This is a genomic window from Rhodoferax sp. OV413, from assembly GCF_945881795.1.
Taxonomy (GTDB): domain Bacteria; phylum Pseudomonadota; class Gammaproteobacteria; order Burkholderiales; family Burkholderiaceae_C; genus Allorhodoferax.
This window is the reverse complement of sequence record NZ_CAMCVG010000004.1, coordinates 1-55,210: the sequence shown is the minus strand read 5'-3', so window position 1 is coordinate 55,210 and position 55,210 is coordinate 1. Positions and strand designations below refer to the sequence as shown.

General features: G+C 60.8%; 53 protein-coding genes, 1 tRNA gene, 1 pseudogene and 1 riboswitch. Of the genes and pseudogenes, 32 read left to right on the top strand and 23 right to left on the bottom strand.

The genetic code is table 11. The annotated features are described in order from the left end of the window. The 4 genes from Q0O05_RS01225 to Q0O05_RS01210 all read right to left on the bottom strand — a co-directional run. Positions 1-660, bottom strand: a 660-nt coding sequence (locus Q0O05_RS01225) for an AAA family ATPase (RefSeq protein ID WP_293660000.1), incomplete at its 3' end; no start/stop codon positions are given. Then, a complete protein-coding gene (locus Q0O05_RS01220) occupies positions 657-860 on the bottom strand; it encodes a hypothetical protein (RefSeq protein WP_293659999.1) in 204 nt (67 codons plus the stop codon). The genes Q0O05_RS01225 and Q0O05_RS01220, both read right to left, overlap by 4 nt. After that, the gene (locus Q0O05_RS01215; protein WP_293659998.1) at positions 857-2,962 is read right to left on the bottom strand and encodes a DEAD/DEAH box helicase family protein; all 2,106 of its coding nucleotides are present in this window, start codon (positions 2,960-2,962) and stop codon (positions 857-859) included. Before Q0O05_RS01215 ends, Q0O05_RS01220 begins: the two co-directional genes overlap by 4 nt. Positions 2,963-3,306: 344 nt before the next feature. After that, positions 3,307-3,747: a hypothetical protein gene (locus Q0O05_RS01210; RefSeq protein WP_293659997.1), complete on the bottom strand. Its 441-nt coding sequence runs from the start codon at positions 3,745-3,747 to the stop codon at positions 3,307-3,309. A gap of 377 nt (positions 3,748-4,124) precedes the next feature. Here Q0O05_RS01210 and Q0O05_RS01205 point away from each other — a divergent pair, with 377 nt between their 5' ends. Genes Q0O05_RS01205 through Q0O05_RS01195 form a run of 3 tightly spaced genes read left to right on the top strand, consistent with a single transcriptional unit; the run spans position 4,125 to position 7,924 of the window. After that, positions 4,125-4,817 carry a GntR family transcriptional regulator gene (locus tag Q0O05_RS01205; protein WP_293659996.1) on the top strand — a complete coding sequence of 231 codons (693 nt, stop codon included), beginning with the start codon at positions 4,125-4,127 and terminating at the stop codon, positions 4,815-4,817. Then, on the top strand, positions 4,814-6,679 hold the full coding sequence (locus Q0O05_RS01200) for a DUF1800 domain-containing protein (protein ID WP_293659995.1): 1,866 nt from the start codon (positions 4,814-4,816) through the stop codon (positions 6,677-6,679). Before Q0O05_RS01205 ends, Q0O05_RS01200 begins: the two co-directional genes overlap by 4 nt. A 3-nt stretch (positions 6,680-6,682) precedes the next feature. Beyond that, positions 6,683-7,924 (top strand): DUF1501 domain-containing protein, encoded by a 1,242-nt coding sequence (locus Q0O05_RS01195; RefSeq protein WP_293659994.1) that lies wholly within the window; start codon positions 6,683-6,685, stop codon positions 7,922-7,924. Positions 7,925-8,007: 83 nt separating this feature from the next. Here the strand turns inward: Q0O05_RS01195 and Q0O05_RS01190 are convergent, their stop codons facing one another. Beyond that, entirely contained in the window at positions 8,008-8,937 is a 930-nt protein-coding gene (locus Q0O05_RS01190) for an inositol monophosphatase family protein (protein ID WP_293659993.1), read from the bottom strand. Between the two features lie 86 nt (positions 8,938-9,023). Between Q0O05_RS01190 and Q0O05_RS01185 the strand changes: the two genes are divergently transcribed. Beyond that, a complete protein-coding gene (locus Q0O05_RS01185; RefSeq protein WP_293659992.1) occupies positions 9,024-9,842 on the top strand; it encodes an RNA methyltransferase in 819 nt (272 codons plus the stop codon). Positions 9,843-9,859: 17 nt separating this feature from the next. Continuing rightward, on the top strand, positions 9,860-10,633 hold the full coding sequence (gene cysE, locus Q0O05_RS01180) for a serine O-acetyltransferase (protein WP_293660004.1): 774 nt from the start codon (positions 9,860-9,862) through the stop codon (positions 10,631-10,633). On the opposite strand, the gene mog is transcribed toward cysE, so the two are convergent. Next, the gene (mog, locus tag Q0O05_RS01175) at positions 10,611-11,210 is read right to left on the bottom strand and encodes a molybdopterin adenylyltransferase (RefSeq protein ID WP_293659991.1); all 600 of its coding nucleotides are present in this window, start codon (positions 11,208-11,210) and stop codon (positions 10,611-10,613) included. The two genes, cysE and mog, sit on opposite strands and share 23 nt — an antisense overlap. Continuing rightward, a complete protein-coding gene (yjgA, locus tag Q0O05_RS01170; RefSeq protein WP_293659989.1) occupies positions 11,207-11,911 on the bottom strand; it encodes a ribosome biogenesis factor YjgA in 705 nt (234 codons plus the stop codon). Before yjgA ends, mog begins: the two co-directional genes overlap by 4 nt. Before the next feature lie 23 nt (positions 11,912-11,934). Between yjgA and pmbA the strand changes: the two genes are divergently transcribed. Next, positions 11,935-13,347 carry a metalloprotease PmbA gene (gene pmbA, locus Q0O05_RS01165; RefSeq protein WP_293659988.1) on the top strand — a complete coding sequence of 471 codons (1,413 nt, stop codon included), beginning with the start codon at positions 11,935-11,937 and terminating at the stop codon, positions 13,345-13,347. Positions 13,348-13,374: 27 nt separating this feature from the next. Here pmbA and Q0O05_RS01160 read toward each other — a convergent pair whose 3' ends face one another. The 8 genes from Q0O05_RS01160 to ybiB all read right to left on the bottom strand — a co-directional run bounded on the left by Q0O05_RS01160 (position 13,375) and on the right by ybiB (position 21,260). After that, complete coding sequence (locus Q0O05_RS01160) at positions 13,375-13,836, bottom strand: GatB/YqeY domain-containing protein (RefSeq protein WP_293659987.1); 462 nt, start codon at positions 13,834-13,836, stop codon at positions 13,375-13,377. Positions 13,837-13,955: 119 nt separating this feature from the next. After that, positions 13,956-14,168 carry a 30S ribosomal protein S21 gene (gene rpsU / locus Q0O05_RS01155; protein ID WP_006296472.1) on the bottom strand — a complete coding sequence of 71 codons (213 nt, stop codon included), beginning with the start codon at positions 14,166-14,168 and terminating at the stop codon, positions 13,956-13,958. Between the two features lie 172 nt (positions 14,169-14,340). Next, positions 14,341-16,338: a TRAP transporter large permease subunit gene (locus Q0O05_RS01150; RefSeq protein ID WP_293659979.1), complete on the bottom strand. Its 1,998-nt coding sequence runs from the start codon at positions 16,336-16,338 to the stop codon at positions 14,341-14,343. Then, the gene (locus tag Q0O05_RS01145; protein WP_293659977.1) at positions 16,335-16,955 is read right to left on the bottom strand and encodes a TRAP transporter small permease subunit; all 621 of its coding nucleotides are present in this window, start codon (positions 16,953-16,955) and stop codon (positions 16,335-16,337) included. The genes Q0O05_RS01150 and Q0O05_RS01145 overlap by 4 nt, the downstream gene beginning before the upstream one ends. Positions 16,956-17,040: 85 nt before the next feature. Continuing rightward, a complete protein-coding gene (locus Q0O05_RS01140) occupies positions 17,041-18,156 on the bottom strand; it encodes a TRAP transporter substrate-binding protein (RefSeq protein WP_293659975.1) in 1,116 nt (371 codons plus the stop codon). A 119-nt stretch (positions 18,157-18,275) separates the two neighbouring features. Then, complete coding sequence (locus Q0O05_RS01135; protein WP_293659973.1) at positions 18,276-19,514, bottom strand: NAD(P)/FAD-dependent oxidoreductase; 1,239 nt, start codon at positions 19,512-19,514, stop codon at positions 18,276-18,278. A 10-nt stretch (positions 19,515-19,524) separates the two neighbouring features. Continuing rightward, complete coding sequence (cobA, locus tag Q0O05_RS01130) at positions 19,525-20,316, bottom strand: uroporphyrinogen-III C-methyltransferase (protein WP_293659971.1); 792 nt, start codon at positions 20,314-20,316, stop codon at positions 19,525-19,527. 32 nt (positions 20,317-20,348) lie between these two features. Further along, entirely contained in the window at positions 20,349-21,260 is a 912-nt protein-coding gene (gene ybiB, locus Q0O05_RS01125; protein WP_293659969.1) for a DNA-binding protein YbiB, read from the bottom strand. A gap of 115 nt (positions 21,261-21,375) precedes the next feature. Here ybiB and tsaD point away from each other — a divergent pair, with 115 nt between their 5' ends. From tsaD to Q0O05_RS01010, 23 genes are all read left to right on the top strand, one after another. Further along, positions 21,376-22,431 (top strand): tRNA (adenosine(37)-N6)-threonylcarbamoyltransferase complex transferase subunit TsaD, encoded by a 1,056-nt coding sequence (tsaD, locus tag Q0O05_RS01120; protein WP_293659967.1) that lies wholly within the window; start codon positions 21,376-21,378, stop codon positions 22,429-22,431. 128 nt (positions 22,432-22,559) lie between these two features. After that, the gene (gene rpsO, locus Q0O05_RS01115) at positions 22,560-22,826 is read left to right on the top strand and encodes a 30S ribosomal protein S15 (RefSeq protein ID WP_293659965.1); all 267 of its coding nucleotides are present in this window, start codon (positions 22,560-22,562) and stop codon (positions 22,824-22,826) included. Positions 22,827-23,042: 216 nt separating this feature from the next. Beyond that, the gene (gene pnp / locus Q0O05_RS01110; RefSeq protein ID WP_293659960.1) at positions 23,043-25,154 is read left to right on the top strand and encodes a polyribonucleotide nucleotidyltransferase; all 2,112 of its coding nucleotides are present in this window, start codon (positions 23,043-23,045) and stop codon (positions 25,152-25,154) included. Positions 25,155-25,279: 125 nt separating this feature from the next. Further along, positions 25,280-26,029 carry a triose-phosphate isomerase gene (tpiA, locus tag Q0O05_RS01105; RefSeq protein WP_293659958.1) on the top strand — a complete coding sequence of 250 codons (750 nt, stop codon included), beginning with the start codon at positions 25,280-25,282 and terminating at the stop codon, positions 26,027-26,029. A 23-nt stretch (positions 26,030-26,052) separates the two neighbouring features. After that, positions 26,053-26,409 (top strand): preprotein translocase subunit SecG, encoded by a 357-nt coding sequence (gene secG / locus Q0O05_RS01100; RefSeq protein WP_293660003.1) that lies wholly within the window; start codon positions 26,053-26,055, stop codon positions 26,407-26,409. Between the two features lie 118 nt (positions 26,410-26,527). Continuing rightward, positions 26,528-26,612, top strand: a tRNA-Leu gene (locus Q0O05_RS01095). 64 nt (positions 26,613-26,676) lie between these two features. Further along, a complete protein-coding gene (locus Q0O05_RS01090) occupies positions 26,677-27,036 on the top strand; it encodes an NADH-quinone oxidoreductase subunit A (protein ID WP_293659956.1) in 360 nt (119 codons plus the stop codon). Positions 27,037-27,040: 4 nt separating this feature from the next. Further along, entirely contained in the window at positions 27,041-27,520 is a 480-nt protein-coding gene (locus Q0O05_RS01085; protein WP_293659954.1) for an NADH-quinone oxidoreductase subunit B, read from the top strand. Positions 27,521-27,528: 8 nt separating this feature from the next. Then, complete coding sequence (locus Q0O05_RS01080) at positions 27,529-28,137, top strand: NADH-quinone oxidoreductase subunit C (protein ID WP_293659952.1); 609 nt, start codon at positions 27,529-27,531, stop codon at positions 28,135-28,137. A 10-nt stretch (positions 28,138-28,147) separates the two neighbouring features. Further along, positions 28,148-29,401: an NADH-quinone oxidoreductase subunit D gene (locus Q0O05_RS01075; RefSeq protein ID WP_293659950.1), complete on the top strand. Its 1,254-nt coding sequence runs from the start codon at positions 28,148-28,150 to the stop codon at positions 29,399-29,401. Then, complete coding sequence (gene nuoE, locus Q0O05_RS01070; RefSeq protein WP_293659948.1) at positions 29,398-29,889, top strand: NADH-quinone oxidoreductase subunit NuoE; 492 nt, start codon at positions 29,398-29,400, stop codon at positions 29,887-29,889. The genes Q0O05_RS01075 and nuoE overlap by 4 nt, the downstream gene beginning before the upstream one ends. Next, positions 29,886-31,238 carry an NADH-quinone oxidoreductase subunit NuoF gene (gene nuoF / locus Q0O05_RS01065; RefSeq protein ID WP_293659946.1) on the top strand — a complete coding sequence of 451 codons (1,353 nt, stop codon included), beginning with the start codon at positions 29,886-29,888 and terminating at the stop codon, positions 31,236-31,238. The genes nuoE and nuoF overlap by 4 nt, the downstream gene beginning before the upstream one ends. 13 nt (positions 31,239-31,251) lie before the next feature. Beyond that, complete coding sequence (nuoG, locus tag Q0O05_RS01060; protein WP_293659944.1) at positions 31,252-33,375, top strand: NADH-quinone oxidoreductase subunit NuoG; 2,124 nt, start codon at positions 31,252-31,254, stop codon at positions 33,373-33,375. Then, a complete protein-coding gene (gene nuoH / locus Q0O05_RS01055) occupies positions 33,372-34,454 on the top strand; it encodes an NADH-quinone oxidoreductase subunit NuoH (protein WP_293659942.1) in 1,083 nt (360 codons plus the stop codon). The genes nuoG and nuoH overlap by 4 nt, the downstream gene beginning before the upstream one ends. An 11-nt stretch (positions 34,455-34,465) precedes the next feature. Next, positions 34,466-34,987 carry an NADH-quinone oxidoreductase subunit NuoI gene (gene nuoI, locus Q0O05_RS01050; protein WP_293659941.1) on the top strand — a complete coding sequence of 174 codons (522 nt, stop codon included), beginning with the start codon at positions 34,466-34,468 and terminating at the stop codon, positions 34,985-34,987. 25 nt (positions 34,988-35,012) lie between these two features. Then, positions 35,013-35,651, top strand: a complete 639-nt coding sequence (locus tag Q0O05_RS01045; RefSeq protein WP_293659939.1) for an NADH-quinone oxidoreductase subunit J — start codon at positions 35,013-35,015, stop codon at positions 35,649-35,651. Continuing rightward, positions 35,648-35,956: an NADH-quinone oxidoreductase subunit NuoK gene (gene nuoK, locus Q0O05_RS01040; RefSeq protein WP_293659937.1), complete on the top strand. Its 309-nt coding sequence runs from the start codon at positions 35,648-35,650 to the stop codon at positions 35,954-35,956. Before Q0O05_RS01045 ends, nuoK begins: the two co-directional genes overlap by 4 nt. Positions 35,957-35,960: 4 nt before the next feature. Further along, complete coding sequence (nuoL, locus tag Q0O05_RS01035; RefSeq protein ID WP_293659935.1) at positions 35,961-37,976, top strand: NADH-quinone oxidoreductase subunit L; 2,016 nt, start codon at positions 35,961-35,963, stop codon at positions 37,974-37,976. A gap of 9 nt (positions 37,977-37,985) precedes the next feature. After that, complete coding sequence (locus tag Q0O05_RS01030; RefSeq protein WP_293659933.1) at positions 37,986-39,461, top strand: NADH-quinone oxidoreductase subunit M; 1,476 nt, start codon at positions 37,986-37,988, stop codon at positions 39,459-39,461. Between the two features lie 24 nt (positions 39,462-39,485). Beyond that, the gene (nuoN, locus tag Q0O05_RS01025; RefSeq protein ID WP_293659931.1) at positions 39,486-40,976 is read left to right on the top strand and encodes an NADH-quinone oxidoreductase subunit NuoN; all 1,491 of its coding nucleotides are present in this window, start codon (positions 39,486-39,488) and stop codon (positions 40,974-40,976) included. A 46-nt stretch (positions 40,977-41,022) separates the two neighbouring features. Then, positions 41,023-41,325 (top strand): DUF2818 family protein, encoded by a 303-nt coding sequence (locus Q0O05_RS01020; RefSeq protein ID WP_293659929.1) that lies wholly within the window; start codon positions 41,023-41,025, stop codon positions 41,323-41,325. Next, entirely contained in the window at positions 41,318-41,944 is a 627-nt protein-coding gene (locus Q0O05_RS01015) for an NUDIX hydrolase (RefSeq protein WP_293659927.1), read from the top strand. Before Q0O05_RS01020 ends, Q0O05_RS01015 begins: the two co-directional genes overlap by 8 nt. Beyond that, positions 41,941-42,438, top strand: a complete 498-nt coding sequence (locus tag Q0O05_RS01010; protein ID WP_293659925.1) for a DUF1178 family protein — start codon at positions 41,941-41,943, stop codon at positions 42,436-42,438. The genes Q0O05_RS01015 and Q0O05_RS01010 overlap by 4 nt, the downstream gene beginning before the upstream one ends. A 38-nt stretch (positions 42,439-42,476) precedes the next feature. On the opposite strand, the gene Q0O05_RS01005 is transcribed toward Q0O05_RS01010, so the two are convergent. From Q0O05_RS01005 to Q0O05_RS00985, 5 genes are all read right to left on the bottom strand, one after another. Beyond that, positions 42,477-42,881: a hypothetical protein gene (locus tag Q0O05_RS01005; RefSeq protein ID WP_293659923.1), complete on the bottom strand. Its 405-nt coding sequence runs from the start codon at positions 42,879-42,881 to the stop codon at positions 42,477-42,479. A gap of 60 nt (positions 42,882-42,941) precedes the next feature. After that, on the bottom strand, positions 42,942-43,139 hold the full coding sequence (locus tag Q0O05_RS01000; RefSeq protein WP_293659921.1) for a hypothetical protein: 198 nt from the start codon (positions 43,137-43,139) through the stop codon (positions 42,942-42,944). Between the two features lie 108 nt (positions 43,140-43,247). Continuing rightward, positions 43,248-45,026 (bottom strand): ABC transporter transmembrane domain-containing protein, encoded by a 1,779-nt coding sequence (locus Q0O05_RS00995; RefSeq protein WP_293659919.1) that lies wholly within the window; start codon positions 45,024-45,026, stop codon positions 43,248-43,250. A 76-nt stretch (positions 45,027-45,102) separates the two neighbouring features. Beyond that, positions 45,103-46,251, bottom strand: coding sequence for a carotenoid 1,2-hydratase (locus tag Q0O05_RS00990; protein WP_293659917.1), 1,149 nt, complete (start codon positions 46,249-46,251; stop codon positions 45,103-45,105). Next, a complete protein-coding gene (locus Q0O05_RS00985; protein WP_293660002.1) occupies positions 46,248-48,896 on the bottom strand; it encodes an ABC transporter permease in 2,649 nt (882 codons plus the stop codon). Before Q0O05_RS00985 ends, Q0O05_RS00990 begins: the two co-directional genes overlap by 4 nt. 163 nt (positions 48,897-49,059) lie before the next feature. Continuing rightward, a riboswitch (TPP riboswitch) is annotated at positions 49,060-49,153 on the top strand. Between the two features lie 61 nt (positions 49,154-49,214). Between Q0O05_RS00985 and Q0O05_RS00980 the strand changes: the two genes are divergently transcribed. The 3 genes from Q0O05_RS00980 to Q0O05_RS00970 are packed head-to-tail and all read left to right on the top strand — an operon-like array spanning position 49,215 to position 52,470. Further along, positions 49,215-50,264 carry a thiamine ABC transporter substrate-binding protein gene (locus tag Q0O05_RS00980; RefSeq protein WP_293659915.1) on the top strand — a complete coding sequence of 350 codons (1,050 nt, stop codon included), beginning with the start codon at positions 49,215-49,217 and terminating at the stop codon, positions 50,262-50,264. A gap of 6 nt (positions 50,265-50,270) precedes the next feature. Continuing rightward, on the top strand, positions 50,271-51,818 hold the full coding sequence (locus tag Q0O05_RS00975) for an ABC transporter permease subunit (protein WP_293659914.1): 1,548 nt from the start codon (positions 50,271-50,273) through the stop codon (positions 51,816-51,818). Then, on the top strand, positions 51,811-52,470 hold the full coding sequence (locus Q0O05_RS00970) for an ABC transporter ATP-binding protein (protein ID WP_293659912.1): 660 nt from the start codon (positions 51,811-51,813) through the stop codon (positions 52,468-52,470). Before Q0O05_RS00975 ends, Q0O05_RS00970 begins: the two co-directional genes overlap by 8 nt. 28 nt (positions 52,471-52,498) lie before the next feature. Here the strand turns inward: Q0O05_RS00970 and Q0O05_RS00965 are convergent, their stop codons facing one another. The 3 genes and pseudogenes from Q0O05_RS00965 to Q0O05_RS00955 form a co-directional block, all read right to left on the bottom strand. Next, positions 52,499-53,194, bottom strand: a complete 696-nt coding sequence (locus Q0O05_RS00965; protein ID WP_293659910.1) for an ABC transporter ATP-binding protein — start codon at positions 53,192-53,194, stop codon at positions 52,499-52,501. Beyond that, positions 53,191-54,171, bottom strand: a complete 981-nt coding sequence (gene miaA / locus Q0O05_RS00960) for a tRNA (adenosine(37)-N6)-dimethylallyltransferase MiaA (protein WP_293659908.1) — start codon at positions 54,169-54,171, stop codon at positions 53,191-53,193. The genes Q0O05_RS00965 and miaA overlap by 4 nt, the downstream gene beginning before the upstream one ends. Continuing rightward, positions 54,168-55,210, bottom strand: a pseudogene (locus Q0O05_RS00955) (hypothetical protein); the annotation flags it as partial. The pseudogene Q0O05_RS00955 and the gene miaA, both read right to left, overlap by 4 nt.

Sequence of the window (55,210 nt, the reverse complement as noted above, 5' to 3'; positions counted from 1 at the left end):
ATCCACGTGCCGCTCCATTCCCGAAATCTTGTCTAGATCACGGGTCTGCTGTTTTTGCGCACTCTTCAACAGAGTTTGAGCGTCTTCACGGCCTTTAATAAGTGTGGGCACACCAAGGGCTTGCTCAATGGACTCTTTAATCCTCCGGCCTTGCTCACTGCCATCAATGAGTAGTGATTCATACTCTTGCAAGAGTTCGCCATCGAAGAGAAAAAATCGTGACGTTTGCTCTGGGGCAAAACGACTGATTTCAGCGTCAATCATGTAGCCATTGATGGCAATGCCGTCACGTAGCAGTCCACGTGAGACTTCGAAATCCTCAGGACGGCTTGGTTTTGACACTAATACGTGCTTTGTAGCCCGACGACGATACTCATAGGTGTGGCCACTGTCTTCAAAAGTGATGCATGTCTCCATGCTCCAGTCACCTTCAAGAGTGGCTTCTTTGTTGATCAAGTCTTGAAGCGGCAGCTCACGAGAATGTCGGCCTAGTGCTTTTCCGTAGAAGGCCCAGCGTAATGCGTTTAACAAGCTGGTTTTGCCCCGCATGTTGTCGCCATAGACAAGCATGACGTTTTGTTCTGGGCTGGTTGGAAAGGACAGACTCATCGTGCCCTTGTAGGGCATGAAGTTGGAGGCGGTGAGTTTTAGAAGCTTCATTTTGCTTCTCCTTGCCCTAGGTGATCTTCCACAAGCTTCTCCAGGTCGTGCAGCGAGGCTGTTTGATCCTGATTGAATTGATGGCGGCGTTGAATGGCATAGGTGGCCGCAACAAAGCTCTCCGGCAAAGTGGCCTCTACGTCAGCAGAAGCGGACCGCAGGGCGGCTAAAGCCATGTCTTGATCGTTATCGGTGGTCATTCTTTTTCATCTCCTTCATCTTCGATGCCCGCGTTAGGGGCCTCATCAATCGTGATGCCCATGGACAGAGCCAGTGAGCGTAGGCGGGAGCCTGCACCTTTATTGAGTGCAGCGTCAGCAAACTGAAGTGCTCGAATCATCTCGGCTTTCAGCAGTGCAATTTGTTCAGGTTCATTCTCAGCGTCAACAGGCACAACGATGGCGTCATGAATGACAGCCAGCAGTTTTTGTCCAGACTTGCGTAAGACTCGCCCACGCCGCTGAATGAATTGTCTGGGGTTTTGTGAGGAAGCCAAGATGAATGCGTGGCTCACTGCCGGGATGTCAATGCCTTCATCCAAACAATTGATGGACACTAAGACACCACCAAAGCGAGTGAACCACTCCAGTGCTGCGGGGCGGTCTCCTTCCATCCCTGAGTGATACTCAATCGGGTGAAGGCCGCCGTCCGTGAGCAGTCCCATGGTTTCACTAAGTTGATCCGAGTCTTCGCAATAGACAAGCCAACGCTGACCGGGTTCATACTCTTTGCAAATGATTCCTGCGGCCAAACCCGGCTTCACTTGAGCTTTCTTGGCAATTCTTGAGCGTTGGATCAAAAGCATTTTGGCTTTGTCGGTCAAGCCTCCGTTGCCATTGACGGCCTTTTTGCTCTTGGCAAGCTCAAAGCTGATTTGCTTTGTGAGCTTCTTCCATCGCTCTGCCTCATCCTCACTCAAGTGCACCGGGTGAGGGTGGTATTCGTAATTGACCAACCTGCCTGAGTCGATGGCGTTTTGAAGAGTAATTGGGGGCGGAAGCACTGGACCAAATCGTTTGAAGATGTTGGCTGTTCCCTCTGGGTCTCCATATCGAATAGGCGTAGCGGACAACCCAAGGGCTGCACCTGTCTGAATGGCCATGGCTCTTGCGTTGAATGGGCTACCAATTTGATGAATCTCATCAGCCACGATAAGAAGGTGGTCGCCACCATAGACACCATTGATAAAGGTGTCAGTCGCTGCTGTTTGCATGGTCGAAAGCACAATTCGATTCATGCCAAGGTCAGGACTGGTGTGAGCCCTAAGCTTTCCGTTTGTTTTCCATTTCGTGTGACCGCCACCGCACATCAGGATCGTGGAGTCAGGGATTTCTTCCTCGATCTCTCGACGCCACTGTTCAAGCAAAAGCTGGCTTGGCACCAATACGATGGCAGGTTGATCAGAGGCCAGATGCTTCTTTATGGCTGTAATGGCCGTAAAGGTCTTGCCACTTCCAGTGGCATGTTCAAACACTCCATGACGGCCCGCCGCCTCCCAAGCGGCAATGGCAGCAAGTTGGTGCTCCATGGGTGAGCGTCGCCTAGAGGCAGGGGCAATCGGCTCATCAGGAAAGTCCACATCCACATCGTCCAAGGAGTTTGTGGCAGTGGTTAAAAGCTTTTTGCGTTGTGCCTCAGGGAATGCAACGGTGTCCACACCGATGACAAGTCCATCCCACAGCCGCTCAAAGTGGGCTGCATGGGTTTGCACTCGCTCTGATTCTGCGGAGCTAACCCACTCTCGAAACACTTCAATGGATTCGTGGTTGCCTTGGGTGTGCCAGGCACTCCAGGTTTCATTGGAGGAGCCAATAAAGCTCACCCGTTCTCCGACTCCGTCAGTGAAGATGCCAATCTTCTCGTGATAGATGCCAGTGCCGTTGCTTCTGACGGCTAAGCGGATGTCGAGAGAGCCGCATTCAATCAATGTGGCCAGCAGTTTGGTGCGTGATTCCAGTGCAGGTTCAGACAAAAGCTCTTGAAGGTCACGATCGAGTGCTTGAGCAATGGCATCATCCCGGCTTAGGTATCCAGAGGCAATGGCTTGAGCATCATCCTCGGTGATCGACGGGGAGCAAACCAACCGGGCTGTGCCGCCACGCCGAGCAAACTCCAAAAAGGGACGCCCAACAATGCTAAAAATGCTGCTTCTAAAGTAGCCAACAGCTCTGGAATACCGAATCGCAGCACTCAAACACGGCTGGTAAAAGCCGCCCACAGGGTCGCGTTCGCCTGTGCGGTAGTGGGCATCAAGCCCCAGTGTTGAGAATTGGGCAACACTCGGTTGCTCTGCCGGAATCAAGATACAAGTCGTCCCATGTCAATGCCAACAGTGTCTGCACGGTGCTGTTTCTGAGGCGTTCCACTCGTTTAGCGTGTTTTTTATGGTGCCATGACATGGCTTTTTTCCTCCGCTGACCTCATCTTATCGCCATTTTTTAGATACAAAATGCCTGCCAAGACCCATATCAACTTATAAGTGGGCATATGCAGTTCGTGAGGCCCTCCACACAGGAGGTTTTTGTGACGTTCAATGCGGGAATGATTGGTTGTGTCTAACAGATGCTTCGATAGTTGAGAGCCCCTTAACCGAGAAGAAGACGACGACGAACTTAGAGACTGGGCTGAAGTGAGCCCAACCTGTCATCATCCGGCTTGAAGCTCAGCAAGACGCTTCTTGGCAATGGCAAGAGTTTCAGGTGCAAAGTGTTCGGGGTGTTGGGTCACCACCGCTTCAAAGGTGAAGTCATCCATGCCCATTTCGACCAAAGCCTCATAGGCATCAGTGGGCTTGTTTCTTGCCACAACCCTTTCCACGGTTTGCAAGATGCCGTGCCTTTGAATGCTTTGCCACGTGCGTGATGCATGCGTCTTTTTACCGTTGCGTTGGGTCATCACTTCTTCAACGGCATAGATAGCCTCCAAGGCTTCGCGTTCGGCGTCATTAGTTGCTCCTTTGGATGAGGCTTTAAGCTCGACGGATCGACGCCTTGCTTGTGCTGCCAGATCAGGAAATTTGGCCCCCACGTTCTCGATGAAGATGGCACATTCTTCGGGCGTTTTTAGGCGGGTTACTTTGTCATCCATGGGCTGTATTCTCCGCCTTTGAAGTGGGTCTGGTAAGCTTAGAACGCAACGCCGAGTGCTTCCCAAAGTGTCCTAAAGTATCTGCTTCCTGAAGCGCACTAAGGGGTGACTGAAAATTTTCAAATCCCCTAAACCCGCATAAATAGGGCCTTACAAAATACCCCCGAGGTATTGGGCCATCATCGGCGTGTGCTGCGCGGCGGCGGCCTGAGGGCCCGGGGCGGTGATTTTCTCGCTGGAACTCAAGGACGTACCTACATTCGATAACAAGACGGGCAGGGAGGGAGGGGAGGCACATTGTCTCCCAGCCAGAGATGGGTCAGGGCAGGGAGGCGATCGCGCGGGGCTACACTGTTTGAATTTGATATTCTGAATTCATGAAGACACTGGTTATCCAACCCAACCTGGTTGAGCAGGTGCGCGACGCCATTCTGGAAGAAATCGCCTCGGGGGCCATGCCGGCTGGTGAGCGGATCATTCAAGAGCAAATTGCCCAGTCGCTGGGCGTATCCCGCCAGCCGGTGCAGCAGGCGCTGGCGCTGTTGCGCAATCAGGGCGTGCTGCAAGACGCCCCGGGCCGCGGGCTGCTGGTGGCGCCCCTGGACCCAGACTTTGTGCGCCAGATGTATGACATTCGCGCTGTGATTGAGGGGCTGGCTGCCCGCCGTGCAGCTGAGCTGGGTGCCGCGCGCGCCGCCAAGGAAGGGCCGCCCCTGATTGCCGCGGGGCGCAAGGCGGTGGAGGCCGGCGCGGTTGCCAAGATGATTGACGCCGACATGCGCCTGCACGCGTTTATCTATGCGCTCTCGGGCAACCCGCTGATCGCGCCCGCCCTCGAGACGCACCTGACCCACACCCAGCGTGTGATGGGTGCGGTGCTGAACCAGGATGAAAAGCCGCGCGACATCTGGGACGAGCACGAAGCCATGCTCAAAGCCATTGCGGCCGGCGACGGCGATCTGGCCGAGTCGCTGGTACGAAACCATTTGATGCACGCGGCGGGATTCATGGTGGCGCGCCTCGGCGGCAAAACGCCTGATCTGCCCCCAATTACACGAGGGAAATCATGAAGTCCTGTCCGGAAGTGTTGGGGATGATCGGGGCGTTGGCTGGGTCGTTGATGAAAGCGCTGCGGCGCTTTGGGCCTTTGTGGCTGGCGATATGCCTGTTCGGTTCCGCTTGGGCACAGGGCCCGCAGGCTGACGATCCTGATGCGCTAAAGCCATTGCCGGCCGCGCAGTGGAATGCCACCATGGCGCGCCACCTGCTGGAGCGCGCCGGCTTTGGCGGCACGCCGCAGGAGGTCGCGCAGTTGGCACGGCTGACGCCTGAGCAGGCGGTGCGCAGCCTGGTGCGCTACCAGCGTGTGCCCGATGTGTTTGTGCCCTTCGAGGCATCCCAGGCGCACGACGACGGTCTGGAGCCCTTTGCCAGCTCGCGGCCCGCCGCCACCGACCTGGCCAAGGCCACGGGCGAGGCGCTGGGGGTGAAGGTCAAGCCGGCGGGAAACCGCCGCGCGCAACAGGTGGCAGACCGTTATTTGTATTGGCTGCGCGCTTCGCGCCTGGAGACACAGCGCCTGGGCTATTGGTGGGCCAATCGCATGCTCACCACGCCGCGCCCCCTGCAGGAAAAGCTCACCCTGTTTTGGCACGGTCACTTCGCCACCAGCGAAGAAAAGGTGCGGGATTTCCGCAAGATGCAGTTGCAAAACGAGACCCTGCGCGCCCATGCCAACAGCGACTTCCGCAGCCTGATGCTGGCGGTGGCGCGCGATCCGGCCATGCTCTCCTATCTGGATGCGGGGGTGAACGTCAAGGGCGCGGCCAACGAGAACTTTGCCCGGGAGGTGATGGAGTTATTCACCATGGGCGTGGGCCATTACACCGAGCGCGACATCCAGGAAACAGCCCGCGCATTCACAGGCTGGAACTACAAGGACCTGCGCTTTGTGGTGAACCCCGACCAGCATGACGACAGTGCCAAGACGGTGCTGGGCCGCACGGGTAATTTTGATGGCGAGCAGGTGGTCGACATCCTGCTGGCCCAGCCGGCGACCGCTGACTTTCTGGCGGGCAAGCTGTACCGGTTTTTTGTGTGCGAAGACCTGTCTCCGGCGCTTGCGCAGCAGTGGGGCCGGGTGCTGCGCGATGCGAATTACGACATTGCCGTCTTCATGGAGACGCTGCTGCTCTCCCGCGACTTTTACAGCGCAGCCTCCCGCGCCACGCGTATCAAGCCGCCGGTGGAGCTGCTGATTTCGACCTACAAAAAGGCCGGGATCACCGCGGTGCCGGGCCTGCCGGATTTCAATGACCAGACCGAACTGCTGGGCCAGAAACTGTTTTACCCGCCCAACGTGGCCGGCTGGGCCCACGGCCGCAGCTGGATTACGCCGGGCCTGTTGTTGGCGCGGGGCAACGTGATGTACGACATGGTTTTTCCGCCGATTGATTTTGTGGCGAACGATCGCGTGCCCCGGGGGCTGTACCAGATTGTTCCGGTGGCCGACAAACTCGCGCGTGGCATGGACATCAGCACCGCGACCATGCCCGAGGGCAAGACCATGGGGGAAAAGGTTGTGCCCTTGCAGGTGGACCGCGAAGAAGATTTCAACACCCGTCTGGCCAGCTACCACGCCTGGCGCAAGGCCATTGAAAAGGTCAAGCCTATACCGCGGGATACCGCGCAGATCAGCCTCACGCAGATGATGCGGCAGGCGCAGTGCAAGACCGCGGCAGAAGCCGTGGACCACTTGCTGCTGCGGTTTATGTCGGCGCCGGTGCCCGAGGGCGTGCGCCAAAAGCTCGCGCTCCTGCTGACCGAAGACCTGGGCACCGGCGATTTGGCGCGGGCTGACAGCTACATGGAAGACGCCCTGCGCAATCTTCTGCACGTCATTCTTTCCCTGCCCGCCTACCAACTGGGTTAAGCCATGCGTCATTTCTCCCACCCCCACGCTGTCTCCCGCCGCCAGCTCTTGCAGGCGCTGGGCGGCATGAGCCTCAGCGCAGCCCTGCCGCTGCATGCGGCTCTGCCACTTCACGCAGCGAAGCACGCGGAGCAAGGCGCTGCGAGCGAGCGCATATTGGTCGTGGTGGAGCTGACCGGCGCCAACGATGGATTCAATACCCTCGTGCCTTACGGCGACGACAACTATTACCGGCTGCGCCCCAATCTCGGCATCCCCGCGGCCAGGCTGCGAAAGATCGACAGCATGCACGGCTTTAACCCCGGCATGTCGGGTTTTGAGCGGCTCTATAAAAACGGGCAAATGGCAGTGGTGCACGGCTGTGGGTACGACAACCCTTCGTATTCCCACTTCACCTCGGCTGCCTACTGGCACACCGGCGCGCCCAACACGGGCGAGCCTTACGGATGGCTGGGCCGTTTGGCAGACGCCATTGATCCCTCACTCACGCCCAACTTCCTGATCAACATCGACGAGCGCCAGTCTTTGGCGGTGCGCTCTGCGCGCCATGTGCCGGTGGTGTTTGATGACCCCGAGCGATTCGGCCGCAAGGGTCTGTTTCAGAGCCGTGAGTTACTGGACCAGGGCAGCGGCGAACGGGTGTTGGCCGCCAACGCAGCCCAGAAGTACCTGGAAGATGTGGCCCAGAGCGCGCGGCAGGCCTCGGTGCAGGTGCGCGAGGCCTGGAGCAACTACAAGTCGCCGGTGGATTACGGCATTATTTCTCTGGACCTGCCCAAGGTGGCGGCCATGATTGAGGCCCGCCTGCCCGCGCGGATTTACCAGACTTCCTACCGCCACAACGCGTTTGACACCCACGTACACCAGGCAGAGGTGCATCAGCGCTTGCTGTCGTACGTGTCAGACAGCGTGTCGGGATTCCTCCAGGACATGAAGCGCATCGGACGCGAGAAGGATGTGACGGTGATGGTGTATTCCGAGTTCGGCCGGCGCCCCGCTGAAAACACCAGCCTGGGCACCGACCACGGCACCGCGAACCATGTCTACCTGATCGGGCAGCCTGTCAAAGGCGGGCACTACGGGCAGGCGCCGGACTGGACCCGGCTTAACGCCGAAGGCAACATGCGGCACACGGTGGACTTCCGCCGTGTGTATGCCACGCTGATGCAGGACTGGATGGGGGCCGACAGCACCGCGCTCTTGAACGGACGCTTTGAGTCGCTGGGAGTGTTCGCCGGCACGTGAACATGCGCGCCGGCACGTGAACATGCGCGCCGGCACGTGAACACGCGCCGGCCCATGGGCGCCCGCGCCGGCACCTGCCCCGCTTAGAAAGGCGCGCTGGGTTCCTCGGGCGCGGATTCTGCTTCGGCTGCTGCTCCGGGTTCTGCCGCAGCCTCGGCATGGGACTCAGGCGGCGCCTGGCGCAGGGCCGCTTTTTCACCGGCCGATGCAAACTTGCTGTACTTGCCCAGCACGTTGACCATTTGCCCGTAGACGCGTGGGCTGGCAGCCATGCATTCCTGCTGGTCCAAGAAGTCGGCGTCACCGGTGAAGTTACCCACCAGCCCGCCTGCCTCGGTGACCAGCAGAGAGCCCGCGGCCACGTCCCAGGCCTGCAGGCCCAGCTCAAAAAATCCATCGGTGTAACCCGCTGCCACATAGGCCAGGTCGAGTGCCGCCGCGCCCGGGCGGCGCAGGCCGGCGGTGCGCTGCATCACGTCGCCCATCAGGGTCAGGTAGTGGCGGAAATCGTCGCCTTCGCGGAATGGAAAGCCGGTGGAGACGAGGCAGTCCTTGAGATGGGTGCGCTTGGAGACGCGCAGGCGGCGGTCGTTGAGGTACGCGCCGCGCCCCTTGGTGGCGGTAAAGAGGTCGTTGCGGGTGGGGTCGTACACCACGGCTTGCTCCACCTTGCCGCGAACGGCGAGAGCAATGCTCACGCAATACACCGGAAGGCCGTGGATGAAATTGGTGGTGCCGTCCAGCGGATCGATGATCCAGACGTATTCCGAGTCGCGCGCGCCGTGGGTGTTGCCCGATTCCTCGGCCCAGATGCCGTGGCCGGGGTAGGCGGTGAGCAGGGTTTCTATGATCGCTTGCTCTGCTGCGTGGTCGACCTCGGTGACGAAATCGTTGGCCTTCTTCTGGGACACGCGGACCGCCTCGATGTCGAGCGCAGCGCGGTTGATGATGGAGCCGGCAGCGCGAGCGGCCTTGATGGCCACGTTGGCCATGGGGTGCAGGTTGAGCGTCATAGATTGTGGGGAAAGAACCGAAGGGGCGCTCTGGCGATGCAGGCGCGACAATGCGGCATTTTAACGTTGATGTCATGAAGCGATAGATGCACACCCGATTCATCCTGATTCACACCAGCCATGCCGGAAACGTAGGCGCCGCAGCGCGCGCCATGAAGACCATGGGCTTTGACGACCTGGTGCTGGTTGCGCCGCGCTGGCCCAATGTGCTGCGCCGCGAAGAAACCATTCAGCGCGCAAGCGGCGCCCTGGACGTGCTGGACAAATGCCGCATCGTGGACACCTTGGACGAGGCGTTGGACGGAATCAGCCACCTGTGCGCCACCGCCATGACGCCGCGCGACTTCGGCCCGCCCACCACCACGCCGCGGCAGCACTTTGAGGCACTATCAAAACAGGAGCAGCTTGCGCAATCGGGGCGGGCGGAATCGGGGTTTTTGCATTCAGAAGGCGTGACTTCGGGGGGCGTGCAATCCGGGGTGGGCTTCTTGTTCGGCTCGGAGCGGTTTGGCATGCGCAATGAAGATGTTTACCGATGCCATGTCTGCCTGTCGATTCCCAGCAACCCGAGCTTCGGCTCCCTCAACATTGGCGCCGCCCTGCAGGTCATTGCTTACGAATGGCGGCTCGCCTTGGGTGGCTTTGCAGCGCCTCCCCCTGACTTGGCTGGCAGCGACAACACCCATGCCACTCACCACGCTGCTGTAGCCGATGCCGCGCAGGTGGCGGGCATGTTGGGGCACTTAGAGCAGTCGCTGGTGGCGCTGGGCTTTCTGGATCCGGCCGCGCCCAAGAAGCTGATGCCCCGGCTCAATGCGCTGTTTAACCGCGCGCAGCTTACGCAGGAAGAAATCCACATCCTGCGCGGCATTGCCAAGGCCATCCTGCAGCAGGCAGCCCGCTAGGGCGATAGACTGTGACCATGTTTTCCCGCATCCTCTCCGACATTCAGTGCATCCTTGACCGTGACCCCGCTGCGCGCAGCAAGTGGGAGGTGCTCACTTGCTACCCCGGCCTGCACGCCGTGGTCTTGCACCGTCCGGCGCACTGGTTCTGGACGCATGGTTTGCACTGGCTGGGCCGGTTCACCTCGCACATCGCCCGCTTCCTGACCGGCATCGAAATCCACCCCGGCGCCCGCATCGGCGAGCGGGTGTTTTTTGACCACGCCATGGGCACGGTGGTGGGAGAGACCGCCGTGATCGGGGACGGATGCACCATCTACCAAGGCGTAACGCTGGGCGGCACCAGCCTCTACAAGGGCGCCAAGCGCCACCCCACGCTGGGCAAAGACGTGGTGGTCAGCGCCGGCGCCAAAGTGCTGGGCGGCTTTGAGGTGGGCGACGGCGCCAAGATCGGCAGCAATGCGGTGGTCATCAAGCCGGTGCCTGCGGGGGCTACAGCGGTAGGTATTCCGGCGCGCATCATCGCCAGCAAAGAAGGCGTGAGCGCCGATGTCACCACCCAGGACCGTAAGTTCAGCGCCTATGGCATCACGCAGGACGACGATCCGGTGAGCGAGGCACTGCGTGGTTTGGTGGACAGCGCCTCCAGCCAGGACCACCAGATCGCCATGCTGTGGCAGGCGGTAGAGCAGTTGTCAGCGCGCCTGGCGGGCAGCGATTGCGTGCCTCAGGATGCGGCTCGCAGCGAGTCGTTTGAGGCTGCGAAAATCAACGCGCTGATCGGGAAATAGCGCTCTTGGGCCGGAAGGCCTTGCAGACAGTTTCTACGGTCTCGATGTAGGGGCCGCCAATCAAGTCCACGCAATACGGCACGGCGGCAAAAATCCCCGGCACCACCTGTTTGCCTTCGGCGTCTTTCACTCCTTCGAGCGTTTCGGCGATGGCCTTGGGCTGCCCCGGCAGATTGATGATGAGCGACTGGTCGCGAATGACCGCAACCTGCCGGGACAGAATCGCGGTGGGCACGAAGTTCTGGCTGATGGCGCGCATCTGCTCACCAAATCCCGGCATTTCTTTGTGGGCCACGGCCAGGGTGGCCTCTGGCGTTACATCCCGCAGTGCGGGGCCGGTGCCGCCGGTGGTGAGCACCAGCGCACAGCGGGCGTCGGTCAGGGCAATCAAGGTTTCTTCAATGGTCGACTGGTCATCGGCAATCAGGCGGGTTTCCAGGACCACAGGGTTTTGCAGCGCGCGACCCAGCCACTCCTTGAGGGCAGGAATGCCTTTGTCTTCGTAAATGCCTGCCGATGCGCGGTCGCTGATGGACACCAAACCAATGCGGACTTCGTCCAGGGGGCTGTTGCTCAAGCTTTGTCTCCGTCGTAGTAGTCTTCATCGTCTTCTTCACTGCCGTCGTCGCTTCCGGCACCCTGAGCGGTCGCAGGGCTGGCGCCTCGGGCGTCTTCTTGCTGGGCCAGCAAGGCCTCGCGCACCAGCTGAAAAATATCTCGGTAGGCCCGACCGTGGCGCTGGGCCTCGCCGGGTTTTTCGGGCTTGGCATCTTTGCGGGCTTGGCGCACCAGAGCGCGCAGCTGCTGGCTGTCGGTATCGGGGCTCAGTGTCAGCCAATGGCCCACTGCGTCATCGTCGGCAATCAGGCGGTCGCGCCATTGCTCTGACTGGTGCAGCACCATCGTCTCTTGCACCGAAGGCATGTGCTGCTCCTCGAGTGCAGCACGGATATCGTCCCATTTGGCGGGGTCGAGCTTGCGCATAAGCTTGCCGATGAACTGCATCTGGCGGCGCTTGCCCTCGAAGTTTGTGATGCGCTTGGCCTCGGCAACACCTTCAATCAGCCGGTCCGGCAGCTCGAGTTTGCTCAGAAGTTCGGCACGCAGTGTGAGCAGGTCCTCGCCGAGTTTTTGTAGCGCATCACTTTCCTTTTTGAGGTCGGTGCGGGTGGGCTCATCGGTGCCTTTGAGCTCGCGCTTGTACTCCAGATCCAGGGCGCTTCCCTCGGCAACGAAGAGGCCGCGGACGTAATAGCCTTTTTTAAGTTTGCGTGACATAGCCAAGTATCATAGCTGTCGCCATGAAGAAACACTCACCCGCCCAAACGCGTCCATCCGCCCCCGCAACTCCTGTCGCAGACAGCGGTTTTGCCTATTCCCGCGCGTTTTTCGAAACCCGTGTGGATGCCGCTCTGGCGCATGCCAAAAAGCTGGGCGCGACAGATGCCGGTGCCGAAGTCTCGGAAGGTTGCGGTCTGAGCGTGTCGGTGCGCAATGGCGAGCTGGAAAACGTTGAGCGCAACCGCGACAAGTCGCTGGGCGTGACGATCTACCTCGGCAACCGCCGGGGCAACGCCAGCACCTCCGATTTTTCCGACGCCGCCATCGCCCAAACCGTGCGCGCCGCCTACGACATCGCCCGCTTCACCGCCGAAGACCCCTTTGCCAGCCTTCCCGATGCCGACGACATTGCGCCCGCCGGGGAGCGCGAGCGTTCGCTGGAATTGTTCTTTCCATGGGCGGTGAGCAGCGAAGAAGCAGCCCGGCTGGCCTTGGAGTGCGAGGCGGCAGCGCTGGGCGTGAGCAAGCGAATCACCAACAGCGAAGGCGCCGCCGTATCGGCCCAGCAGTCTCATTTTTTCAGTGCCCACACGCGGGGTTTTCGCGGCGGTTATGCATCGTCGCGCCATGCGATTTCGGTATCGCCGATTGCCGGCAAGGGCAAAGACATGCAACGCGACGCCTGGTACAGCTCCATGCGTTCGGCCGACGATCTGGCCTCGCCGCAGGCCGTGGGCCGCTACGCCGCCGAGCGTGCGCTCAGCCGGCTCAAGGCCCGCAAGATTGCCACCACAGAGTGCCCTGTGTTGTTTGAGTCCCCCCTGGCGGCGGGGTTGGTGGGCGCTTTTGTGCAGGCGGTGAGCGGCGGCGCCCTCTACCGCAAGAGCACGTTTTTGCTCGACACACTGGGTAAGCAAGTGCTGCCCAAGCACATTGACCTGATGGAAGACCCGTTTGTGCTGCGGGGCAAGGGCAGCTCGCCTTTTGACGACGAGGGCGTGCGGGTTCTGCCGCGCAAGGTGGTCGATGCGGGGCGCGTGCAGGGCTATTTTTTGAGCAGCTATTCGGCCCGCAAGCTGGGCATGCGCACCACCGGCAACTCGGGTGGCTCCCACAACCTGACGTTTACTTCCCGCCTGACGCGCGCCGACGACACCTTGGACGCGATGCTGCAAAAGCTGGGCACCGGCTTACTGGTTACTGAGCTGATGGGGCAGGGCGTGAACTACGTGACTGGCGACTACTCGCGGGGTGCGAGTGGCTTCTGGGTGGAAAACGGCCGTATTGCCTTTCCCGTGCACGAAATCACGATTGCCGGGAACATGAAGGACATGCTCAAGGGAATCGACGCGGTGGGCGCCGACACCTACAACTACGGCGCCAAGACCGTGGGCTCGATCCTGGTGAGCCGGATGAAAGTTGCGGGCAGCTAGGCCGGCCCGCCAAGTTAGCCAAGCTGTTTAGCCGGCCAGTGCTGCTTTCACCGCGGCAGACACGGTGCTCATTTCTGCCTTGCCGGACAAGCGCGTCTTCACCACGCCCATGACCTTGCCCATGTCGCCCGGGCCAACGCCGCGTCCGAGCTCTGCAGCCAGTTCGGCCACGATGGACTTCACTTCTGCCAACACTTCTTCAGCAGCCATGCGCTGGGGCAGATAGGCTTGCAGCACCTTAAGCTCGGCCTCTTCTTTGTCGGCCAAGTCGGTACGCTGGGCTTGTTGGAAGGCTTCGATGCTGTCCTTGCGCTGCTTGATGAGCTTGTCCACGATGGCAACCACGGCCGTGTCATCGAGTACCACGCGTTCATCCACCTCTTTTTGCTTGCACGCAGATAACAGCAGCCGGATGGTACCCAGACGTTCGCTGTCTTTGGTGCGCATGGCGGTTTTCATGTCTTCGGTGATCTGGTCTTTGAGGGACATAACAGGGCTTTCTATTAAGGACGGGTGGGTGCTTAGCGCAATAAAAAAAGCCCGCCTGAGCGTCCCCGGGCGGGCTTTGGTGGTTCGGGCAGCTCCTCAGAGCGCTCGTGCCGCGCTGCTTAGTACAACTTCTTGGGGAGTTGCATGCTGCGAATGCGCTTGTAGTTGCGCTTCACGGCGGCTGCCTTTTTGCGCTTGCGCTCTGCAGTGGGCTTTTCGTAAAACTCACGGGCGCGCAGGTCGGTCAGCAGGCCCAGTTTTTCGATAGTGCGCTTGAAACGGCGCAGGGCGACGTCAAAGGGTTCGTTTTCTTTTACACGGATCGTTGTCATTACGTCATGAATTCCAAAATTTGCTGCCAGAGGGTTTCAGGGAAGATCGGGGCCCCAAACACCATGTGCTGCGATTAGTCCCCCGACTGTTGATGCGTAACTAGTATTGGCCGACGGGGGGAGCGCCAGAAAAGCTTTAGATTATAGCAATTTCGTGGCGCTCGCCCGTTGGTTACCGGTACAGAACTTCCGGCAACCACATACCGATGGCCGGGAACTGGTACAGGATCACGATAGCAAAGACCTGAATCACCATGAACGGCATCATGCCGGCAAAGATCTGATTCAGCGTGACATGCGGCGGGCTCACGCCCTTGAGATAAAACGCTGCCATCGCCACAGGTGGGCTCAGGAAGGCGGTTTGCAGATTCAATGCGACCAACAGGCCGAAGAACAATGGGTCAACCCCGAAGTTGTCCAGCAGCGGGATGAAGATCGGCATGAAGATCACAATAATCTCAGTCCATTCCAACGGCCAGCCCAGAATAAAAATGATGACCTGACTGAGTACGAGGAACTCGGTCTTGGTGAGGTTCATCGACAACACCCACTGCTCCACCAGCTCCTGCCCGCCGAGCAGCGCGAACGCGGCAGAGAAAATGGCGGACCCGACGAACAGCCAGCACACCATGGCGCTGGTCTTGGCGGTCAGGAATACGCTCTCTTTGACCACGCTAAAGGTCAGCTGCCGGTAGGCCGCAGCGAGCAGGAAGCCGCCCATGGCGCCGGCTGCGGCCGCCTCGGTGGGGGTGGCCAGGCCCATCACGATGCTTCCCAGCACCGACAGGATGAGTACAAGCAGCGGGAAGAAGCTCGACAGCAGCATTTTGAAGACTTCAAGCCGCGTAAAGCTGAGCAAGCCGTAGAAGAGCAGCATCGCAGCACCACCGACTGCCACTCCGATCCAGTAGCCGGTAGGCGCTGGGCGGGTGGTTGCAGCAGGGCTGGCCCCCGCAGCAGGCGACGATGTAGCGCCCGGTGGCTCCGAGACGCCGCCGCTGGATGCTGGTCCTGCCGCAGAGGTCGCAGCAGTCGTTTCGCCGCTGCCGGGTGGTGGGGCAAGGCCGCTTGGAGGCGCTTGCAGACCTGCACCTGCGGGTTCTGGCAATTCGCCCGCACCAGGCGGCGTTGCCAGCCCAGAGGAGGGCGGTTCAGCCAGCGAGCTGCTGTCAGCAGCGGGTTGCTCTTCGTCGCCGATTTTCGCCATGGTCTGGACTTCTTCGGCTACGACCGTGGTGACACTGTTGTAGCTCCAGAGGGACACAAACACGAAAAGCAAGGCAGGCAACACCACGATTCCCAGCTGACGCAAAAGGTGCCCGGTGGGTACTTCGCTGTTGCGCTTTCCCTTGAGTGCCTTCAGCAAGGCTGGAAACGCCCGAGCTGCGTGGGCCACGCCCAGTTTTTCCGTCAACGGGTGCAATGGGACAAAACGGTCTTGTGCAGACAGCGGGGGGGCCATGCTCGGCCAAATCTTCGCCACAACGATGACGTAGATGATGTAGAGGCCCGCAAGCATCAGGCCGGGAAAGAATGCGCCGGCGTACAGCTGCACAACGGAGACCCCGGCAGTGGCGCCGTAAACGATCAGCATGACCGAGGGCGGAATGAGAATCCCCAGGCAGCCGCCTGCGGTAATCGCACCTGCGGAGAGTGGCACGCTATAGCCACCCTTGAGCATGGCCGGCAGAGCCAAGAGGCCCATCAAGGTCACTACCGCGCCCACGATGCCGGTGGCGGTGGCAAAAACCGCGCAGGTCACCAGGGTTGCGACGGCTAGGGCCCCTGGCAGGCGCACCAGTGCCAGATGCAAGCTACGGAACAGCTTCTCAATGAGGTTGGCCCGTTCTACCAGGTAGCCCATGAACACGAAGAGCGGGATGCTGATAAGCACATCGTTGCCCATCACCTTGAAGGCGGCTTGCACCATTAGGTCGAGTGTTTTGGTAATGTTCTGGTCGTAGGAAATCCATGTGAAGATCATGCCCATTCCCATCAGGGTGAAGGCAGTGGGGAATCCCAACATGATCGCAACCACCACCAGCGAGAGCATCAGGAGCCCGATGTGCCCGTTGGTAATCGGGTTGGCGAGGCCCAGCATGGTCAGCGCGCCGGCCATGATGATGGCCATCAGGATAAAGCCGAACCAGAGTTCTTTACGAATTTTCATGCCCGGCTCCCATCTTTCACAACATAGCGGTCAAGCGCGGCAATGTCTTCGTCTTTGACATTAACCATCGCCTTGAGTTTCTCAACGTCGACTTCTTCCACGTCTTCGTCGCGCGCAGGCCAAACTCCGTCGCGCATGCAGATGACGCAGCGGATGATCTCAACGATGCCCTGCAACAAAAGGATGCCGCCGGCCAAGGGGATGATGAACTTGAAGGGATACAGCGGCAGCGCATCAGCGGAGAAGGTCTGTTCGCGGATGGCCAATGATGTGGTGAAGAAATCCCAGCCGGCGTACGTCATCGCGGTGACGCCCGGAAGGAAGAAAACAAAATACAAAATGAGATCGAGCGTGGCTTGGGTGCGGGGCTGAAAAAAGCCGTACAACACGTCGCCGCGGACATGCCCGTTCTTGCTGAGGGTGTAAGCACCGGCAGTCATGAACAAGGTGCCGTAGAGCATGATCTGTACATCAAGCACCCAGGCGTGGGGGTTATTGAGAACATAGCGGGAAAACACTTCCCAGCATATGAGGACCGTCAGCAGCGCCGCACACCAGGCGAACGTCTTGCCGATAAAGGTGGATATACGATCCACCGCGAGGAGCACACTTTGCATGAAATTCCCTAATCTACATAAGGTTAAATAGAAACACAAAGGCGCCGTGGATTCCCCACGGCGCCTTGAGTCTCATGCCTGAGTATCAGGCCTTTTTGGCGGGGGCGCGGAAGTAGTGGTTCCAAGCCATCTTGAAGTCCACCATGTAGTCGTTTTGCCATGCGCCGGCGCGCTGCGCAAACGCGCGTTGCGATTCCATGACCTTGGCGAACAGTGGGTTCTCAGCTGCTTTTGCTGCGGTGACTTTATCCCATGCGGCGAGTTGCGCGCGCAGGATGGCATCGGGCGTCTTGTAGAAGTTGATCTTCTGGGCTTTGAGCTCCATGTAGTCCTGGCTGTTGCGCTGGATGGCTTTCCAGCTCATGTCGGCGCTTGCGGCTTGCACAGCGTAGTCAATGATGGAGCGCAGTTCGGCGGGCAGGGAATTGAGCTTTTCTTTGTTGAACAGAATTTCGAACTGTTCGCCGCTTTGGTGGAAGCTCTGCAGCATGCAGTTCTTCACCACGTCGGGGAAGCCCAAGATACGGTCGCTGGATGCGTTGTTGAACTCTGCGGCGTCGATCAGGCCACGGTCCAGCGCAGGAACGATTTCGCCACCAGGCAGCGGGTTCACGGCAGTGCCCAGTTCCTTGAACACATCAATGGCCAGACCCACTGTGCGGAACTTCAGACCCTTCAGGTCTTCCACCTTGGAGATTGGCTTCTTGAACCAGCCCAGTGGCTGTGTGGGCATGGGGCCGTAAACATAAGAGGTCACGTCAATATTGAGCGACTTGTAGATTTCTTCGAGCAGCGCCTTGCCGCCGCCGTAGTTGTGCCATGCGAGCACCATGTTGGGGTCCATGCCGAAAGCGGGACCGGAACCCCAGAGGGCCAGCGCCGTGTTCTTGCCGTAGTGGTAAGCGAGAACGCCGTGGCCGCCATCCAGCGTGCCTTTGTTGACGGCGTCCAGCAGTTGGAATGCTGGAACCACGGAACCCGCTGGCAGCACTTCAATCTTGAGCTTGCCGCTGGCCATTGCGTTGACTTTGGTGGCGAAGTCGTTGGCGTATTCGTGAAAAATGTCCTTGGCAGGCCAAGTGCTTTGGAAGCGCAGGGTGGTCGTGGTTTGCGCGGTGGCAATCATTGGGGCGCTCAATGCGCCTGCTGCTACGGCAGCGCCTTTGATCATGCCGCGGCGGTTGGTAACGTTCTTGGTCATCAATGTCTCCAGTCGAGTTTTGGGGAAATACCGTCTGGGATATTGCGTTAACTTTCACCAAAAGGCAGCAGGGTTTTTACCGATTGCCTATCCCGGGCTTTCAGAACTTGTCGCATCCGTTACATCAGGCGGCCCGCAATGCCATGGGCACAGGCAAAACCACTGGACCAGGCCCACTGAAAGTTATAGCCGCCCAACCAGCCGGTTACGTCAACCACCTCGCCAACGAAATACAGCCCGGGCTGGCGGCTTTCCATGGTCTGGCTGGAGAGTGCTTTGGTGTCCACTCCGCCGGAAGTGACCTCTGCTTTGCGGTAGCCCTCGGTGCCGGTGGGCGTGATTTCCCAACGCGACAGGCGATCGGCCAGCGCCGTCAATGCCTTGTCGCTGGCCTCATTCACAGGGCGCTGCCAGTCGTGCCCCCAGACGGACCCCTGCGCCACCCAGGTGTCCGCCAGCCGCGCTGGCACGATGCCGGCGAGTTCGTTGGCAATACGTTTTCTGGACTGTGTCTTGGCGTCGGCCAGGTGCTGAGCCACAGGGGTGCCGGGGGCCAGGTTCAGTCGTATCGGCGTTCCCTCAGCCCAATAGCTCGATATTTGCAGGACCCCGGGGCCGGAGAGGCCGCGGTGCGTGAAGAGAAGGTCTTCGCGGAAGGCCATGGAGGTTTTTTTGCTGCCGGTCGCAATGTCCACGGGGAGCGACAGGCCGGAAAGATCGGCAAACGGCGCCCAGGCGGCTTCGTCAAAGGTGAGTGGCACCAGCGCTGGGCGGGGCGGGATGAGCGGTAGCGCAAACTGTTTGGCAATGCGGTAACCGAAATCGGTTGCGCCGATTTTGGGAATGCTCAAGCCCCCGGTCGCGATCACCACGGTTGCGCAGTGAATGGTGCCGCGGTCGCTATCGATTTCATAGCTGCTGGCGCTTTTCCCATGAGGGCTGGAGGCCAAAAAGCGTATAAATCTGACGCCGCAGGGTTGCCAGCGCTCCACGCCGCCGGCGGCACACTCGGCCAGCAACATGGCGATCAGGTCTTCCGCGGAGCGGTCGCAAAACAGCTGTCCCTTGTGTTTTTCGTGGAATGCGATGCCGTGCTTTTTGATGAGGGCGATGAAGTCGTTGGGGGTGTAGCGAGAGAGGGCTGATTTGGCAAATCGCGGGTTTTCGCCCAGGAAGTTGGCAGCCGAGACATCCATGTTGGTGAAGTTGCTGCGCCCGCCGCCGGATATGCGGATTTTTTCGGCCACTTTTTCGCTGTGGTCCAGGACTAAAACCTTGAGCCCCAGCTGCCCCGCCACACCCGCACAAAACAGGCCGGCAGCGCCCGCGCCGATCACCACCACATCAAAACTATGCATAGCGGCGGGTTCAGGCGGTGCGCTGCCGGTCGGAGGCGCTGGCAGCTGCCAGCATGCCGCTGAACACGTCGCCCACCACAATCACGCTGGGGCTGGCCAGCCGCTCGGCGGCGATGGTCTGTTGCAATGCGCCCAGGGTACACACCACGTGGCGCTGCTCCGGCAGGCTGGCGTTTTGGATGATGGCCACCGGCGTTTCGGGTCGCAGGCCCTGCAGCAGGCCCGCCTGAATGTCTTCGGCTCCGCTGATGCCCATATAAATAACCAAGGTGAGCTTGGTTTGTTGGGCGGCAGCTGCCAGGGCGGGCCAGTCGGTGCCGCCGTCGCCGGGCTTGGCGTGGCCGGTTACAAACACCACGCCGTGAGCGTGGTCCCGGTGGGTGAGGGGCACGTTCAGGCTGCTCACAGCCGCCAGACCTGCGGTCACGCCATTGATGACCGACACCTGCACGCCGGCGGCCTGCAGGTGCTCCACCTCCTCGCCGCCGCGGCCGAAGATGAGGGGGTCGCCGCCTTTTAAGCGCACTACGGATTCGCCCTCCAATGCGGCGGTAATCATCAAACGATCGATGAATGACTGCGGCGTGGACTTGCAGCCGCCGCGCTTACCCACGTGTACGACGCGCGCCGTGGGGCTCGCGTGGGCCACGATGGCGCCGTTCACCAGGTCGTCGACCAGCAGCACAGTGGCCTGCTGAATGGCTTTTAAGGCTTTGAGCGTGAGCAACTCCGGGTCGCCCGGGCCGGCACCCACCAGTGTGACGTGGCCGGAGGCGGGCCGGGGGGGGGAATCGTGGTTCATGGTGCGCGGATAGACGAAAAATCAGGACAAAGTTACCCGGCAATCTGCGCATGCAAGTGCAAGATCTGGGTCACTTGTGCTGCTACCGGCGCCGGAATAGGGCGATCACCTTGCAACACCGAGCGGGTGTAAGCGGCGGTGCTTGCGGCGTCGATAGCTGTGGGCACATCGGGCAGGCTGGTGAGCGGGCCGGATTGGTGGGTGAGCAGGTCAATCGCCCGGCCTGCCAAGAAGCCCTGCATGTGCGGCGTGCGCCGGGCGTCTGCCACCGCCTCGCCCTCGGTGCCGCGAATCAGCAAGGCATCGGCCTGCAGCAGCGCAAAGGTGTCGGCCATGGAGACCGCGTATTCAGGGTGGGTGTAGCTGCTCACCAGCAGGGCTGCGCCCTTGACCGGGTTCATCAGCTTCACCAGGCTGTGCGCCGGATTGCGCAGGTTCACCACCCGCCGCACATCGAGCAGGCGCTGCAGGCCGGGCAGCAGGGTGCCGGTTGGGACAAACGCAACGCTGCCGTTTGCTACGCTTTTGGTAGCTGCCTGCGCATGTATATCAAGCGCAGCAAGCACTTCTGACACAAAAACACGCTTGTCTTCGGTGGCCGTGCCGTGAATCAGCACCGGCAGGCCCTCGCGCGCCAGCAGCAGCGCCAACAGCGGGGTGAGCAGGGGGAGCTTGCGTGCGCCGTTGTAGCTGGGGATGACGACCGTCGGCATTGCGCCCGCCGGAACCAGCGCCGCACGGCTGCGCACCGCATCCAGAAAACCCGCCATCTCCTGGGCAGTTTCGCCCTTGATACGCATGGCCAGGCAGAAGGCGCCTACCTCCAGATCGGTCACGCTGCCGTCCAGCACCTGGCCCAGCAGATCAGCCGCTTGCTCGCGGCTCAGGGCTCGCGCGCCTTCTTTGCCGCGCCCGATTTCCTTGATGTAGTGGCCAATGCTCATGGGCAGATTGTCGATGAAGCTACATAAGTTTCGGCTATGCCCTTATGCGCGCGCCCTTGAGGCGTTTTCCGGTTGGGGGCATCCTCTACACTCCACGCCTCTCAAGGGGTAAAGCATGTTGGTGTTGGGGATCGAGTCGTCGTGCGATGAAACAGGAGTGGCCCTGGTGCAGTCGCATGACGAGATGCTCCCCGCACTACTTTCCCACGCCCTGCATAGCCAAATTGACATGCATCAGGCCTTTGGCGGCGTGGTGCCCGAGCTGGCCAGCCGCGACCACATCCGCCGCGTGCTGCCTTTGGCGCGCGAGGTTTTGGCATCCGGCGGCCGCAGTTTGCAAGATGTGGATGTGGTGGCCTTCACGCGCGGGCCCGGGCTGGCCGGCGCCTTGCTGGTGGGGGCGGGGGTGGCTTGTGCACTGGGTGCGGCCTTGGGCCGGCCAGTCCTGGGCGTGCACCACCTGGAGGGGCATTTGCTGTCCCCCTTCTTGAGCGCCGATCCTCCGGAATTTCCGTTCGTGGCCTTGCTGGTGTCGGGCGGTCATACCCAGCTCATGCGGGTGGACGGTGTGGGGCGCTACGAACTGCTGGGCGAAACCATTGACGATGCGGCGGGCGAGGCTTTTGATAAGTCCGCCAAGCTGATGGGGCTGGCCTACCCGGGCGGCCCCTTGCTGGCCCGGCTGGCGCAGGCGGGTGACCCGAAAGCCTACGCATTGCCGCGCCCCTTGATGCACAGCGGCAATCTCGATTTTTCGTTTGCCGGGCTTAAAACCGCGGTGCTGGTGCAGAGCCAGCGCATGGTGGCTGCGGCCGGCGTGGGGCGGTTCCAGGACCTGCCCCTGCCGCAGCAGGCGGACCTGGCGGCCTCTACGCAGGCGGCGATTGTGGAGGTGCTGCTCAAGAAATCAGTGGCTGCGCTCAAGCAAACCGGCCTGATGCGACTTGTGGTGGCGGGCGGCGTGGGGGCGAACCAGCAGCTGCGCCTGCAGCTCAATGCCGAATGCGAGCGGCGCGGCGTGCGGGTGCACTACCCCGAGCTGCACCTGTGCACCGACAACGGCGCCATGATTGCCATGGCCGCTGCCATGCGACTGCAAAGTGGCCTGCAAGAAGCCACGCGGGACTACGCCTTCGATGTGAAGCCGCGCTGGCCCTTGCACGCGCTTTAGTCCCCCTGAGCGGCCCCGGGGTCGCAGCCTGCCTCGGGCTATAATCTCAAGGCTTTACATTCGGCAAGGCGCACGCCAAGAGCCCTTCCAGCACCTGGCGCAAGTTAAAACACCAATAGGAAATCACCATGATCGCTTCCAGCATTAAAGCTGCTGTTGTCAAAGACAACGCCCGTTCCGCTACCGACACCGGTAGCCCAGAAGTGCAAGTTGCACTTCTGACAGCCCGTATCAACGAGCTGACCCCCCACTTCAAGACCCACGCCAAAGACCACCACGGTCGCCGTGGTTTGCTGCGCATGGTGAGCCGCCGCCGCAAGCTCTTGGACTATCTGAATTCCAAGGACCACGATCGCTATGTGGCCTTGATTGCCAAGCTGGGCCTGCGCAAGTAAGCGCCTGACAGAATGATGAACGCCTGAGTTAGGTCACTAGCTCAGGCGTTTTTTACTTCGGAGACTGCAAAAACAGAACGAAGCTGTGTCATTCCAAAGCCGTTGCCCTCGTGGGCAGTGTTTCTGGAATGGCATCGTGGACTGTGTTGTGGAATCCGGGCTACGGCGGGATGGCCTGCATCCCCCAAAAAACTTGACCCTCACCGGAGATTCACCATGAGTATTTTCAATAAAGTTACCAAAACCTTTCAATGGGGACAACATACCGTCACCATGGAAACCGGCGAAATGGCCCGCCAGTCCACCGGCGCTGTGCTGTTGGATATGGACGGCACCGTTGTGTTGGCCACAGTCGTCGGCAAGACCGAAGGCAAGCCCGGCCAGGATTTCTTTCCCCTGACCGTGGACTACCTTGAAAAGTCCTATGCCGCCGGCAAGATCCCCGGCAGCTTTTTCAAGCGCGAAGGCCGCCCCAGCGAGTTTGAGACCCTGACCAGCCGCCTGATCGACCGCCCGATCCGCCCTCTGTTTCCTGAAGGCTTCTTCAACGAAGTGCACGTCGTGGTGCACACCGTGTCCCTGAACCCCGAAGTGGATGCTGACATCGCCGCCATGATTGCAGTGAGCGCCGCCTTGTCCATCTCCGGCATTCCGTTCAACGGCCCTATCGGCGCGGCCCGCGTGGGTTACGTCAACGGCGAATACGTGTTGAACCCCGGCCAGACCGCACGCAAAGATTCCATCATGGACCTGGTGGTTGCAGGCACCGAATCCGCCGTGTTGATGGTGGAGTCCGAAGCCCAGCAACTGTCTGAGGAAGTCATGCTCGGCGCGGTTGTGTTTGGCCATGACCAAAGCAAGGCCGCAATTAACGCGATCCACGAACTGGTGCGTGACGCCGGCAAGCCGGTGTGGGACTGGAAAGCCCCCGCCCGCGATGAAGCACTGATTGCCAAGGTGGACGCGCACGGCAAGGACAAGCTGGTAGCGGCTTACCAAATCCGCAACAAGCAGGCCCGCACTCAAGCCTGCCGCGCCGCTTACGCTGACGTGTTCTCCGGCCTGAAAGCAGACGGCGTGGAGTTTGATAGCGTCAAGGTCGAAGGCCTGTTGTTCGAAATCGAAGCCAAGATCGTGCGCAGCCAGATTCTGGCCGGTGAGCCCCGCATCGACGGCCGCGACACACGCACCGTGCGCGCCATCGAAATCCGCAACAGTGTGCTGCCCCGCACCCACGGCTCCTCGTTGTTCACCCGTGGTGAAACCCAGGCCCTGGTTATTGCCACCCTAGGCACCGAGCGCGATGCCCAACGCATTGACGCTTTGAGCGGTGAGTACGAAGACCGCTTCATGCTGCACTACAACATGCCTCCCTTTGCCACCGGCGAAACCGGCCGCGTGGGCACGCCCAAGCGCCGCGAAATCGGCCACGGTCGTCTGGCCAAGCGCGCGCTGGTTGCCGTGTTGCCTACCAAAGAAGAGTTTCCGTACTCCATCCGTGTGGTCTCGGAAATTACCGAGTCCAACGGCTCGTCTTCCATGGCGTCTGTGTGCGGCGGCTGCTTGTCTCTGATGGACGCCGGCGTGCCCCTGAAAGCGCACGTGGCGGGTATCGCCATGGGCCTGATTAAGGAAGAAAACCGCTTCGCGGTGCTGACCGACATTCTGGGTGACGAAGATCACCTGGGCGATATGGACTTCAAGGTGGCCGGCACGACCAACGGTATTACCGCGCTGCAAATGGACATCAAAATCCAAGGCATTACCAAGGAAATCATGCAAGTGGCTCTGGCCCAAGCTAAGGAAGCCCGCGTGCACATTCTGGGTGAAATGCAAAAGTCCATGGCCGAAGCGCGCACCGAAGTGTCCAACTTCGCGCCCCGCCTGTTCACCATGAAGATCAACCCTGACAAGATTCGCGACGTGATCGGTAAGGGCGGCGCTGTCATCCGCGCGCTGACCGAAGAAACCGGCACCCAGATCAACATCGAGGAAGACGGCACCATCACCATCGCCTCCAGCGATCCGGCCAAGGCCGAAGAAGCCAAGCGCCGCATCGAGCAAATCACCGCCGAAGTGGAAATCGGCAAGGTCTACGAAGGCCCGATCACCAAGATTCTGGATTTCGGTGCTTTGGTGAACCTGCTGCCCGGCAAGGACGGCCTGCTGCACATCAGCCAGATCGCCCATGAGCGCGTGGAAAAGGTCACCGACTACCTGTCCGAAGGCCAGATCGTCAAGGTCAAGGTTATGGAAACCGATGAAAAGGGCCGTATCAAGCTGTCCATGAAGGCCCTGATCGACCGTCCTGCGCAAGATCAAGCGTAAGGTTTGCTATTGATTTGGTAGCTGCTCGCGCATATGTGGCGGGCGCTACCGGTCAATTCAATGCCAAAATTGAATAGAACTATCGCCCGCGCATCGGTCGACGCCATTGAGTTGTGGGATTGATCATGAAGAAGAAGTTGATTGCCGGAAACTGGAAGATGAACGGCAGCCTGGCAGCGAACGCGAGCCTGCTCGAGCAAGTGCTCGCCGGTTTGCCGGCTGATCCTTGCATCGTTGCAGTCTGCGCCCCCGCGATCTATGTGCAGCAAGTGGCAGGCCTCACGCAGGGAACAGCGATTGCCGTCGGTGCGCAAGATGTGTCGGCGCATGACGCCGGCGCCTACACGGGTGAAGTTTCTGCTTCCATGCTGCGCGATCTCGGTGCGCGTTACGCCATCGTCGGTCATTCGGAGCGCCGCCAGTACCACGGTGAAACCGATGCATTGGTGGCGATCAAGGCCCAAAAGGCCTTGGCGGCTGGTGTGACGCCCGTGGTGTGTGTGGGTGAAACCTTGGCTGAGCGGGAAGCCGGCCGCACCGAAGAGGTGGTCAGGCGCCAGCTGGCTGCGGTGATACACCTTAACGGGCATTGCATAAGCGAAATCGTGGTGGCCTACGAGCCTGTTTGGGCGATCGGCACGGGGAAAACGGCAAGCCCCGAGCAAGCGCAAGAAGTTCATGCTGTGCTGCGTGCGCAGCTGCAGTCTGCAACGCCCCAAGCGGAGCGCATTCACATCCTGTACGGCGGGAGCATGAATGCGGCCAATGCGGCGCAATTGCTGGCGGAGAAGGATATTGACGGTGGACTGATTGGAGGCGCCTCTTTGAAGGCAGTCGATTTTCTGGCCATCATTGCTGCAGCATCTGCTGCTTGATTGATATTGAAGAGGAGAAATTGATGAGTATCGTTATCACAATCATTTTGACAGTGCAGATGCTGGCGGCGCTCGCCATGATCGGCTTGATTCTGGTGCAGCACGGCAAAGGCGCCGACATGGGCGCAGCCTTTGGTAGTAGTGGCTCTGGCAGTCTTTTTGGCGCCAGCGGCAGTGCGAATTTTCTGTCGCGCACCACAGCAGTTTTGGCAACAGTATTCTTTGTCTGCACTCTTGCATTAGCCTACTTTGGCAACCTTCGCCCCTCCAGCTCCGGATCGGTATTGGAGGGTGCATCCGTGGTAGCGCCAGTGGCTCCGGCAGTGGATGCGCCACCTGCGGCGCCAGCTTCTGGCGCGGCACAAATTCCTGCCAAATAAACCGCTTTTTTAAAACCCTTTCCCCCGCCGAGAGCAGGGGAAATTCAGGGTAAACTCTTAGTCTGATGCGGGAGCAACTGCCGTAAGGCGCCTCAAGCAAACGCATCGTCAGAGCGCCGCCGTCGTGGTGAAATTGGTAGACACGCTATCTTGAGGGGGTAGTGGCGAAAGCTGTGCGAGTTCGAGTCTCGCCGACGGCACCAGAAAAATTAACAGACGCAGGAGTCGAGTCCTGCGTCTGTCATTCACGGTGATCAGAATCTAAAGATGAACCTCGATCAATATCTCCCCGTCCTCTTGTTCATCTTGGTCGGTGTTGCCGTCGGTGTGGTTCCCCAGGTACTGGGCTACATCCTCGGACCTAACAAGCCTGACGCCGCCAAAAATTCCCCTTACGAGTGTGGCTTTGAAGCCTTTGAAGACGCCCGCATGAAATTTGATGTGCGGTACTACCTCGTCGCCATCCTGTTCATTTTGTTTGACCTCGAAACCGCATTCCTTTTTCCCTGGGCTGTGGCTCTGAAGGAGATGGGGCTGTTCGGTTTTTTGGTTGGAGTCGAGTTCGTGGTTGTTTTGACCATCGGCTTCATTTATATGTGGAAAAAAGGCGCTCTGGACTGGGAGTAACGCAATGATTGAAGGCGTTTTGAAAGAGGGCTTTGTCACTACGAGTTACGACTCGGTGGTGAACTGGGCCAAAACCGGTTCGATTTGGCCTATGACTTTCGGTCTGGCCTGTTGCGCTGTAGAAATGATGCACGCTGCGGCTGCACGGTATGACATTAGCCGCTTCGGCTCCGAAGTCTTTCGCGCTAGCCCACGTCAGTCGGACCTGATGATTGTTGCGGGCACGCTGTGTAACAAGATGGCGCCCGCTCTGCGTAAGGTCTACGACCAGATGTCAGAGCCTCGTTGGGTGATCAGCATGGGGTCCTGCGCCAACGGCGGTGGTTATTACCACTACAGCTATTCGGTTGTGCGCGGCTGCGATCGCATTGTCCCGGTCGATGTGTATGTCCCGGGTTGCCCTCCAACTGCGGAGGCTTTGGTGTACGGCATTTTGCAGCTGCAGCAGAAGATTCGCCGCACCCAGACCATTGCCCGGGCCTGAGAGCATTTATGACTACATTTGCAGTACACCCCGAAGTCACGAAGGCCGCTGTCGAGGCTGCTTTAGGCAGCAAGGCTAAGCACGTATTGGTTGCGCTGGGTGAGGTCACCGTTCAGGTGGCTGCCCACGATTACCATGACGCAGCACAAATTCTGCGTGACGCGGCGGGTTGCCAGTTCGAGCAACTCATTGACCTCTGCGGTGTCGATTATTCGGAATACGCAGACGGCGCGTACGACGGCCCCCGCTATGCAGTGGTCTGCCATCTGCTTTCAGTGAGCTTGAATCAGCGTCTGCGCTTGAAGGCTTTTGCGACCAGCGACGATATGCCGGTCATAGCATCGGTCAACGATGTTTGGAGTTCCGCGAACTGGTTTGAGCGTGAAGCGTTCGATTTGTTTGGAGTGATTTTTGAGGGACACGATGACCTGCGCCGCATCCTTACGGATTACGGTTTTATTGGTCACCCGTTCCGTAAAGACTTCCCACTCAGCGGACACGTGGAGATGCGCTACGACGCCGAGCAGGCGCGCGTGGTGTACCAGCCCGTCACGATTGAAGCGCGTGAAATTACTCCCCGCATCATCCGTGAAGACAAATACGGGGGGCTGCAATAGCAGTGAACGCATGGCTGAAATTAAGAACTACACATTGAACTTCGGCCCGCAGCATCCTGCGGCCCACGGTGTTTTGCGCTTGGTGCTGGAGCTCGATGGAGAGGTCATCCAGCGTGCCGATCCGCACATCGGCCTGCTGCATCGCGCGACCGAAAAGCTGGCTGAAAGCAAGACCTACATCCAGTCTTTGCCGTATATGGATCGCTTGGACTATGTGTCCATGATGTGTAACGAACACGCATATTGTCTGGCCATTGAAAAGCTCATGGGTATTGAGGTGCCCATCCGTGCCCAATACATCCGTGTGATGTACGCAGAAATTACGCGTCTCCTGAACCATCTGATGTGGTTGGGGTCCCACGGTAACGACTGTGGCAGCTCCACAATCCTGATTTACACATTCCGCGAGCGTGAAGATCTGTTCGATATGTATGAAGCCGCCAGTGGCGCGCGTATGCATGCGGCCTATTTCCGCCCGGGCGGCGTATACCGCGACTTGCCGGACGCGATGCCGCAGTTCAAGGCCAGTAAGGTTCGCAACGCGAAGGGCGTGGAAGAGTTGAATCGCAACCGCAAGGGTTCTTTGCTCGATTTCATCGAGGATTTCACCCAGCGATTCCCCAATTGCTTGGAGGAGTACCACACCCTCCTGACCGAAAACCGCATTTGGAAGCAACGTACGGTCAATATCGGTATCGTCTCTCCCGAACGTGCACTCAATATGGGATTCACCGGCCCCATGTTGCGGGGCTCCGGAATCGCCTGGGACTTGCGCAAGAAGCAGCCCTACGACGCCTACGACAAGGTCGAATTTGATATTCCTGTGGGCAAGACCGGGGATGTGTACGACCGCTACCTCGTCCGCATGGAAGAAATGAAGCAGTCCAACCGCATCATTCAGCAATGCGTTGCCTGGCTCAAGGCCAACCCCGGTCCCGTCATTACCGACAACCACAAGGTGGCACCCCCGTCGCGCGAGTCGATGAAGACCAGCATGGAGGAGTTGATTCACCACTTCAAGCTCTTCACCGAAGGCTTCCGCGTACCCGAGGGACAAACCTACGCTGCGGTGGAGCATCCCAAAGGCGAGTTCGGCATTTATATCGTGAGTGACGGGGCGAACAAGCCATACCGTTTGAAGATTCGTCCTCCGGGATTTGTTCACCTCGCCAGCCTAAATGAAATGGCCAAGGGCCACATGATTGCCGACGCCGTTTCCATCATTGGAACCATGGACATCGTTTTTGGAGAGATTGATCGATGATCTCCGCTGCAACCAAATTGCGTTTCGACCGCGAAGTCGCCAAGTACCCCTCTGATCAGAAGCAATCCGCCGTGATGGCCTGTTTGGCCATCGTCCAGCAAGAGTTGGGCTTCGTGAGTTCCGAGAGCGAAAAAGTCATTGCGGATCACCTCGGTATGGCGCCGATGGCGGTTCGCGAGGTAACCACTTTTTACAACATGTACAACCAGCGTCCTGTTGGAAAGTTCAAGTTGAACGTGTGTACCAATCTGCCCTGCCAGCTGCGCGACGGTCAAAAGGCACTGCACCACTTAGAGCGCAAGTTGGGCGTGAACATGGGGGAGACTACCGCGGACGGAATGTTCACCCTGCAGCAGAGCGAATGCTTAGGCGCATGCGCTGATGCGCCAGTCATGTTGGTGAATGACCGCTCCATGTGTAGTTTTATGTCGAACGACCGACTCGACCAATTGGTGGATGAGTTGCGCGCATCGGGAGGCCAAGCATGAGTGCGGAGAATGTTCTGTCGAAGTTTCTTGCCAGCGGTACTGAATCCTGCTTTCACGACCGCCATATCACTCCTCAGATTTACGCGGGTTTGACTGGTGCTAACTGGGGCCTGCAAGATTACGTGGCTCGCGGTGGTTACGAAGCCCTTCGCAAGATCCTGGGCAAAGATGGAGGCGAAGGTCTCACCCAGGACCAAGTGATTGCGACCGTGAAGGAATCCGGCTTGCGTGGTCGTGGTGGCGCGGGTTTCCCCACGGGTCTGAAGTGGAGCTTCATGCCCCGCCAGTTTCCTGGACAAAAGTATCTCGTTTGCAACTCTGACGAAGGTGAACCCGGAACCTGCAAAGATCGCGACATTCTGGAATTCAATCCTCACATCGTGATTGAAGGCATGGCCATAGCGGCTTATGCCATGGGTATCACCGTAGGCTACAACTACATCCACGGTGAAATCTTCTCGGCATACGAGCGATTTGAGGCGGCTTTGGAAGAGGCCCGGGCGGGAGGTTTGTTGGGCAACAATATTCTGGGCAGCAACTTCAGTTTCCAGCTGCACGCAGCACATGGATTCGGCGCCTACATCTGCGGCGAGGAAACGGCTTTGCTGGAATCGCTTGAGGGCAAAAAAGGTCAGCCCCGTTTTAAGCCGCCTTTCCCTGCGAGTTTCGGCCTCTACGGCAAGCCGACCACTATCAACAACACCGAGACATTTGCTGCGGTTCCTTGGATCATCCGCAACGGCGGACAAGCGTATCTGGAGTGTGGCAAGCCGAACAATGGCGGAACCAAGATTTTTTCGGTCAGTGGTGACGTAGAGCGCCCCGGCAACTATGAAATTCCTATGGGAACGCCCTTTGCCAAGCTGCTGGAGTTGGCTGGCGGAGTGCGCGGTGGCCGCGCATTGAAGGCGGTCATCCCCGGCGGTTCGTCGTCGCCCGTATTGCCTACGTCCATCATCATGGACTGCACTATGGACTATGACTCCATCGCTAAAGCCGGTTCTATGCTGGGTTCGGGAGCTGTCATTGTGTTGGACGAGACTCGCTGCATGGTGAAGGCACTTCAACGTCTGAGTTATTTCTACATGCACGAGTCTTGCGGTCAGTGCACGCCGTGCCGCGAAGGCACAGGTTGGTTGTCCCGCATGGTCGATCGCGTTGAGGGCGGACAAGGTCGCCCTAGCGATATGGACTTATTGGACAACGTCGCCGAGAACATCCAAGGCCGCACCATTTGCGCGCTGGGCGATGCTGCTGCCATGCCGGTGCGGGCCATGATCAAGCATTTCCGTCACGAATTTGAACACCACGTAACGCACAAGACCTGCACGGTCCCAGCTTACGTTTGAGCGAGTCCACAAGATGATTGAAATCGAACTCGACGGCAAAAAAGTAGAGATCGCCGAAGGCAGCATGGTGATGCACGCGGCAGACAAGGCCGGCACCTACATTCCTCATTTCTGCTACCACAAGAAGCTGAGCATCGCCGCCAACTGCCGTATGTGCTTGGTGGATGTTGAGAAAATGCCCAAGCCCATGCCGGCTTGCGCGACCCCCGTGACCAACGGAATGATCGTTCGCACCAAGAGCGACAAGGCGATCAAGGCTCAAAAGTCGGTGATGGAGTTCCTGTTGATCAATCACCCCTTGGATTGCCCGATCTGCGACCAGGGCGGCGAGTGCCAGTTGCAGGACCTGGCGGTTGGCTATGGCGGATCTGCATCCCGCTATGACGAAGAGAAGCGGGTCGTTTTCCACAAAGATGTGGGCCCCCTCATTTCCATGGAAGAAATGAGCCGTTGCATCCACTGCACCCGTTGCGTGCGCTTCGGTCAAGAGGTTGCAGGCGTGATGGAACTCGGTATGTCGCATCGCGGTGAGCATGCGGAAATCGAGACCTTCATCGGTCAGAGCGTGGACTCGGAACTGTCCGGCAACATGATCGACATCTGTCCCGTCGGCGCGTTGACCAGCAAGCCATTCCGGTACAGTGCCCGCACTTGGGAACTATCGCGTCGCAAGTCGGTCAGTCCCCATGATTCCACTGGAACGAATCTGATTGTCCAGGTCAAGAACAACCAAGTTCAGCGGGTCGTCCCTCTTGAAAACGAAGACGTCAACGAGTGCTGGATCGCAGACCGCGACCGTTTCTCCTACGAGTCCCTGAACAGCAACGAGCGCTTGACCTCGCCTATGCTCAAACAAGGCGGCGAATGGAAAACAGTCGATTGGCAAACCGCGCTAGAGTACGTTGCCAACGGCCTGAAACAAATCAAAGCCAACCACGGTGCCAATTCCATCGGTGCGTTGGTCAGCCCCCACAGCACACTTGAAGAACTGCATCTTGCCAAGGGCCTGATGGATGGATTGGGTTCAGGAAGCATCGATTTCCGTCTGCGCCATGCGGAGTTCGCTTCTTCCGTCAATGTTCCCTACCTCGGTACCACTATTGCATCGCTGAGTTCCTTGCAACGTGTGTTGGTTGTCGGTTCCAACCTTCGTAAAGATCACCCACTGTTTGCGCAACGCATCCGGCAGGCCACCAAGGCGGGCGCGAAAGTTCATGCTCTGGTGGATGTCGTCCAGGACTGGGCCTTGCCAGTGGCCAGCATTCAGTTGGTGGAATCTGCAGTGTGGGTGCAAGCGATGGCCGATATCGCTGCCGCCGTTTCAGAGTTGACTGGAGTACAAGCACCCGCCGCCGGGACGGCGACCGATGCAGCCAAGGTGGTAGCGCAGTCGCTCATGACCGCAGAGCGAAAGGCCGTGTTGCTGGGGAGTGCCGCAGCCCACCACGCCAAAGCTTCCAGCATCGCCACCTTGGCGGCTTGGATTGCGGGACAAACCGGCGCATCCGTCGGATACCTGACCGAGGCTGCCAACACGGTGGGCGCCCACGCGGTTGGCGCATTGCCAACGGATGGCGGGTTTCACGCCGGCCAAATGTTGTCCGGTTCCTTGAAGGCCGCTGTGCTGCTGAACGTCGAGCCGGAATTTGATTCGGCGGTTGGCGCTCACGCCAAGCAAGGCTTGATGGCGGCCGAAATGGTGGTCACCCTCAGCCCGTTCAAAGCCAATATGGCCTTCAGTGATGTTCTGTTGCCAATTGCGCCCTTCACCGAAACATCCGGCTCATTTGCCAACGCAGAAGGGCGTGTGCAGAGTTTCCATGCGGTCGTGAGGCCTCTGGGCGAGACCCGCCCGGCGTGGAAGGTGTTGCGGGTGTTAGCTAATTTGCTCGGCATTCCGAGCATGGCTTTTGATTCGAGCCAGGAAGTGCTGGCGAGTCTGTATAGCTTGGGCATCAGTTCAACGGAAGTTGCCTCTGACCGGCTGGGAAGCAACACCGGCGCACTGATTGACTTGTCGCCCGCGACAGTGCGTCCGGCGGTGGCCAGCATTTACCAACTTGATAGTTTGGTGCGCCGGTCGACGTCCTTGCAGTTAACGGCGGATGCCAGAGCCGCTCATGAGGTGGCCGCATGATCGACGCTATCTACAACAATGGCCTCGGTCTGTTTTCAGCGCCAGTTTGGGCGTCCCTTTTCTGGCCGGTGATCTGGACACTCCTGAAGATCATGGCAGTGGTTTTGCCCCTGATGGCGGCTGTGGCTTATTTGACCCTCTGGGAACGTAAATTGCTCGGCTGGATGCAGGTGCGCCTGGGTCCGAATCGTGTGGGTCCATGGGGCATGTTGCAGCCGATTGCAGATGCCTTGAAGCTGCTGACCAAGGAAATTTTGGTCCCCACTGCGGCGAACAAAGGTTTGTTTTTTGTTGGTCCGATTTTGACCATCATGCCGGCCTTGGCCGCCTGGGCGGTTGTGCCTTTCGGCCCCGACGTGGCCTTGGCCAACATCAATGCCGGCCTGTTGTTCGTGATGGCAATCACCTCCATGGAGGTCTACGGTGTGGTGATTGCGGGCTGGGCTTCCAACTCCAAATATGCCTTTTTGGGTGCCTTGCGCGCCTCCGCCCAAATGGTGAGTTACGAAATCGCCATGGGCTTCTGTTTGGTGATTGTGCTCATGGTGTCCTCGAGCATGAATCTCACTGACATCGTGGCTGTCCAGGCGGTCGGACAGTTTGCCGACATGGGCTTGAATTTCCTGTCCTGGAACTGGTTGCCGTTGCTTCCAGTGTTTGTGGTTTACATCATCTCCGGCTTGGCTGAAACCAATCGACACCCCTTTGACGTGGTGGAAGGCGAGGCCGAAATCGTTGCCGGACACATGGTCGAGTACTCCGGTATGTCGTACGCCATGTTCTATCTGGCTGAATACGCCAACATGTGGCTCATCGCCATTCTGGCCGCGATTATGTTCCTGGGCGGCTGGCTCTCGCCCTTTGACCACGCCTTGGTCAACTGGATTCCCGGCTGGATTTGGCTGGGGCTGAAGACCTTCTTGATTGTGAGTCTCTTCATTTGGGTTCGCGCTACCTTCCCACGCTTCCGTTACGACCAGATCATGCGTTTGGGCTGGAAGGTGTTTATCCCCGTGACTTTGTTTTGGCTATTGGTGGTCGGTTTGTGGATGCAAACGCCTCTGAACATCTGGAAGTGAGAGTCACCGAAATGTCTACATCATCTACAGCGCGCCCGACTTCTGCCTTTTCCATCAAGGATTTTTTGTACAGCTTCCTGCTTGTGGAGTTGTTCAAGGGGCTTGCTTTGACCGGCCGCTATTTGTTCCGCCGCAAGGTAACTGTGCAGTTCCCCGAAGAAAAAACTCCGCTGTCTCCACGTTTCCGTGGCTTGCATGCGCTGCGTCGTTATGACAACGGCGAAGAACGTTGTATCGCCTGCAAGTTGTGTGAAGCCGTCTGCCCCGCCATGGCTATCACGATCGAGTCCGATGTTCGGGACGACGGTTCGCGCCGCACGACCCGGTACGACATCGACTTGACCAAGTGCATCTTTTGCGGTTTTTGCGAAGAGAGCTGCCCGGTGGACTCGATTGTGGAAACGCACATCCTTGAGTACCACGGCGAAAAGCGCGGTGATTTGTATTTCACCAAGGAAATGCTGCTGGCCGTCGGGGACCGCTACGAGTCCGAGATTGCGGCGAACAAGCAGGCCGACGCCAAATACCGATGACTTGCCGCAAGAAAGCCCTTGAATCATGAATGTAACGACCGGCCTGTTTTACGTCATTTCGGCGGTACTGCTGTTCGCAGCGTTTCGCGTCATCACGGCCCGTAACCCTGTCCATGCCGCCCTGTATCTTGTTCTCACCTTCTTTCAGGGCGCGATGATCTGGATGCTGCTCAAGGCAGAGTTCCTCTCCATCATCCTGGTGTTGGTTTATGTGGGGGCGGTGATGGTGCTGTTCCTCTTTGTGGTGATGATGATGGACGTCAACGTCGAGAACTTGCGTGCCGGTTTCTGGAAGCATTTTCCCTTGGCGGCCGTCGTCGGCGTGGTCATTGCCCTTGAAATGGCCGCGGTACTGATGGGTGGTTTCCGTGTGGCGGAGGACCCGCAGGCGCTAGCCAATGCTGCTGAATCTAACAACACGAAAGAGCTAGGCAAGCTCTTGTTCACCAAGTACCTGGTCCAGCTGGAGGTGGCTGCTGCGATTCTGCTGGTGGCCATGATTGCCGCGATTGCACTCACCCTGCGGGCGCGCAAAGACAGCAAATATGTGTCGCCCGCTGACCAAGTGCGTGTGCGGTCCGCTGATCGTATGACCGTCGTCAAGATGGATGTGACCCAGGCAGCCGTTGCGCCTGCTGTGGAGAGTTCGGAGCCAAAACCATGACATTGACCCTCGGGCATTTTCTTTCACTCGGCGCGATGCTTTTCGCACTATCAGTGGTCGGTATCTTTCTTAATCGCCGCAATTTGATTGTTTTGTTGATGGCGATCGAGCTGATGCTGCTAGCGGTGAACACTAACTTCGTTGCTTTTTCGCACTACCTTCAAGACATGCATGGGCAAATTTTTGTCTTTTTCATCTTGACCGTGGCGGCTGCGGAATCGGCCATTGGCCTTGCGATTCTGGTTTTATTGTTCCGCAACAAAACTAGTATCAGCGTGGATGAGCTCAACACATTGAAGGGTTAATCGAATGAGTCAGACCCTTTCTGCTTCGATGCTGCTAGCCGTGCCACTTGCGCCTCTGGCCGGCGCAGTTCTCGCCGGTGTTTTCGGTACAAAGTTCGGCGGCAACTGGATCGGTCGCAGAGTCAGCCACAGCGCCACTATCCTGGGCGTGTTCATCGCCTTTGTTCTGTCGGTGATCACGCTTGACGCGGTCGTCAACGACGGCGCCCGCTTCAATGAAACCATCTACACCTGGATGGTCGTGGGTGGCCTCAAGATGGAGGTGGGCTTCCTTATTGACTCGCTCACCGCCATGATGATGTGCGTTGTGACCTTTGTGTCCTTGATGGTGCACCTCTATACCGTGGGCTACATGGAAGAGGACGAGGGCTACAACCGGTTCTTCTCCTACATCTCTCTGTTCACCTTCTCTATGTTGATGCTGGTGATGAGCAACAACCTGCTGCAGTTGTTCTTCGGCTGGGAGGCGGTGGGTCTGGTGTCGTACTTATTGATTGGCTTCTGGTTCAACAAGCCGACAGCTATCTTCGCCAACATGAAGGCCTTTCTGGTCAACCGCGTGGGTGACTTTGGTTTCATCCTTGGAATCGGCTTGATTGCGGCCTACACCGGCAGCCTCAACTACACCGAAATCTTCGCAAAGTCGTCTGACCTGTCTGCCTTGCTATTCCCCGGCACTGACTGGATGCTGGTCACGGTGATCTGCATCTGCCTTTTCATCGGGGCCATGGGCAAGTCGGCTCAGTTTCCATTGCATGTGTGGTTGCCGGATTCGATGGAGGGCCCCACACCCATCTCCGCGCTGATCCACGCAGCAACGATGGTGACGGCAGGCATCTTCATGGTGACCCGCATGTCTCCCTTGTTCGAGCTGAGCGATACAGCGTTGAACTTTATTCTGGTGATCGGCTCCATCACTGCGCTGTTCATGGGCTTTCTGGGCATTATTCAGAACGACATCAAGCGCGTGGTCGCCTATTCCACGCTGTCGCAGTTGGGCTACATGACAGTGGCGCTGGGCGTATCGGCTTACTCTGTGGCGGTGTTTCATTTGATGACGCATGCCTTTTTCAAGGCCTTGCTGTTCCTCGGTGCCGGTTCGGTGATCATGGGTGTTCACCACAACCAGGACATCCGCTGGATGGGCGGACTGCGCAAGTACATGCCCATCACCTGGATCACATCGCTGCTCGGCTCTCTGGCCTTGATCGGCACGCCATTCTTCTCAGGCTTTTATTCCAAGGACAGCATTATTGAAGCGGTGCATGCGAGCACGCTTCCGGCTGCCGGCTTTGCGAATTTCGCTGTCTTGGCCGGGGTGTTCGTGACCGCGTTCTACTCCTTCCGCATGTATTTCCTGGTCTTCCACGGCAAAGAGCGGTTTGATCAGAACCCCGACGCGCACCACGACGACCATGGCCATGACAGCCACCACGACGACCATCCCCATGAATCGCCTTGGGTGGTGTGGGTGCCACTGGTGCTATTGGCCATTCCATCGGTGCTGATTGGTTACTTCACCATCGGGCCGATGCTGCACGGCGACTTTTTCAAAGATGCCATCTTTGTGAATCACACCCTGCACCCCGCGATGAAAGAGCTGTCCGCCGAGTTCCACGGCGCGGCCGCCATGGCGATGCATTCCCTGTCCACGCTGCCGCTTTGGCTGGCCATTGGCGGTGTGCTTACATCTTATGTTTTTTACATTCTGTATCCCGCCATTCCTGCAGCCATTCAGCGTGTTTTGCAGCCCATCCACACCTTGCTGGAAAACAAGTATTACCTTGACTGGATCAATGAAAACGTTCTGGCTCGCGGGGCACGCATGCTGGGTCTCGGTCTTTGGAAGTTCGGCGACCAGACACTGATTGACGGTGCGGTGGTGAATGGTTCCTGGCGCCTGGTGGGCATGGTCTCTCGCTTGGTGCGCAAAGCCCAGTCTGGTTATCTGTACCACTATGCGTTGGTCATGATTCTGGGCGTCTTTGTGTTGATGACTTATTTCGTCTGGCTCAAGTAGGAGTAAAAAATGGGTTTATTGAGCCTTGCTATCTGGGTCCCCATCGCCTTCGGTGCTGTGCTGCTCGCTTTGGGGCGCGATGAGCAGGCGACCGCCGTGCGCTGGGTGGCGCTCATTGGTGCCATCGTTAGCTTGTTGGTGACGCTGCCGCTCTATGGCCAGTTCGACAACACCACAGCGGCGATGCAGTTTGTGGAAAACATGCCTTGGATTGAGCGCTTCAACGTCAGTTATCACCTCGGTGTGGATGGCATTTCGTTCTGGTTTGTGTTGCTGACTGCCTTCATGACGGTCATCGTGATCATTGCCGGATGGGAAGTCATTACCCATCGCGTAAATCAGTACATGGGAGCTTTCCTTATCCTGAGCGGCCTGATGATCGGTGTGTTTTCTGCACTCGATGGCATGCTGTTTTATGTGTTTTTCGAGGCTACGTTGATCCCGATGTACCTCATCATCGGTATCTGGGGCGGCCCTAACAAAATTTACGCTGCGTTCAAATTTTTCCTCTACACGCTGCTGGGCTCGCTGCTCATGCTCATCGCACTTATTTACCTGTACACCCAGTCCGGTGGCAGCTTCGATCTGGCCCTATGGCATGCCATGCCCCTGGGGCAGACAGCGCAGACATTGTTGTTTTTCGCCTTCTTTGCAGCCTTTGCGGTCAAGGTGCCCATGTGGCCAGTGCACACCTGGTTGCCCGACGTACACGTGGAAGCGCCAACCGGCGGTTCTGCCGTGCTGGCTGCCATCATGCTGAAGTTGGGGGCTTACGGTTTCCTGCGCTTCTCGCTGCCCATCGCTCCTGATGCCGCCCAGGCCTGGGGTGGTTTTATGGTGGCCCTTTCTTTGGTGGCGGTCGTGTACGTGGGCCTGGTGGCTATGGTGCAGCAGGACATGAAAAAACTGGTGGCCTACTCCTCGGTCGCCCACATGGGCTTCGTGACACTCGGCTTCTTTATCTTCAATGATCTGGGTGTCTCGGGCGGCCTGGTGCAGATGATTGCTCACGGATTTGTTTCCGCGGGGATGTTCCTGTCCATCGGCGTTTTGTATGACCGTGTCCACTCGCGCGAAATCTCAAGCTATGGCGGCGTTGTCAACACCATGCCTAAGTTCGCGGCCTTCGCTTTGTTGTTTGCAATGGCGAACTGCGGCTTGCCCGGAACTGCCGGCTTTGTGGGTGAGTGGATGGTGATCCTGGGCGCAGTGAAATTCAACTTCTGGATCGGCTTTGCTGCGGCCAGCGCCTTGATTTTTGGCGCAGCCTACACCCTGTGGATGTTCAAGCGCGTCTACCTCGGCCCGGTTACAAACCAACAGGTGAAAGAACTGACCGATATCAATGCCCGTGAATTCCTGATGCTCGGGCTGCTGGCCGCCGCCGTGTTGGCTATGGGCCTGTATCCCAAGCCGTTTACCGACGTGATGGATGTGTCTGTGGCTCAGCTCCTCAAGCACGTGGCCATTTCCAAATTGAACTGATCACACTGAATTGAGAGACGAATGATGATTGACACAATCAGTTGGATCACGGTCTTCCCTGAGATCGTATTGATGGTGATGGCCTGCGCCATTCTGTTGATCGATCTGGGAGTGAAGTCGCCCTTGCGCAACCTCACCTACGTTTTGACCATGCTCACGCTCGCCGTGGTGGCCGCCCTGCAAGCGAATTGGGCCATGGCGGGGGCCACTTACTATGGTTTCGGCAATATGGTCGTCAGCGACGCCATGGGCAATTGGCTCAAGTGCTTTGCAACCGTTGCGGTCATGGTGTCCTTGGTGTACGCGCGGCCCTATGCCGGTCACCGCGACATGATGCGGGGCGGAGAGTTGTTCACCCTGAACATGTTCTCGCTCCTAGGTATGTTCATCATGATTTCGTCGAACAACCTCTTGCTCACCTACATGGGGCTTGAGTTGTTGACGCTGGCTGCTTATGCCCTGGTTGCTCTGCGTCGCGACCATGTGGCTGCCACCGAAGCTGCGATGAAGTATTTTGTGTTGGGCGCTATGGCCTCCGGTTTCCTGCTCTACGGCATGTCCATGATGTACGGCGCCACCGGCACGCTCGACATTACCCAGCTGTTTAACGCCATCTCCAGCGGGCAAATCCGGCTGGATGTGTTGGTGTTCGGTCTGGTCTTCATCGTTGCAGGCCTGGCTTTCAAATTGGGCGTGGTGCCTTTCCATATGTGGGTACCAGATGTCTACCAGGGTGCGCCCACTGCCGTGACGCTGATGATCGGCGGCGCACCGAAGCTTGCCGCATTCGCCATATGCATCCGGCTGCTGGTGGAAGGCATGCGCCCCCTCGCAGTCGACTGGCAACAGATGTTGATGGTGCTCTCGATCGGTTCGCTGCTGATTGGCAACCTCGCCGCGATTGCGCAAACCAACATCAAGCGCATGCTGGCTTTCTCCACCATTTCACAAATGGGCTTTGTGCTGTTGGGACTGATGTCCGGCGTGGTCAATGGCGACGCGGTGACCTTTGCCGCTAATGCCTACAGCTCAGCCATGTTCTACGTCATCACCTATGTGTTGACGACGCTGGCAACGTTCGGTGTGATTTTGCTGCTGTCGCGCGAAGGCTTTGAGAGCGAAGAAATTTCCGACTTTGCAGGCCTGAATCAGCGCAGCCCGCTCTATGCCGCGGTGATGGCAGTCTGCGCCTTCTCGTTGGCCGGCATTCCGCCGATGGTAGGCTTCTATGCGAAGCTGTCGGTGCTGCAGGCCTTGGTGGTCTCGGGTCAGCCCGTCTACCTGGGCATGGCGCTGTTTGCCGTGCTGATGTCCTTGATTGGTGCGTTTTACTATTTGCGCCTGGTCAAGGTGATGTACTTTGATGAGCCCATCACCGCCACGACCGTCAGCGCCCCCGCAGACGTGCGCGTAGTGCTGTCGATCAACGGCGCCCTGGTGCTGATTCTGGGTCTGGCTCCCGGCAGCTTGATGGCGCTGTGCGCGTCTTCGGTGCGCCAGATGCTGGGCACTTGATGGTGGCCCGACGCGCCACACCATCTCACCTGATCTCGTAGAAAACATGACCGGGCCTACTTTATCCGTGCTTGTTCTGTTGCTGGCGGCGTTGGCGGCGGCCAACTTCCCTTTTGTAACGCAGCGACTCTTCGGCCTGTTTGGGCAGCGGGGTAAGTCGCTGGGATTGCGCCTTCTGGAGCTGTTGGTGCTGTACCTGCTGGTGGGTGGATGCGGCCTGTTGCTTGAGAAAAATGCAGGTCAGATTGCTCCCCAGGGCTGGGAGTTCTACGCTGTTACCGCGACCCTGTTCTTGACCTTTGCTTTCCCGGGCTTTGTCTACCGCTACCTCTTAAAGCACCATGACTGACCCGGGCGCCGATGCCCATTTGCGCGAAACCTGTGTTTCCAGCGAAGAGTTAGCAAGAGGAAGTTTCCTTAAAGTTCTCTGCGACACAGTGGCTTTGCCTGACGGCGGCACGGCGACCCGCGAGTACGTGGTGCACCCCGGCGCAGTCATGGTGGTGCCCCTTATCGAGGAGCCTGGTGAGCCGCTCAGGGTGGTGCTGGAGCGGCAGTTCAGGTATCCGGTAGCGCAAGTGATGGTCGAGTTTCCTGCGGGGAAACTCGACTCCGGTGAAGGCACGCAATTCTGCGCCCAGCGCGAGCTGCGGGAAGAAACCGGCTACCAAGCCAGTGGGTGGGTCCGGGCTGGCGTCATTCATCCCGTCATTGCCTATTCCACCGAGTTTATTGACGTCTGGTTCGCGCGCGGCCTGACTGCCGGCCCTCAACAACTCGATCGGGGAGAGTTCCTCGAAGTCTTCACCGCCACGGCCGAAGAGGTGGTGGCCTGGTGTTTGCAGGGACGTATCACCGACGCCAAGACGGTGGCGGCAGCGCTCTGGCTGCAGAGCTACATGGCTGGTAACTGGACGCCCGCATGGGGCCCTGCGGTCGAGCTATTCGTGGAACCTGCGTCAGAATGAAGGTCCTGGATCTGCGCTGTGAAGCTGGCCACACATTTGAAGGCTGGTTCGCCTCGGAGGACGACTTTGTATCCCAGTGCGAGCGGGCTTTGGTGCAATGCCCCGTCTGCGGCGATGCCCATGTCCATAAAAAGCTGAGCGCCCCGCGTCTGAATCTGTCTGGCGCTTTGCCACCCCGCCTGCCGGACACGGCACCTGCAACTTCTGCGTCCGGGAGCCCCGCAGTGGAGGCTGCCCAACTGCCGGCGGCAAGTACCGAGCTGCAGCTCGCTCTACAGCAGGCCTGGGAGCGGATTGCCAAAACGGTGCTGGCTAATACCGTGGACGTGGGCGACCGTTTTGCCGAAGAAGCCCGCCGCATCCATTACGGCGAAGCAGAAAACCGCGGCATCCGCGGGCGCACCACGCTCACAGAAGCACGGGATCTTGTCGAAGAGGGCATAGACCTTATGCCCCTGGCACTCCCAGAGCATCTCAAAGGTCCGCTGCAGTAGTCTGCGGAGAGTGTCAGCTGTGGTCCGGACTGCGCGCCTCAAGCAGTGAGGTCGACGATGCGGCCGGTGGCTTGACCCAGCGTGTTGATGAACGGGCGGGCGTTCAGGCTCGACTTCAGCGCATTACCGGTGGCTGCAAACTTGGCGGATGTTGCTGCGTACATGCGCAACAAAAATTCCTGCGTGGCCGGCGCCACCGCCGAGCGATGGGCGCGCAGCTGGCTGATGTAGGTGGTGTCAATCAGCGCACTGTAGGTCGCGCTGCTGCGCAGCCTGTCACGCTTGTCCTGCAAGTATTGTTCCGCATGGTCGGTTTCTTCCTGGGCGCTCGCCATCTCGCCGCGCGCGTCGTCAGCCTGGCGGCGGGTCCGATCCAGACGCGCGCTGTTAAACGCCGATTGGAGCGTTGTTGTGGCGGTGTTGGTAGCCGTGATGGTGACCATGGCGGGATGTGAAGCGGTTCGGGCGCGAAAGGCGTGGGAAGAAAATCCGTGCGCGGACGTTCAGGCGCTCACGTTCAGGCGTGAGCCGATGACCTGGTTCTGGCCATTCACCACCGGTTTAGGTTCCGATGCCTTGCCCGTTTCGGCCTTCTTTTCCTTGAAAGCCTCGTCCATCTTGGACTCTTTGTTCGCCGGCTTGTTGCGCTGCGGTGCTTGGAGCTCTTGGGTGAGCGGTTTCTGGCTGCGGGAAACTTCCATCGGTGCCTCCTGAATCTGTTGAACAGATTTTAGGTTGCAAAAGAGGGGTTTTTACCCCGCTTATCGTAGGTTTGCCCTAAAGTTTTGCCGACGTTTGCCGACGCAAAGTTAGGCGTTGAACTGCAGCGCAGCCAGCCCCGCGTATACGCCGCCACGCGCAACCAGCTCAGCGTGGGTGCCTTGCTCCACCAGAGCGCCCCGGTCCAGCACCACAATCAAATCAGCCTTTTGCACCGTAGCCAGGCGGTGGGCGATGACCAGCGTTGTACGGTCGCGCATGGCGCTTTCCAGCGCTGCCTGCACCATGCGCTCGCTCTCGGCGTCGAGCGCGCTGGTGGCTTCGTCCAGCAGCAACAGCGGAGGGTTCTTGAGCATCGCGCGGGCGATGGCGATGCGCTGGCGCTGCCCGCCGGAGAGGCGCACGCCCCGTTCGCCCAAAAATGTGTTGTAACCCTCCGGCAGCGCCTCAATGAAGTCGTGGGCAAATGCGGCGCGCGCCGCAGCCATCACCTCGGCGTCGCTGGCCTCGGGCTTGCCATAGCGGATGTTGTCGATGGCGCTACTTGAGAAAATTACCGCGTCCTGCGGGACGATGCCCACCCGTTGGCGCAGGGCGTAGAGCGATTGTTGGCGGGTGCTCACCCCGTCGAGCGTGATGCTGCCGCTTTGCGCGTCGTAATAGCGCAGCAGCAACTGAAACACCGTGCTCTTGCCCGCACCGCTGGGCCCCACGATGGCCACGGTTTGCCCGGCCAGCACCTTGAGGCTGAAATTTTGCAGCGCAGGCTGCTTGGGGCGGGAAGGGTAGTGGAAGCTGATTGCTTCAAATTCAATAGCGCTTCCCGCAACAGGAATGGGCGCTGCGACCGGATTGGAGGGTGAAGTGATGGGAGACTGCGTGCCCAGCAACTCCATCAGGCGCTCGGTAGCACCGGCGGCGCGCAGCAAGTCGCCATACACCTCGCCCAACACCGCAAAAGCCCCCGCGAGGATGATCACGTAGAGCACCGTTTGTCCCAGGTGCCCGGCGCTCACGCGGCCTTCCGACACCGCCTGTGTGCCCTGATACAAGCCCCACAGCAAGGCCGCCGAGGTGGCAATGATGATGAACGCCACCAGCACCGAGCGCATCAGGCTTCGCTTGGCGGCGGTGGCAAAGGCGTTGTCGGTCGAGGTCACGAAGCGCTGCGTCTCGCGCCCCTCTGCGGTATAGCTTTGCACCACCGGAATCGCGTTCAGCACCTCGGCCGCAATCGCGCTCGAATCCGCCACCCGGTCTTGCGATGCGCGCGACAGCTTGCGCACCCGCCGGCCGAACCACAAGCTCGGCAGCACAATCAGCGCCAGCCCGACCAGCACCTGCAGCATCATCACCGGGTTGGTCCACACCAGCACGCCCAGCGCGCCAGCGCCCATTACCGCGTTGCGCAGGCCCATAGAAAGAGACGAACCCACCACGGTTTGCACCAGAGTCGTATCGGCCGAAAGGCGCGAAAGCACCTCGCCAGTTTGGGTGGTCTCAAAAAACTCGGGGCTTTGCTGCAACACATGGCTGTACACCGCATTGCGCAGGTCGGCGGTGACCCGCTCGCCCAGCCAGCTCACCATATAAAACCGCGCCGCAGACGACAGCCCCAACGCCACCGCCACCGCAAACAAAGCCGCAAAATGATCGCGCAGTGCCATCATCTGCGCCCCCTTGTCCGATTGCACCAGTCCGCCGTCAATCAAACTGCGCAGCGCCAGCGGAAAAGCCAGCGTAGCCGCCGCCGCCAGCACCAGAAACACCAACGCCAATCCAATACGCCCGCGGTAAGGCCGCAAAAACGGCAGCAGCCCGCTCAGCGACTTCGGGTTGGTGGATTTAGGACGGTCGGAGGTTGTCATGTGGGGGCGGTGTGGATGGCGTGAGGGCCTGTAAGTATGGACTACGCGCCCCCTAGCACGACTCGCAACCTCTGCCTCACATCTGCAACGCCCCCGCATACCCCGTCATCTCCAGATACCCGCGGCCCACCAGGCGGTTGTTGCTGTCCCAGACTTCGCACAGGCCTTCCCAGTAGATGGCGCCGGTGGAGTTGCGGCTATCGAGTTCCTGGTTGTCGAGCATGGCTTTCACGGTGTAGAAGTCGGCCGGGGTGCGCACCATCCATTCGACCGGATAGCTGGCTCTGCTGAGCGGGCTGGTCCAGCGGCGCAGGGGCTTGAAGACCACTTCGCCGCGGCTGAAGATGTAGGGGCGATTTTTCCCGGCAACGGCACCGTCGCCCGCGCCCGCGCCACCGCTGCGGAAAGAGCCGCCATCCCAGAGAGCAGCGCCGGTTTTGTCGCGTAGTTGAAATGCGGTGAGCGCGCTGCCATCGAACAGGTTGATGCCGATCCAGTCCCAGCCCACCGCCTGCGGATGCAGCATTTCCTGGCTCCATTCATGGTCCAGCCAGGCGGTGCTGCCGCTCTGTAGGGCGAGCGTTTTGCCTTGCAGCGCAATGCTGCCGATCACCCGCAGTTGCGGCAGGCTGTAGTAATAGCTGGCCTGCTTTTCTTCCGGTCCCTTGCGCGAGAGGCCGTCCGCTCCTTGGAGCAAAACGGGTTGGCTGGCCTGCAGCCGCAAGTCCAGCGTGAAGCCTGCGCCGGTAATCTGCGCGCGCAAGTCGGGCCCTTCGCGCAGGAGGCGCCAGTCGCGCAGGGTGATGGCGGTATCGGTGCTGCTCGCGGATGCGAGGTCGGCCGGGTTGCGGCCCGGCGCTTCGCCGGACCAGCGGGAAATTCGCTGGTCGTGCCAGAGTTTTTTGCCGTCCACATCCGTGGCCGCTGCATGGGCAAAAAGCAACTGCCGCGCTGCCAGGCGCGACTGCATGCCCTGGGTAGACGCAATCCGGCTGCGAAAAAACGTCACCTGAAACCCCAGCATCTGCGCGGCCCCACCGGCACCGGTCGCTCCGGGCACAAGGGCACAGCCCGTGACATACCACCACTCGGTCTGGAAGTCGTTGTGGCTACCCGCGTCGCGCGGAAATTGAAGGGTGGTGCGCGCAAGCCCATGCGCCGGCGGAAAGGCCGCAGCCAGGGCGGGCGCGAGCAGCAGCTGGCGGCGATTCAGGGCCCGAATCACCAATCCTCCTTCACCGCCATCACCGCATCCCGCCCGGCGGCAGCGCGGCCGGCGATCCAGGCGGTGAGCGTGCCTGCGGCAATGACGGCGGCGCCCAATGCGGCCAAGCGGCCCCAGGGCAGGGCGAGCTCCATCGTCCAGTGAAAGCTCTGCGGGTTCACCACATGCACCAGCACCACTGACACCGCCAGCCCCAGCGCGATGCCGGCGAGTGCGCCCAGCGTGGTCCAGGCTGCGCCTTCCAGCGCGACCACCCGCAAAATCTGCCGCCGGGTGAGCCCCAGGTGCACCAGCAGGCCGAATTCCTTGCGCCGCGCCAGCACCTGCGCGCTAAAGCTGGCCGCCACCCCGAACAGCCCGATGGCAATGGCCACCGCCTGCAGCCAGTAAGTCACGGCAAAGCTGCGGTCAAAAATCTTGAGGCTGACGGCTCGAATCTCGCGCGCCGAGCCAAACTCCAGCAGCCGCCCCGCCTCGCCGCCGGGCGTGCCGGCCAGGCGGTCCGCCAACGCGCGCATCTGGTCTTGCAGAGTGGCTACGTTGCTTCCTTCGGCCTCCCCGGTCCCCCGTTCGGCCAGCCAGAAGGCCATGTCGTTGACCCGCGAGTCTTCGCGCAGGCGCTCAAAGTCCGACTGGTCGATGGTGATGGCGCCGCCTTGGCGGCCATAGTCGCGCCATACGCCTGCTACAAAAAATGAAGCGTTCTGCGCAATATCGGCGGGGCTTAGAGGCTTATTTGGCACCAAAACACGGCCCAGCGCCTCAAACGGCTGGCCCACCCGCGCGCCATACAAGTCCACTACCGCCTCGCTCACATACACCGCCACGCTGCCCGCGGGCGCCGGTACCGCGTCGCCCACCAGCGGCACCGTGAGCCGCCCGTCGGGGTCGCGCAGCGGGCGGGCAATCAAAGCCACCGCAGGCTTGGCCGCGTCGAGCGAGAGGCTGACAACCCGCTGCGTGCTTGCGCGCGCCACACCGGGGAGCTTCGCGGCTTCCAGCACAAAGGCGGGGTCGAGGTAGGCGCTGTCTTGGGCGCTGCCGGCCCCGGTGCGCAGATACAGATCCGCCGGCAGCACCTGGTCCAGCCACTCCATGACCGAGCCGCGAAAACTAGCCACCATCACCGTCAGCGCGACCGCCAGGCTCAGCGCCGCCACCACGCCGCTCACCGCCACGGCCGCGCTCTGGCGCACGCGGCGGGCCCGCTCCACCGCCAGCAGCGGCAGCAGGCTGCGCCCCAGCCAGGGCGCCACCCGGTCCAGCACCGCGCCCACCAGCGCCGGTAGGCTCATGATGCCGCCCAGCAACAAGGCCGCCACGCTGAAATAAGCCGCCAGCGGCATGTCCCATACCGGCGGCATCAGGGCCAGCAGCAGCCCGCCCAGCAGCAGGCAAGCCCCCATGCTCAGCTGAACACTGCCGCTCCCGGCCTGCCCCAGGCCCTTGAGCGTTTGCGCCGGCGGCAGTTTTTCTGCGAGGCGGGCAGGCCCCCATGCCCCCAAAAGCGCCGCCGCCGTGCCCAGCGCCCCGAAAACCAGCGCGGCCCAGGCGCTCCACTGCAGGGCCGGCGCTGCGCCGCTGAAGTAACCGCCGCCTAAATCGCCGCCCAACAGCCGCAGCGCCAGCGCGGCCAGGCCGGTTCCCAACAGCAGGCCCAGCACACTGCCGAATACTCCCAGCCCTGCGGCCTCACACAGCACCAGCTGCATGCGCTGGCGCCCGGTCAGGCCGAGCACCGCCAGCAAAGCAAACTGCTGCGCGCGCCTTGACACGCTCAGCGCCAGCACCGAAAACACCAAAAACCCGCCGGTAAACAAAGCCACCAACGCCAGCACCGTGAGGTTGACCCGGTAGGCCCTCGACAGGTTGCTGATGCGCGCCACCGCGTCACCCGGCTCGCGCAGCGTCGCACCGGCGGGCCAGTCGGCCGCAGTTTGCAGTCGCTGCTGCAATGCCTGGCGGTCCACGCCCGGGCGCAGCCGCAGGTCGACTCGGGTGATGCGCTCGCCCAAGCCAAACAGGTCCTGCGCGGCCGCAATGTCCATCACCGCCAGCGCGGCTCCGCCGGCAGATATCGACCCCGCCACCCGCACGCGGAGCAGCGACAGCCCGTTTTGCAGTAGCAGGCGCTCTCCGCTCTGGCCCCCGCCCAGGGCCTGGCGGGCCAGCGGGTTCAGGAAGACCGCATCCGGCGCAAACATGGCCAGCCGCTCGCGCTGGCGCGTGTCGTCGGGCGGCGCGGCCTGTATAGGCATCAGGTCGGGCGCCAGCAGCGCCACCTGCAGCGGGTCTATGCCCAGCACCCGCAGGAGGACGCGCTTTTCGCCGGGGGGGGCGTCCGGCCGTGCGTAGGTGTTCAGCTCGAGCACCGGCGCGGCCAGCGCAACCTCCGCATCGCGCTGCAGGCGGCCCCACAGCGCCAGCGGCACGGCGTCATTGCTGTTGGCCATGCGCAGTTCCAGGTCCGGCTGACCGCCCACCGACCGCACCGCCTGCGAGAACTCGTCCAGCGCCGAGGCGTTAATCAGGTGCACCGAAAACGCCAGCGCCACTCCCAACATCACCGACACCACCGCCGCCGCATTGCGCCACGGGTGCTGGCGCAGCTCTTGCCACGAAAAGCTGCGAAGCAGCGCCCACAGCGGTGATGCACCAAAGCGGCGGGCGCCTTCGCTGTTGGCGTGTTCGCTGCTGGAGTATTCGCGGCGGGGGGCAGAGGAGGTGTCGTCAGACATGGCGCGATTGTGCGGTCTTCGGCGGGCAGGGCCGGGCTGGGAACCGCCGGTCGGGTGTGCTCTACAATCCGCGCTCCACCGGGGGTGTCCGTGACAGGACTGAGAAATACCCCATTCACCTGATCTGGGTCATGCCAGCGTAGGGAGTGTGAGAAGCCTGTTATCCCCCCGGGGTGCCGGCTTTTGATGCTGCCGCCGCTGGCGCATTGAAAGAAGGAGCGCACCATGCCACACGGGATTTTTTCCAAACTCAAGACTGCTGCCGTCGCCACCCTGCTGGGCGCCGGTGTTGCCACCGCCCCCATCGCGGCGCAGCCGGCCACGCCCGAACTCCGGGTGCTGACCCACAGCGCCTTCGTCGTGCCCAAGCCGCTGCTCAAGCAGTTTGAAAAAGAGAACGGCGTGAAGCTGCGCATCGTCAAGGCCGGCGACGCCGGTGAAATGCTCAACAAGCTCATCCTGACCAAGGCCAACCCGATTGCCGATGTGGTGTTTGGCATCGACAACGCTCTTGCCCCCAAGGCGCTGGCCGCTGACGTGCTCGACAGCACCGGCGCTGCCGCCGCCGGCCGCGAGCCCCTGGCCGATTTGCCCGCGCCGCTGGTGCCGGTGGACTACGGCTACGTGACCCTGAATGTGGACAAGGCCTGGTTCGCCAAGAAAGGCCTCGCCCCGCCGGCTTCGCTGGAGGACCTGACCCAGAGCGCCTACGCCAAGCTGCTGGTCGTGCAAAACCCCGCCACCAGCAGCCCGGGCTACGCCTTCCTGCTCTCCACCATCGCCACCCTGGGCGAGGACAAGGCGTTTGAGTTCTGGGGCAAGCTGCGCGCCAATGGGGTGAAGGTTTCCAAAGGCTGGACCGAGGCCTACTACACCGACTTCAGCCGCAACGGCGGCAAATACCCCATCGTGGTGAGCTACGCCAGCAGCCCCGCCGCTGAGCTGTTCTACAGCAAGACCAAGCTGTCCGAGCCGCCCACCGCGTCCTTGAGCCTGGCGGGTGCGGTGTTCCGCCAGGTCGAAGGCGTGGCTGTGGTGAAGGGCGGCAAGCAGCGCGCTGCGGCCGATAAGTTTGTGGATTTCATGCGCTCGGGTCCCGTTCAGGCCGGCCTGCAAACCGAGATGTGGATGTTCCCCGCCGAGGCGGGCGTGGCCAAGTCTGATGCGTTCCGGTTCGCCCCCGAGCCTGCCGCCTTTAGCGCCCCCGCAGACGCCGACATCGCCGCCAAAGGGGCAGACTGGCTGGCCCGCTGGACCAAGGTGGTGCTGAAGTAAGCACCCGTGCGCCAGACCCGCACAGAACGCTGGACGCTGGCGGCCCTGCCGCTGGGGTTTCTGGTGCTCATGCTGCTGGCGCCAGCGCTGCGCCTGATCGTGGAAGGCGGCGCGCAAGCCTGGGAGGGCGGGGGCGCAGCCGGCTTCTGGGCCCCGTGGCATGACGCTTACCTGCGGGGGCGCTTGCTGTGGTCGCTGGGGCAGGCTGCGGTGACCTGCGGTGTCACGCTGCTGCTGGGCTTGCCGATGGCCTGGGTGCTGGCGCGGTGGGAGTTTGCAGGGCGAAGGCTCTTGCTGCGCGGGCTGATGCTGCCCTTTGTGGTGCCCACGCTGGTAGCTGCGCTGGGCGTGCTCACGCTCTGGGGGAATGCGCTGCAGGGCACGCCCTGGCTGCTGCTGTACGGCAATCTCTTCTTTAACTTGTGCGTGGTGGTGCGCGCGGGGGTAGACGGCCTTGGCAGCGTCAGCGCAGCCCGGGTGGCCGCGGCCCGCAGCCTCGGTGCCACGCCGTGGCGCGCCTTCTGGCGGGTGGAGTGGCCGGCGCTGGCGCCGTGGATGGCGTCTGCCCTGTGTCTGGTGTTTTTGTATTGCTTCTCAGGCTTCGGTCTGGCCCTGGTGCTGGGCGGACAGGACTACGCCACCGCTGAAGTCGAGGTCTACACCCTGGTCGCGCACGAGCTGCAGCTGGGGCAGGCCGGCGTGCTGTCGGTCTGGATGCTGGCCCTCACCGCGCTGGTGGCCTGGGGCTATGCCGCTGCCGAGCGCCGCCTGGCCGGCCCCGCCCGCGCCGACCGGCTGCCGCGCCGCCGCCCGCAGGGTGCGCTGCAGTGGGCGGCGGTGTTGGCGATGGTGCTAGTTTGGATGCTTATTTGTGCCGCACCGCTGGTGGCTATTGCGCTAGGCGCTATAGATTCAGGAGCGGATGCGCTGAACGTGTTGACCGATGAGGATACTTTGCTCGCCCTCTACAATACCGCCCGCTTCACCTTTCTGGCCCTGCTGCTGGCGAGCGCCCTGGGCCTGGCGCACGCGCTGGCGGCGCGGCATCTGATGTGGCTGCGCACGCTGGTGTTTTTGCCGTTCATCGTCTCGCCGGTCATGGTGGCTTTCGGGCTGCTGCTCCTGTACCCGCAGGCCAGCGCCAGCATGGAGTTGCTGGTGGCAGCTTACGCGCTGTTGGCCTACCCGTTCGTGGCCAAGTCGCTGGCGGCGCGCCTCGATGGCCTGCCCGCCCACTACACCGAGGCCGCGCGCAGCCTGGGCGCCGGCCCGTGGCGCTGCTTTTTCCGGGTCACGCTGCCGCTGCTGGCGCCCGCGCTGCGGCGCGGCATGGCCTTCGCGGCGGCCACTGCGGTGGGCGAATTTGCGGTCAGCCTGTTCCTTTCGCGCCCCGAATGGCTGACCCTCAGCACCCTGATCTACCAGTACCTGGGCAAGCCCGGTGCGGCTAACCTGGCCGCTGCGCAGCTGCTGGCCTGCGTGCTGATGGCGCTGGCTCTGCTGGCCTTTGTGCTGATTGAATGGCCCACCGACGAGGACGCGCCCCATGCTTGAATTCATCCACATCTCCAAACACTGGACGCCGCCTGCCGGAGCCCCCCAGCCGCTGCTGCGAGACGTGTCGGTGGCGGTGGACGCGGGGGAAACCGTGGCCCTGCTCGGGCCCAGCGGCAGCGGCAAGAGCACTTTGCTGCGCATTGCCGCGGGTCTGGAGCCGGCGGACGCCGGCACGGTGCGCATGGACGGCCAGGACATCTCGGCCCTGCCGCCCGAGCGGCGCGGCTTTGCGCTCATGTTCCAAGACTTTGCCTTGTTTCCGCACCTGGACGTGCAAGACAACGTGGCCTTCGGGCTGGTCGAGCAGCGCCTGCCGCGCGCCGCCGCCCGCGCCCGGGCCGCCGACATGCTGGCCCGGTTTGGTCTTGCGGCCTATGCCCGCTCCAGGGTCTGGCAGCTCTCAGGCGGCGAGCAGCAGCGCGTCGCCCTGGCCCGCGCCCTGATCACGCGGCCGCGGGCGCTGCTGCTGGATGAGCCCTTCTCTGCGCTGGACGCCGATCTGCGCCTGCAGCTGCGCGACGAATTCAAAGCCCACATCGCCGAACACCGAATGGCCACCCTCTGGGTCACCCACGACGAAACTGAAGCCCGCGCCGTGGCCCTGCGCGGCTTCCGGCTGGTGGAGGGGGTGCTGCGGCAGCTGTGGTAGCGGGCCGCAGACAGAGGCAGCGGCCTCCTTAAGCCGCCGCAAACATCCCGTCGCTGCGCAGGTGCAGCACGCGGTCGGCGCGCTCGGTGGCGGCCAGCGAGTGGGTCACCAGCACCAGCGCGCTACCGTGCTCGCGGGTTTGGTCCACCAGCGCCTGCATCACTTTGGCGGCGGTTTGGGGGTCGAGGTTGCCGGTGGGCTCGTCGGCCAGCAGCAGGGCAGGCTGGTGCACCAGCGCGCGGGCAATCGCCACCCGCTGGAGCTGCCCGCCGCTGAGCTGGTGCGGCAGCCGCCCGCCCAGTCCGCCCAGTCCCACCGCCACCAGCAGTTGCTGCACCCGTTCGGGCTCGTTGCGGCCCAGAAGCAGCAGGGGCAGGCCTACGTTTTGCGCCACATCCAGGTGCGGCAGCACATGAAACGCCTGAAACACAAAGCCCACCTTCTCGCGCCGCAGCAGCGCTCGCTGGTCGTCGCTCAGGGCGCCTACCTCGTGTCCTGCCAGCCAGACCCGGCCGCTGTCCCACTGGTCCAGGCCGGCCATGCAGTTGAGCAGGGTCGATTTGCCTACGCCCGATTCGCCCACGATGGCCACAAATTCGCCCGGCGCCACATCCAGCGTGACCCCGGCGAACACCGGCGTTGCGCCGTAATGCTTGCACAAAGATTCGATGCGCAGGGTGGCAGGCAAGGCAGCGTTTGGCGAGGTCGGACCGGGGCGGGTCATGGTGTTGCCTTGGTGGCGAGGGCGCTGCGCACCGCGCGCAGCAGGGTGTCAAGCGCGCCGGGCGCGTCGCAGGCCACCACCTGGCGCTGCGGCATGGATCGCAGCCAGGTGATCTGGCGCTTGGCGAGCTGGCGGGTGGCAAAAATGCCTTTGTCGCGCATCTCCGCCATGGGCGAGATGCCGCTCAATGCCTCCCAGGCCTGCCGGTAGCCCACGCAGCGCATGCTGGGCACATCGGGGTGCAGGTCGCCACGGGCCATGAGGGTGCGGACCTCATCCAGAAAGCCGCCTTGCAGCATCAGATCGAACCGGCGGGCAATGCGCTCGTGCAGCCAGGCGCGGTCCTCAGGCTCGAGGGAGAAAAGCAGGTATTGGCCCGCTGCGTCTGCGCCGGAAGCTACGTTTTTCGTAGCACTTTGCTGCGCATGAAAGTGCGACAGCGGGAGGCCCGAGACGCGGTACACCTCTAAAGCCCGCTGAATCCGCTGGCTGTCGGCAGGCGCCAGGCGCGCCGCAGTCACCGGATCCACCACGGCCAGCTGCGCATGCATAGCGGGCCAGCCAAGCGCTGCCGCCTCGGCCTCCAGCGCGGCGCGCACCGCGGGGCTGGCGGCGGGCATGTCGTCGAGCCCGTCAAACAGCGCCTTGAAATACAGCATGGTGCCGCCCACCAGCAGGGGCAGTTTGCCGCGGCTGCGGATGTCGGCCATCAGCGTGCAGGCGTCTTTGGCGAACTCGGCGGCGCTGTAGGTGTCCAGCGGGTCGCGGATGTTGATGAGATGGTGCCGCACAGCGGCCAGCTCGTGCGGCTCGGGCTTGGCGGTGCCAATGTCCATGCCGCGGTAGACCAGCGCCGAGTCCACGCTGATGATCTCGGCGCCGTGCTCGGCTGCAATGGCCATGGCGGCGGCAGTCTTGCCCGCAGCGGTGGGGCCGGCCAGGCACAGGGCGGCGGGCGCAGGCGGCATTTGGCTCATCGACCGCGCAGGAACAGCGCGTCCAGCTCTTTGATGCTGAGTTGGCGCCAGGTCGGGCGGCCGTGGTTGCATTGGTCACTGCGCTCGGTGTCTTCCATGTCACGCAGCAGGGCGTTCATCTCTTCCACGGTCAGTCTGCGGTTGGCGCGCACCGCGCCGTGGCAGGCCATGGTGCCCAAAATCTCGTTGTGTGCGCGCTGTATGACGGTGCTGGCGTCGTGCTGGGCCAACTCTGCCAGCACGCTTCGGGCCAGCTCGACCGCGTCGCCCTGTGCGAGCGTGGTGGGCACCGCGCGCACCGCCAGCGTTTTGGGCGAGAAGGGGGTAATTTCAAGGCCCAGGGTGTTCAGGGTGGCGGTGTGGGCCTCGGCGGTGGCGACTTCGTCGGGGGTGGCGGCGAAGGTGGCGGGGATGAGCAGCGGCTGGCTGGCCAGGGGGTGCGCCGAGCCGTCGGGCGCGGTGAGGGTGAGCTGGCGCTTGAGCCGCTCGTAGACGATGCGCTCGTGGGCGGCGTGCATGTCCACGATCACCAGGCCGTGGGCGTTTTCGGCCAGGATGTAGATGCCTTGTAGCTGGGCTACTGCTCTGCCGAGGGGCCATGCTTGGGCGTTGTCTTCTGGGCGGTGAATGCTGGTCGGCTGCGGACTCTGCTCCGTGTCCTCCGCCCGCTGTGCGGGCTCCCCCTTCACCTGCGCAGAGTCCACAGCCGCCCAGCCTTTATGGCTTTCGGTGCGTTGCCAGAGTGTGCTGATGTCGTTCACGCGGTGGCCTATCAGGCCCTCTTCTGCTGCAAATTTGATAGCTGGTTGCGCACTGTACATGGGCGCTACCGGCATATTTGGCACATAAACACCGGGCTGGGCAAGCAATGAAGGCGCCTGCGCTTGCCCTTGAGCTGCACTGTCGGCAGACGCGGCCCGGGGGGCGGCCAGCGTGTCTTCGACCGCGTGGCGCACGGCCTGGTGTACCTCCCGGCTATCGCGAAAACGCACCTCGATTTTGGTGGGGTGGACGTTCACATCCACCCGCGAGGGGTCCA

Bases quoted from the DNA above. Each gene is read 5' to 3' on its own strand.
- cysE (WP_293660004.1), top strand. From the start codon at position 9,860: ATGTTTTCCCGCATCCTCTCCGACATTCAGTGCATCCTTGACCGTGAC.
- Q0O05_RS00980 (WP_293659915.1), top strand. From the start codon at position 49,215: ATGCCACACGGGATTTTTTCCAAACTCAAGACTGCTGCCGTCGCCACC.
- nuoI (WP_293659941.1), top strand. From the start codon at position 34,466: ATGTCTACATCATCTACAGCGCGCCCGACTTCTGCCTTTTCCATCAAG.
- tsaD (WP_293659967.1), top strand. From the start codon at position 21,376: ATGTTGGTGTTGGGGATCGAGTCGTCGTGCGATGAAACAGGAGTGGCC.
- tpiA (WP_293659958.1), top strand. From the start codon at position 25,280: ATGAAGAAGAAGTTGATTGCCGGAAACTGGAAGATGAACGGCAGCCTG.
- Q0O05_RS00995 (WP_293659919.1), bottom strand. From the start codon at position 45,026: ATGACAACCTCCGACCGTCCTAAATCCACCAACCCGAAGTCGCTGAGC.
- Q0O05_RS01200 (WP_293659995.1), top strand. From the start codon at position 4,814: ATGAAGTCCTGTCCGGAAGTGTTGGGGATGATCGGGGCGTTGGCTGGG.
- Q0O05_RS01190 (WP_293659993.1), bottom strand. From the start codon at position 8,937: ATGACGCTCAACCTGCACCCCATGGCCAACGTGGCCATCAAGGCCGCT.
- Q0O05_RS01005 (WP_293659923.1), bottom strand. From the start codon at position 42,881: ATGGTCACCATCACGGCTACCAACACCGCCACAACAACGCTCCAATCG.
- cobA (WP_293659971.1), bottom strand. From the start codon at position 20,316: ATGAACCACGATTCCCCCCCCCGGCCCGCCTCCGGCCACGTCACACTG.
- Q0O05_RS01090 (WP_293659956.1), top strand. From the start codon at position 26,677: ATGAACCTCGATCAATATCTCCCCGTCCTCTTGTTCATCTTGGTCGGT.
- Q0O05_RS01075 (WP_293659950.1), top strand. From the start codon at position 28,148: ATGGCTGAAATTAAGAACTACACATTGAACTTCGGCCCGCAGCATCCT.
- nuoK (WP_293659937.1), top strand. From the start codon at position 35,648: ATGACATTGACCCTCGGGCATTTTCTTTCACTCGGCGCGATGCTTTTC.
- Q0O05_RS01045 (WP_293659939.1), top strand. From the start codon at position 35,013: ATGAATGTAACGACCGGCCTGTTTTACGTCATTTCGGCGGTACTGCTG.
- Q0O05_RS00970 (WP_293659912.1), top strand. From the start codon at position 51,811: ATGCTTGAATTCATCCACATCTCCAAACACTGGACGCCGCCTGCCGGA.
- Q0O05_RS01160 (WP_293659987.1), bottom strand. From the start codon at position 13,836: ATGTCCCTCAAAGACCAGATCACCGAAGACATGAAAACCGCCATGCGC.
- Q0O05_RS01030 (WP_293659933.1), top strand. From the start codon at position 37,986: ATGGGTTTATTGAGCCTTGCTATCTGGGTCCCCATCGCCTTCGGTGCT.
- Q0O05_RS00965 (WP_293659910.1), bottom strand. From the start codon at position 53,194: ATGACCCGCCCCGGTCCGACCTCGCCAAACGCTGCCTTGCCTGCCACC.
- ybiB (WP_293659969.1), bottom strand. From the start codon at position 21,260: ATGAGCATTGGCCACTACATCAAGGAAATCGGGCGCGGCAAAGAAGGC.
- nuoN (WP_293659931.1), top strand. From the start codon at position 39,486: ATGATTGACACAATCAGTTGGATCACGGTCTTCCCTGAGATCGTATTG.
- Q0O05_RS01140 (WP_293659975.1), bottom strand. From the start codon at position 18,156: ATGACCAAGAACGTTACCAACCGCCGCGGCATGATCAAAGGCGCTGCC.
- rpsU (WP_006296472.1), bottom strand. From the start codon at position 14,168: ATGACAACGATCCGTGTAAAAGAAAACGAACCCTTTGACGTCGCCCTG.
- miaA (WP_293659908.1), bottom strand. From the start codon at position 54,171: ATGAGCCAAATGCCGCCTGCGCCCGCCGCCCTGTGCCTGGCCGGCCCC.
- yjgA (WP_293659989.1), bottom strand. From the start codon at position 11,911: ATGTCACGCAAACTTAAAAAAGGCTATTACGTCCGCGGCCTCTTCGTT.
- Q0O05_RS01020 (WP_293659929.1), top strand. From the start codon at position 41,023: ATGACCGGGCCTACTTTATCCGTGCTTGTTCTGTTGCTGGCGGCGTTG.
- secG (WP_293660003.1), top strand. From the start codon at position 26,053: ATGAGTATCGTTATCACAATCATTTTGACAGTGCAGATGCTGGCGGCG.
- nuoF (WP_293659946.1), top strand. From the start codon at position 29,886: ATGAGTGCGGAGAATGTTCTGTCGAAGTTTCTTGCCAGCGGTACTGAA.
- Q0O05_RS01080 (WP_293659952.1), top strand. From the start codon at position 27,529: ATGACTACATTTGCAGTACACCCCGAAGTCACGAAGGCCGCTGTCGAG.
- Q0O05_RS01085 (WP_293659954.1), top strand. From the start codon at position 27,041: ATGATTGAAGGCGTTTTGAAAGAGGGCTTTGTCACTACGAGTTACGAC.
- Q0O05_RS01010 (WP_293659925.1), top strand. From the start codon at position 41,941: ATGAAGGTCCTGGATCTGCGCTGTGAAGCTGGCCACACATTTGAAGGC.
- nuoE (WP_293659948.1), top strand. From the start codon at position 29,398: ATGATCTCCGCTGCAACCAAATTGCGTTTCGACCGCGAAGTCGCCAAG.
- Q0O05_RS01000 (WP_293659921.1), bottom strand. From the start codon at position 43,139: ATGGAAGTTTCCCGCAGCCAGAAACCGCTCACCCAAGAGCTCCAAGCA.
- Q0O05_RS01145 (WP_293659977.1), bottom strand. From the start codon at position 16,955: ATGCAAAGTGTGCTCCTCGCGGTGGATCGTATATCCACCTTTATCGGC.
- Q0O05_RS01220 (WP_293659999.1), bottom strand. From the start codon at position 860: ATGACCACCGATAACGATCAAGACATGGCTTTAGCCGCCCTGCGGTCC.
- Q0O05_RS01135 (WP_293659973.1), bottom strand. From the start codon at position 19,514: ATGCATAGTTTTGATGTGGTGGTGATCGGCGCGGGCGCTGCCGGCCTG.
- Q0O05_RS01195 (WP_293659994.1), top strand. From the start codon at position 6,683: ATGCGTCATTTCTCCCACCCCCACGCTGTCTCCCGCCGCCAGCTCTTG.
- Q0O05_RS01210 (WP_293659997.1), bottom strand. From the start codon at position 3,747: ATGGATGACAAAGTAACCCGCCTAAAAACGCCCGAAGAATGTGCCATC.
- rpsO (WP_293659965.1), top strand. From the start codon at position 22,560: ATGATCGCTTCCAGCATTAAAGCTGCTGTTGTCAAAGACAACGCCCGT.
- Q0O05_RS01185 (WP_293659992.1), top strand. From the start codon at position 9,024: ATGCACACCCGATTCATCCTGATTCACACCAGCCATGCCGGAAACGTA.
- Q0O05_RS01150 (WP_293659979.1), bottom strand. From the start codon at position 16,338: ATGAAAATTCGTAAAGAACTCTGGTTCGGCTTTATCCTGATGGCCATC.
- nuoG (WP_293659944.1), top strand. From the start codon at position 31,252: ATGATTGAAATCGAACTCGACGGCAAAAAAGTAGAGATCGCCGAAGGC.
- pnp (WP_293659960.1), top strand. From the start codon at position 23,043: ATGAGTATTTTCAATAAAGTTACCAAAACCTTTCAATGGGGACAACAT.
- Q0O05_RS01205 (WP_293659996.1), top strand. From the start codon at position 4,125: ATGAAGACACTGGTTATCCAACCCAACCTGGTTGAGCAGGTGCGCGAC.
- nuoH (WP_293659942.1), top strand. From the start codon at position 33,372: ATGATCGACGCTATCTACAACAATGGCCTCGGTCTGTTTTCAGCGCCA.
- Q0O05_RS01015 (WP_293659927.1), top strand. From the start codon at position 41,318: ATGACTGACCCGGGCGCCGATGCCCATTTGCGCGAAACCTGTGTTTCC.
- pmbA (WP_293659988.1), top strand. From the start codon at position 11,935: ATGAAGAAACACTCACCCGCCCAAACGCGTCCATCCGCCCCCGCAACT.
- nuoL (WP_293659935.1), top strand. From the start codon at position 35,961: ATGAGTCAGACCCTTTCTGCTTCGATGCTGCTAGCCGTGCCACTTGCG.